The sequence below is a fragment of the Micrococcus sp. genome (assembly GCF_034179925.1).
Lineage (GTDB): Bacteria > Actinomycetota > Actinomycetes > Actinomycetales > Micrococcaceae > Micrococcus.
Genome location: NZ_JAXFPG010000045.1, coordinates 1 through 50,092 on the forward strand (window position 1 = coordinate 1; position 50,092 = coordinate 50,092).

At 72.1% G+C, this 50,092-nt stretch carries 41 protein-coding genes, 3 tRNA genes and 1 pseudogene; 23 read left to right on the plus strand and 22 right to left on the minus strand.

The features are described from left to right. Positions 1–155 precede the first annotated feature (155 nt). The 7 genes from SPI96_RS08715 to rpmH all read right to left on the minus strand — a co-directional run bounded on the left by SPI96_RS08715 (position 156) and on the right by rpmH (position 4,378). Positions 156–1,097 (minus strand): ParA family protein, encoded by a 942-nt coding sequence (locus SPI96_RS08715; protein ID WP_321081979.1) that lies wholly within the window; start codon positions 1,095–1,097, stop codon positions 156–158. Between the two features lie 78 nt (positions 1,098–1,175). Then, positions 1,176–1,841 (minus strand): 16S rRNA (guanine(527)-N(7))-methyltransferase RsmG, encoded by a 666-nt coding sequence (gene rsmG, locus SPI96_RS08720; protein WP_321081980.1) that lies wholly within the window; start codon positions 1,839–1,841, stop codon positions 1,176–1,178. Next, on the minus strand, positions 1,834–2,433 hold the full coding sequence (locus SPI96_RS08725) for a protein jag (RefSeq protein ID WP_321081981.1): 600 nt from the start codon (positions 2,431–2,433) through the stop codon (positions 1,834–1,836). Before SPI96_RS08725 ends, rsmG begins: the two co-directional genes overlap by 8 nt. Further along, positions 2,430–3,434: a membrane protein insertase YidC gene (gene yidC / locus SPI96_RS08730; protein ID WP_321081982.1), complete on the minus strand. Its 1,005-nt coding sequence runs from the start codon at positions 3,432–3,434 to the stop codon at positions 2,430–2,432. Before yidC ends, SPI96_RS08725 begins: the two co-directional genes overlap by 4 nt. A gap of 4 nt (positions 3,435–3,438) precedes the next feature. Then, positions 3,439–3,804 (minus strand): membrane protein insertion efficiency factor YidD, encoded by a 366-nt coding sequence (yidD, locus tag SPI96_RS08735; RefSeq protein ID WP_321081983.1) that lies wholly within the window; start codon positions 3,802–3,804, stop codon positions 3,439–3,441. Further along, the gene (locus tag SPI96_RS08740; protein WP_321081984.1) at positions 3,801–4,211 is read right to left on the minus strand and encodes a ribonuclease P protein component; all 411 of its coding nucleotides are present in this window, start codon (positions 4,209–4,211) and stop codon (positions 3,801–3,803) included. The genes yidD and SPI96_RS08740 overlap by 4 nt, the downstream gene beginning before the upstream one ends. A gap of 29 nt (positions 4,212–4,240) precedes the next feature. Next, on the minus strand, positions 4,241–4,378 hold the full coding sequence (gene rpmH, locus SPI96_RS08745; protein WP_017489453.1) for a 50S ribosomal protein L34: 138 nt from the start codon (positions 4,376–4,378) through the stop codon (positions 4,241–4,243). 344 nt (positions 4,379–4,722) lie between these two features. Between rpmH and dnaA the strand changes: the two genes are divergently transcribed. The 8 genes from dnaA (at position 4,723) to SPI96_RS08785 (ending at position 15,934) form a co-directional block, all read left to right on the plus strand. Further along, positions 4,723–6,285 carry a chromosomal replication initiator protein DnaA gene (dnaA, locus tag SPI96_RS08750; RefSeq protein ID WP_321081985.1) on the plus strand — a complete coding sequence of 521 codons (1,563 nt, stop codon included), beginning with the start codon at positions 4,723–4,725 and terminating at the stop codon, positions 6,283–6,285. Positions 6,286–7,057: 772 nt separating this feature from the next. Then, a complete protein-coding gene (gene dnaN / locus SPI96_RS08755) occupies positions 7,058–8,173 on the plus strand; it encodes a DNA polymerase III subunit beta (protein ID WP_321081986.1) in 1,116 nt (371 codons plus the stop codon). A gap of 22 nt (positions 8,174–8,195) precedes the next feature. Further along, a complete protein-coding gene (gene recF / locus SPI96_RS08760) occupies positions 8,196–9,413 on the plus strand; it encodes a DNA replication/repair protein RecF (protein WP_321081987.1) in 1,218 nt (405 codons plus the stop codon). Next, entirely contained in the window at positions 9,406–9,990 is a 585-nt protein-coding gene (locus SPI96_RS08765; RefSeq protein WP_321081988.1) for a DUF721 domain-containing protein, read from the plus strand. The genes recF and SPI96_RS08765 overlap by 8 nt, the downstream gene beginning before the upstream one ends. A 392-nt stretch (positions 9,991–10,382) precedes the next feature. After that, positions 10,383–12,419 carry a DNA topoisomerase (ATP-hydrolyzing) subunit B gene (gene gyrB, locus SPI96_RS08770; RefSeq protein ID WP_321082017.1) on the plus strand — a complete coding sequence of 679 codons (2,037 nt, stop codon included), beginning with the start codon at positions 10,383–10,385 and terminating at the stop codon, positions 12,417–12,419. Between the two features lie 73 nt (positions 12,420–12,492). Continuing rightward, positions 12,493–15,270: a DNA gyrase subunit A gene (gene gyrA / locus SPI96_RS08775; protein WP_414601934.1), complete on the plus strand. Its 2,778-nt coding sequence runs from the start codon at positions 12,493–12,495 to the stop codon at positions 15,268–15,270. After that, complete coding sequence (locus tag SPI96_RS08780; protein WP_321081989.1) at positions 15,267–15,761, plus strand: DUF3566 domain-containing protein; 495 nt, start codon at positions 15,267–15,269, stop codon at positions 15,759–15,761. Before gyrA ends, SPI96_RS08780 begins: the two co-directional genes overlap by 4 nt. Positions 15,762–15,860: 99 nt before the next feature. After that, a tRNA-Ile gene (locus SPI96_RS08785) sits at positions 15,861–15,934 on the plus strand. A gap of 167 nt (positions 15,935–16,101) precedes the next feature. Here SPI96_RS08785 and SPI96_RS08790 read toward each other — a convergent pair. Beyond that, a complete protein-coding gene (locus SPI96_RS08790) occupies positions 16,102–16,245 on the minus strand; it encodes a hypothetical protein (protein ID WP_321081990.1) in 144 nt (47 codons plus the stop codon). On the opposite strand from SPI96_RS08790, the gene SPI96_RS08795 reads away from it, so the two are divergent. Then, positions 16,238–16,313 (plus strand) — tRNA-Ala (locus SPI96_RS08795). The two genes, SPI96_RS08790 and SPI96_RS08795, sit on opposite strands and share 8 nt — an antisense overlap. Positions 16,314–16,492: 179 nt before the next feature. Beyond that, positions 16,493–16,834 carry a hypothetical protein gene (locus tag SPI96_RS08800; RefSeq protein WP_321081991.1) on the plus strand — a complete coding sequence of 114 codons (342 nt, stop codon included), beginning with the start codon at positions 16,493–16,495 and terminating at the stop codon, positions 16,832–16,834. Between the two features lie 48 nt (positions 16,835–16,882). On the opposite strand, the gene SPI96_RS08805 is transcribed toward SPI96_RS08800, so the two are convergent. After that, positions 16,883–17,926: a nucleotidyl transferase AbiEii/AbiGii toxin family protein gene (locus SPI96_RS08805; protein ID WP_321081992.1), complete on the minus strand. Its 1,044-nt coding sequence runs from the start codon at positions 17,924–17,926 to the stop codon at positions 16,883–16,885. After that, the gene (locus tag SPI96_RS08810) at positions 17,923–18,573 is read right to left on the minus strand and encodes a type IV toxin-antitoxin system AbiEi family antitoxin domain-containing protein (protein ID WP_321081993.1); all 651 of its coding nucleotides are present in this window, start codon (positions 18,571–18,573) and stop codon (positions 17,923–17,925) included. The genes SPI96_RS08805 and SPI96_RS08810 overlap by 4 nt, the downstream gene beginning before the upstream one ends. Before the next feature lie 158 nt (positions 18,574–18,731). Between SPI96_RS08810 and SPI96_RS08815 the strand changes: the two genes are divergently transcribed. Continuing rightward, the gene (locus SPI96_RS08815; RefSeq protein WP_321081994.1) at positions 18,732–19,625 is read left to right on the plus strand and encodes a 3-hydroxyacyl-CoA dehydrogenase family protein; all 894 of its coding nucleotides are present in this window, start codon (positions 18,732–18,734) and stop codon (positions 19,623–19,625) included. 246 nt (positions 19,626–19,871) lie between these two features. Here SPI96_RS08815 and SPI96_RS08820 read toward each other — a convergent pair whose 3' ends face one another. Then, positions 19,872–21,275 (minus strand): hypothetical protein, encoded by a 1,404-nt coding sequence (locus SPI96_RS08820; protein WP_321081995.1) that lies wholly within the window; start codon positions 21,273–21,275, stop codon positions 19,872–19,874. A gap of 209 nt (positions 21,276–21,484) precedes the next feature. On the opposite strand from SPI96_RS08820, the gene SPI96_RS08825 reads away from it, so the two are divergent. Further along, entirely contained in the window at positions 21,485–22,015 is a 531-nt protein-coding gene (locus SPI96_RS08825) for a peptidylprolyl isomerase (RefSeq protein ID WP_321081996.1), read from the plus strand. 13 nt (positions 22,016–22,028) lie between these two features. Next, positions 22,029–22,838: a rhomboid family intramembrane serine protease gene (locus tag SPI96_RS08830; protein WP_321081997.1), complete on the plus strand. Its 810-nt coding sequence runs from the start codon at positions 22,029–22,031 to the stop codon at positions 22,836–22,838. A gap of 152 nt (positions 22,839–22,990) precedes the next feature. Here the strand turns inward: SPI96_RS08830 and SPI96_RS08835 are convergent, their stop codons facing one another. Continuing rightward, positions 22,991–23,317: a cell division protein CrgA gene (locus SPI96_RS08835; RefSeq protein WP_321081998.1), complete on the minus strand. Its 327-nt coding sequence runs from the start codon at positions 23,315–23,317 to the stop codon at positions 22,991–22,993. Between the two features lie 172 nt (positions 23,318–23,489). Between SPI96_RS08835 and SPI96_RS08840 the strand changes: the two genes are divergently transcribed. After that, a complete protein-coding gene (locus tag SPI96_RS08840) occupies positions 23,490–24,167 on the plus strand; it encodes an aminodeoxychorismate/anthranilate synthase component II (RefSeq protein ID WP_321081999.1) in 678 nt (225 codons plus the stop codon). 74 nt (positions 24,168–24,241) lie between these two features. On the opposite strand, the gene SPI96_RS08845 is transcribed toward SPI96_RS08840, so the two are convergent. Genes SPI96_RS08845 through SPI96_RS08875 form a run of 7 tightly spaced genes read right to left on the minus strand, consistent with a single transcriptional unit; the run spans position 24,242 to position 34,734 of the window. Then, positions 24,242–26,503: a protein kinase domain-containing protein gene (locus SPI96_RS08845; protein WP_321082000.1), complete on the minus strand. Its 2,262-nt coding sequence runs from the start codon at positions 26,501–26,503 to the stop codon at positions 24,242–24,244. 45 nt (positions 26,504–26,548) lie between these two features. Further along, the gene (locus SPI96_RS08850) at positions 26,549–28,663 is read right to left on the minus strand and encodes a protein kinase domain-containing protein (RefSeq protein WP_321082001.1); all 2,115 of its coding nucleotides are present in this window, start codon (positions 28,661–28,663) and stop codon (positions 26,549–26,551) included. Next, the gene (locus SPI96_RS08855; protein ID WP_321082002.1) at positions 28,660–30,105 is read right to left on the minus strand and encodes a peptidoglycan D,D-transpeptidase FtsI family protein; all 1,446 of its coding nucleotides are present in this window, start codon (positions 30,103–30,105) and stop codon (positions 28,660–28,662) included. The genes SPI96_RS08850 and SPI96_RS08855 overlap by 4 nt, the downstream gene beginning before the upstream one ends. Continuing rightward, positions 30,102–31,568: an FtsW/RodA/SpoVE family cell cycle protein gene (locus SPI96_RS08860; RefSeq protein WP_321082003.1), complete on the minus strand. Its 1,467-nt coding sequence runs from the start codon at positions 31,566–31,568 to the stop codon at positions 30,102–30,104. The genes SPI96_RS08855 and SPI96_RS08860 overlap by 4 nt, the downstream gene beginning before the upstream one ends. Then, entirely contained in the window at positions 31,565–33,232 is a 1,668-nt protein-coding gene (locus SPI96_RS08865) for a PP2C family serine/threonine-protein phosphatase (protein WP_321082004.1), read from the minus strand. The genes SPI96_RS08860 and SPI96_RS08865 overlap by 4 nt, the downstream gene beginning before the upstream one ends. Before the next feature lie 3 nt (positions 33,233–33,235). Next, positions 33,236–33,799, minus strand: coding sequence for an FHA domain-containing protein (locus SPI96_RS08870; RefSeq protein WP_321082005.1), 564 nt, complete (start codon positions 33,797–33,799; stop codon positions 33,236–33,238). Beyond that, positions 33,796–34,734, minus strand: coding sequence for an FhaA domain-containing protein (locus SPI96_RS08875; RefSeq protein WP_321082006.1), 939 nt, complete (start codon positions 34,732–34,734; stop codon positions 33,796–33,798). Before SPI96_RS08875 ends, SPI96_RS08870 begins: the two co-directional genes overlap by 4 nt. 248 nt (positions 34,735–34,982) lie before the next feature. Between SPI96_RS08875 and SPI96_RS08880 the strand changes: the two genes are divergently transcribed. The 7 genes from SPI96_RS08880 to SPI96_RS08910 all read left to right on the plus strand — a co-directional run bounded on the left by SPI96_RS08880 (position 34,983) and on the right by SPI96_RS08910 (position 43,098). After that, a tRNA-Leu gene (locus tag SPI96_RS08880) sits at positions 34,983–35,066 on the plus strand. Positions 35,067–35,728: 662 nt separating this feature from the next. Further along, a complete protein-coding gene (locus SPI96_RS08885; protein WP_321082007.1) occupies positions 35,729–36,784 on the plus strand; it encodes a tripartite tricarboxylate transporter substrate binding protein in 1,056 nt (351 codons plus the stop codon). Next, entirely contained in the window at positions 36,781–37,389 is a 609-nt protein-coding gene (locus SPI96_RS08890) for a tripartite tricarboxylate transporter TctB family protein (protein ID WP_321082008.1), read from the plus strand. Before SPI96_RS08885 ends, SPI96_RS08890 begins: the two co-directional genes overlap by 4 nt. 1 nt (position 37,390) lies before the next feature. After that, entirely contained in the window at positions 37,391–38,908 is a 1,518-nt protein-coding gene (locus SPI96_RS08895) for a tripartite tricarboxylate transporter permease (protein WP_321082009.1), read from the plus strand. A 232-nt stretch (positions 38,909–39,140) separates the two neighbouring features. Beyond that, a complete protein-coding gene (locus tag SPI96_RS08900; RefSeq protein WP_321082010.1) occupies positions 39,141–41,048 on the plus strand; it encodes an AMP-dependent synthetase/ligase in 1,908 nt (635 codons plus the stop codon). 89 nt (positions 41,049–41,137) lie between these two features. Next, a complete protein-coding gene (locus tag SPI96_RS08905) occupies positions 41,138–41,863 on the plus strand; it encodes a dienelactone hydrolase family protein (protein WP_321082011.1) in 726 nt (241 codons plus the stop codon). Positions 41,864–42,033: 170 nt separating this feature from the next. Further along, complete coding sequence (locus tag SPI96_RS08910; protein WP_321082012.1) at positions 42,034–43,098, plus strand: hypothetical protein; 1,065 nt, start codon at positions 42,034–42,036, stop codon at positions 43,096–43,098. Between the two features lie 274 nt (positions 43,099–43,372). On the opposite strand, the gene SPI96_RS08915 is transcribed toward SPI96_RS08910, so the two are convergent. Continuing rightward, positions 43,373–44,707 carry a uracil-xanthine permease family protein gene (locus SPI96_RS08915; RefSeq protein WP_321082013.1) on the minus strand — a complete coding sequence of 445 codons (1,335 nt, stop codon included), beginning with the start codon at positions 44,705–44,707 and terminating at the stop codon, positions 43,373–43,375. A 224-nt stretch (positions 44,708–44,931) separates the two neighbouring features. Between SPI96_RS08915 and SPI96_RS08920 the strand changes: the two genes are divergently transcribed. Beyond that, the gene (locus SPI96_RS08920) at positions 44,932–45,873 is read left to right on the plus strand and encodes a carbohydrate kinase (RefSeq protein ID WP_321082014.1); all 942 of its coding nucleotides are present in this window, start codon (positions 44,932–44,934) and stop codon (positions 45,871–45,873) included. Between the two features lie 53 nt (positions 45,874–45,926). Then, the gene (locus SPI96_RS08925) at positions 45,927–46,766 is read left to right on the plus strand and encodes a Cof-type HAD-IIB family hydrolase (RefSeq protein ID WP_321082015.1); all 840 of its coding nucleotides are present in this window, start codon (positions 45,927–45,929) and stop codon (positions 46,764–46,766) included. Between the two features lie 20 nt (positions 46,767–46,786). Here SPI96_RS08925 and SPI96_RS08930 read toward each other — a convergent pair whose 3' ends face one another. Together SPI96_RS08930 and SPI96_RS08935 are read right to left on the minus strand one after the other, a co-directional pair. After that, entirely contained in the window at positions 46,787–48,502 is a 1,716-nt protein-coding gene (locus SPI96_RS08930; protein ID WP_321082016.1) for an RNA-binding domain-containing protein, read from the minus strand. Positions 48,503–48,641: 139 nt separating this feature from the next. Then, a pseudogene (locus SPI96_RS08935) lies at positions 48,642–50,073 on the minus strand (amino acid permease). Positions 50,074–50,092: the final 19 nt, after the last annotated feature.

A 50,092-nucleotide genomic window follows, 5' to 3' on the forward strand; every position in this document is an offset into this window, starting at 1 on the left:
CGGCCTCTCCCCAGCCCCCACCTCATCGGCGCCCCCCCCGCCCCGCGCCGGCGGGGCCGTTTCACGTGAACCGCCCCGGCCGGCGTCGTTGTTTTGGAGGTAATCAAGCGTGAAAGGGTGATGTTATCGTGTCACCCTCGCGGCCCCCTGCGACCTCACCCTTGGCGGGCAGGCGCGCCCTTGCGGGCGATCTCCGCGGCGGCCTCCCGGTAGGCCACAGCGCCGGCGGAGGCCGGGTCGTAGGTGAGCACGGTCTGCTGATAGCTCGGAGCCTCGGAGATCCGCACGTTGCGGGGGATCGCGGTGGAGAGCAGCTGATCGGGGAAGTGCGCCCGCACTTCCTCGGCCACCTGCACGGCCAGGTTGGTCCGCGCGTCGAACATCGTCAGCAGGATCGTGCTGACCTGCAGCTTCGGGTTCAGGTGCGTGCGGATCATCTCCACGTTCTTCAGCAGCTGCGAGAGGCCCTCCAGGGCGTAGTACTCGGCCTGGATGGGGATCAGCACCTCCTCGGCCGCCACGAACGCGTTCACGGTCAGCAGTCCCAGCGAGGGCGGGCAGTCGATGAACACGTAGTCCAGGGGCTCCTGGCCCTGCGCCTCACGCCAACTCATGTAGGCCTCGAGGGCCCGGGCTAGGCGCTGTTCCCGGGCCACCATGGACACCAGCTCGATCTCCGCGCCGGCCAGGTCGATCGTCGCCGGCACCACCTGCAGCCCGTCCACGTCCGGGGCGTCCTGCACGGCGTCCTGCAGGGGCATCTCGCCGAGCAGGACGTCGTACACGGAGGCCACCTCGCCCGTGTGCGGGATGTTCAGGGCGGTGGAGGCGTTGCCCTGCGGGTCGATGTCGATCACCAGCACCCGCATCCCCGCCCGCGCCATGGCGGCGGCAAGGTTCACGGTGGTGGTGGTCTTGCCCACCCCACCCTTCTGGTTCGAGGTGGTCAGCACGCGCGTTCGGTCCGGGCGGTTCAGGCGCCGCGAACGCAGCCGGGAGCCGTCCTCACCGGCCGCGCCCCTCTCAGCGGACCGGCCGGCCCACCTCTGGCGCAGGGCCCTCCAGGCCCCTCCGCGGCTCTCCTGCTCCTGGGCCATGGTGCTCCTCCTGTGCGTCGGTCGGCGTGCGCCAACGGGGTTCCGTGGGCACCGGAGCGCCGGCCCGGGGGAGGGGCCTCAGCGTGCGGGGCGCGCAGGCACGCGCACCACGGTGGTGGCCTCGGGCAGGAGGCCCTCACCCACCGTCAGGATCTCCGGTTCGCCACCACCATACTTGCGCAGCGCCTTGCCGGCGGCGGCGATCTCCTCGGCCGCCGAGCGCCCCTTGATGGCCAGCAGCTGGCCATCGCCACGGGCGAGCGGCATGGTGATCGGCAGGAGGGTGCGCAGCGCGGACACGGCCCGGGCCGTCACGACGTCGGCCTGCACCTCGTCCGCGACCTGCTCCGAGCGTCCGCGCAGCACGGTGACGTTCTTCAGGCCGAGGTCCGCGATCACCATCTCCAGCCAGGTGACCCGCCGCTCCAGCGGCTCGATGAGCACGAAGCGGCAGTCCGGGCGGGCCAGGGCCAGGCAGAGCCCGGGCAGGCCGGCGCCGGAGCCGACGTCGGCCACGATCGCGCCCTCGGGCAGCAGGCCGCCCACCACGGCGCAGTTGAGCACGTGGCGCTCCCAGAGGCGCGGCACCTCACGCGGGCCCAGCAGGCCCCACTCGATGCCGGTGGTGGCCAGGTGCTCCACATAGCGCTCGGCCAGGGGCAGGGTGGGTCCGAAGACCTCCTGCGCGGCGTGGCGCAGGGGCTCGGTGAGGGCGGGGGCGGGGGAATCGGCGCGCTCAGTCATGCGGACCGATGACCACGTGACGGCGCGGCCCCTCACCCTCGGACTCCGAGACCAGGCCTGCCTCGGCGACGACGTCGTGCACGATCTTGCGCTCGTAGGCCCCCATGGGGTCCAGGTGGACGGTCTCGCCCTCGGAGCGGGCCCGCTCGACCGCCTCACCGGCGATCCGCCGCAGCTCGGCGTCCCGGCGCCGGCGGTGGCCGGCGATGTCCAGGATCAGCCGGGAGCGGTGCCCGGTGGAGGTGAGCACGGCCAGCCGCACGAGCTCCTGCAGGGCTTCGAGGGTCTTGCCGTCGGGGCCCACGAGGTCCAGGAGGCGCTCGTCGTCGGCGTCCTCGGCCACCACGGACACGTGGGCGCGGCCCTCGCGGACCTCGATGTCGATGTCCCCGTCGAGGTCCGCGATGTCCAGCAGCTCCTCGACGTAGTCCGCGGCGACGTCGCCCTCCTCCTCGAGGCGGCGCAGGGCCTCGGCCTGGGCGTCCTCGGCGGGCCGCTCCGTGTCGGGGGCCTCCGCACCGGCGACGACGGCGGCCTCCTCAGGCCCGTCCGCGGTGCCCGGTCCGGAGTGGGGGTCGGCGGGGGTGGTCACTTCTTCCTCCGGTTCTTGCGCTGGGGCTGGGGGCGCTGGCCGCCGGCGGAGGGCTGGGCCTCGCCGTTGAGCACGGGGCCCGTGCTCTCACGGGAGGCGGCGTGGGCGGAGCCGGCGGTGGCGGCGGCCTCGGTGACCTTCGTGCCCACGGGGGGCAGGCCCTTGGCGGCGCGGCGCTCGTTGAGCTCCTGTTCGGCGAGGGAGCCGGGGGTGGGGTTGTTGCGGATGATCCACCACTGCTGGCCCACGGCCCAGAAGTTGGAGTACGTCCAGTACAGGAGCACACCGATGGGGAAGTTGATGCCGCCGATGCCGAAGATCAGGGGCATGGCGTAGAGCATGACCTGCTGCGTCTGCATCATCGGGCCCTCGAGGGCCGTCTGGTTCATGTTCTTCGTCATGAGCATCTTCTGCATGAAGAACATGGAGCCGGACATCAGCAGGATCAGCGCCAGCGCCACCACCACCACGGGCGTGCCGCCGGGCTGGCCGAGCGCACCCATGAAGGTGTCGGACATCTGCGCGCCGAACACCTGGGAGGACTCGAAGGAGCGGATCTGGTCCGCTGAGAGGGCGTCCATGCCCTCGCCACGCTCGGCGGCGCCGCGGGCCTGGACGAGCACCTGGTAGAGGGCGAAGAAGAACGGCATCTGCAGCAGCAGCGGCAGGCATGCGGCGAACGGGTTGGCCCCGTGCTCCTTCATGAGGGCCTGCTGCTCCAGCGCCATGGCCTGACGGGAGAGCTGGTCCTTCTTGCCCTTGTACTTGGCCTGGAGCTTCTTCAGTTCCGGCTGCAGGGTCTGCATGGCCCGCTGGGCGTTGATCTGCTTGACGAACAGCGGGATCAGCAGGGTGCGGATGAGCACCACCAGCAGGAGGATGGACAGCGCCCACGTCCATCCGGAGTCCGAGGGCAGGCCCACCGCCTCCAGGACGCTGTGGAACGCCCCGAGGATCCAGGACATGATCCATCGGAAGGGGGCGAGGATGGCTTCGAACATGGGTTCAGTCCTCCTGCGGGGGGTCAGGTGGGATGGGCGGGTGGTTGAGCTGGATGATGCGGGGGCTGCGCCCGGGAGGCCAGCGACGCCGGCCCGGGGGGACCGGGTCGACGCCACCATCGTTCCAGGGGTGGCAGCGGGCCAGGCGTCGGGCGCTGAGCCAGCAGCCTCGGACCGCGCCGTGCACCTGCACCGCCTCCAGGGCGTACGCCGAGCAGCTCGGGAAGAACCGGCAGACGGGCCCGTAGAGGGGGGAGACGACGGCGCGGTAGGCCATGAGCAGCCAGGCGAGCACGGTGGAGGGCAGGGCCCGGAGCGGGCCCCACTGGCGGGACGGTTCGAGGACCACGTAGGGGGAGGAGGCGGTCATCGTGGACCGGTCTTCCCTGCGGTGGTGCGCTCCCGCCGCTTGAGGGCGGAGGCGAGGGCCCCGGAGACCTCCCGGCGGAGGGTGGCGTGGTCCGCGGTGGCGGCCGGCGGCAGGGCGCGTACCTGCACGAGCAGGGGGCGTCCGCGCAGGGCGGGGCCGTCCAGCTCGTCCCGGAGGATGGCGCGCAGCCGGCGGACCACCCGGTGGCGGACCACCGAGTTGCCCACGGCCTTGGACACGACGAACCCGGCCCGCGGACCTCGAGGCTCGCTCGAGGCCGGGGGCCGGGTCTGTTCGGGCTCGGGCGCCACGGTCACCACCACGCAGGGCCTGCCGGCGCGGGTGCCGGTGCGGCGGATGTGCTGGAACTCCGCGGGGGTCCGGACGCGCCGGTCACGGGGCAGCACGGTGTTCCGTCAGCCCAGCGGGACGCGAATCAGGCGGAGAGCTCCGCGCGGCCCTTGCCACGGCGGGCGGCGAGGATGGCGCGGCCGGCACGGGTGCGCATGCGGGCGCGGAAGCCGTGCTTGCGGGCACGACGGCGGTTGTTGGGCTGGAACGTGCGCTTGGTCACTGTGATCACTCCACGACTGTTGTGTGCCTTGCGACCGTCGACCTGAGGAGGTGAACCAGGGGGAAGGGCCGGTGGGGCTCTGACATGAAATCCCCGGCGGGCACGGCATAGCACCGACCCGGGGGACCCGGCAACTCTAGTGGTCACCGGGGACGGGGGTCAAACGCGTGTGCGCAGGCGGCCCCTACGCCGTGCTCGGCGGGGGCTTCGTCCACAGGAGGATAGGCGTTGTCCACCGTCTGTGCACAACCCTGTGGACAACGATTAGACTCGTGCCACCGTTGTCCGTTGCACCGCAGTCGGCCGCCTTCCCCGGGCGGGCTGCCCAGGAAAGGAAGTCTCCTATGGCGGCAGACCAGGCCGTGCTGACTCAGTGGCGTCAGGTGGTGTCGGCTCTCCAGGACGACGCGCGGGTCACCTCCCGCCTGATGGGCTTCGTGTACCTCGCCCAGCCGCAGGGCCTGATCGGCAACACGCTGCTGCTGGCCGTGCCCAACGAGACCACCCGCGAGACCCTCCAGGGCGCCCAGGTGGCCGATGCCCTCACGGATGCGCTCACCGCGGTTTTCCGCGAGGAGACCCTGCTGGCGATCTCCATCGACGCGAACATGCAGCTGCCGCGCACCCCCTCCGCGGACGACCGCCGCGCGGAGCTTCCGGCGGGCCCGGCCGAGCCGGGCGAGCAGGAGTCCGCGGCCCCCGCCGCCCCGACGACGGCGCCGCCCGCCTCCGCCCCGCAGGCCCCGGCCCCGGGCGCGCACCGCGGTGTGGCCGAGGAGCTGCCCGGTCTCGCCGCCCCCCGCACCGAGCCGGCACCGGCCCGCAACGGCGGCGCGCCCACGCCCGCGCCGCCGTCGACGTCGTCGGAGACGAGCCGCTTGAACGAGCGCTACCACTTCGAGACGTTCGTGATCGGCTCGTCCAACCGGTTCGCGCATGCGGCCGCCAACGCTGTGGCCGAGGCCCCGGCCAAGGCGTACAACCCGCTGTTCATCTACGGCGAGTCGGGGCTGGGCAAGACCCACCTGCTGCACGCGATCGGCCACTACGCGAAGAGGCTCTACCCGGGGCTGCGGGTGCGCTACGTGAACTCGGAGGAGTTCACCAACGACTTCATCAACTCCATCCGCCACGACGAGGGCGCCTCGTTCAAGCAGGTCTACCGGAACGTGGACATCCTGCTGATCGACGACATCCAGTTCCTGGCGGACAAGGAGGCGACGGTCGAGGAGTTCTTCCACACCTTCAACACGCTCTACAACAACAACAAGCAGGTGGTCATCACCTCGGATCTGCCGCCCAAGCAGCTCTCCGGGTTCGAGGACCGTCTGCGCTCCCGCTTCGAGTGGGGACTGATCACGGACATCCAGCCGCCGGACCTCGAGACCCGCATCGCGATCCTCCGCAAGAAGGCGGAGGCGGAGGGCCTGGTCGCCCCGCCGGAGGCGCTCGAGTACATCGCCTCGCGCATCTCCACGAACATCCGTGAGCTCGAGGGCGCGCTGATCCGCGTGACGGCGTTCGCCTCCCTGAACCGGCAGCCGGTGGACATCGAGCTGGCCGAGCAGGTGCTCAAGGACCTGATCACGGACGAGGCGGCCCAGGAGATCACCCCGGAGCTGATCGTCCACACCACTGCGGACTACTTCAACCTCACGGTGGAGGAGCTGAACAGCAAGTCCCGCACGCGGACCCTGGTGACGGCCCGCCAGATCGCCATGTACCTGCTGCGCGAGCTCACGGAGATGTCGCTGCCGAAGATCGGCCAGACCCTCGGTGGCCGTGACCACACCACCGTGATCCATGCGGACCGCAAGATCCGCGAGCTGATGGCCGAGCGGCGGACCATCTTCAATCAGGTGACCGAGCTCACCAATGAGATCAAGCGCAAGCAGCGCGGGGCCTGAACAGCCCAGATCCTTCGACCTTGGCTCGAAGCCGGCTCCACATTGTCCACCGGTGTGGACAACTGTGTGGAGAACCCCGGGGACGACGTCGGCCTCCCCACCCCTGTGGACAACAGGGAACCGCAGGAACACGCCGTCCACGGTGCCCTCCACACCCCTGGGGACAGCCGGGGCCCACCCGTGGGGAATTCCATCGGTGTCATTCGGTTGTCCACCGATATCCCCAGCTTTCCACAGGCCAGAACCGCGGAAACACGCCGATTTCGAGCCCCTGGACGCCGGGCTGTGGACAGTCCTGTGGACAGGGCGGGGACGGGAGGGCTCGGCCGGGGGACGACCCCCGGAGGGGCTGTGGACAGGGGCGGAGACGGCTCGGAGCGTCATCCACCGGCCGCCCACACCCCGAACGGGCGAGGATCCCCAGGATCCCCACACCGGGATCGGCGGAATCCTGCGGCCAGGGGGCGATCTCCACAGGATCCACACCTGCTACCACCACTTCTGACCCTCCCGAAAACATCCCGTCAAGCAACACCGGCACCTCTGCCCCGGCCCGGCACGAATCACAAGAATCCGGACGGCCGGCGGCCGTCCCCATCGGACCTGACACCGCTGGCGGCGACGGCCTATGCTGATCCCCAGCGCACCCGCCGGACGTCTACGGATCCCTGTGATTCACCGTTCTGCCGGCCGCTCGGCTCCGCTCCGCGCCCCGTCCGCGGTTGCCGTGCCACCACCCGTGTGATCCCGCCAGAGAGGCAGTGCAGAGCTCGTGAAGTTCACCGTCGAACGCGACATCCTCAGCGACGCCGTCTCCTGGGCCGCCCGCTCCCTGTCCCCGCGCCCGCCCGTGCCGGTGCTCTCAGGGCTGCTGGTCACTGCCGAGGCCGGCGTCGTGTCCATCGCGAGCTTCGACTACGAGACCTCCGCGCGCCTTCAGATCGAGGCGGACGTGGAGTCCGAGGGCCAGGTGCTCGTCTCCGGCCGCCTGCTCAATGACATCGTCCGCTCGCTGCCCGCCGCGCCCGTGACCCTCGAGGTGGACGGCGGCAAGGCCGTGCTCACGTGCCGGTCCTCCCGCTTCGCCCTGGCCACCATGCCGGTGGCCGACTACCCGGCCCTGCCCGCGCTGCCGGAGGCCGCCGGCACCGTGGACGGCGCGGAGTTCGCCCACGCCGTGGCCCAGGTGACCGTGGCCGCCTCCAAGGACGACACCCTGCCGATCCTCACCGCCGTGAAGGTGGAGATCGAGGGCGACACCATGACCTTCCTCGCCACCGACCGCTACCGGCTGGCCATGAAGGAGATCCGCTGGCAGCCCTCGGACCCGTCCGTGTCCACCTCGCTGCTGGTCAAGGCCCGCACCCTCACCGAGGTCGCCAAGTCCCTCGGCGGCGGCGGGCGGCTGGAGATCATGTTCGGCGAGTCCGCGGACCTGGTGGGCTTCTCCTCAGGCGGGCGCCGCACCACCTCCGTGCTGGTGGACGGCGAGTACCCCAAGATCCGCTCGCTGTTCCCGGAGACCAGCCCCATCCAGGCGGTTGTGGACACCGCCGCACTCGTGGAGGCCTCCCGGCGTGTGGCCCTCGTGGCCGAGCGCAACACCGCGCTGCGCATGGTGTTCACCGACGGCCAGGTCAGCCTCGACGCCGGCACCGGGGACGACGCCTCCGCCACCGAGTCCGTGCCCTGCACCCTGGAGGGTGAGGACATCACCGTGGCCTTCAACCCCTCCTACCTCTCCGAGGGCCTGGCCGTGGTGGACCAGCCGCAGGTGCGGTTCTCCTTCACCTCCGCTCCCAAGCCGGCCCTGCTCACGGGCGTGTCCGAGGAGTCCGGGACCGTCTCGGACCACCGGTACCTCGTGATGCCCGTGCGCCTCACCTGAGCCCCGGGACCGGCCTGCTCCCGTGTACCTGTCCCGTCTCACCGTCGCGGACTTCCGGTCCTACCGGTGGGCCGACCTCGAGCTGACGCCCGGCTCCACGGTGCTGCTCGGCGCCAACGGGGTGGGCAAGACCAACCTCGTGGAGGCCATCGGGTACCTCGGCTCACACCAGTCGCACCGGGTCAGCCAGGACGCCCAGCTCGTCCGCTTCGGCCAGGACCGGGCACGGATCGCCGGGCGTGTGCACCGCGGCCCCCGCTCCGTGGCGCTCGAGCTGGAAATCCTGCCAGGCCGCTCCAACCGCGTGGCCATCAACCGGGGCGCCCCCGTGCGGGCCCGTGAAGGCCTGGGGATCCTGCGCACCGTGGTGTTCGCCCCCGAGGACCTCGGCCTGGTCACCCAGGACCCGGGCGGCCGGCGTCGTTTCCTGGACCAGCTCATGGTGCAGCTGCGTCCCGCCCTCGGCGAGGCCGCCGCGGACTACGAGCGGGTGCTGCGCCAGCGCAACGCCCTGCTGAAGTCCGCCCGCCGGGCCCACCGCTGGGGTGCGGAGGAGGAGACCACCCTCGAGGTGTGGGACGAGCACCTGTGCACGGCCGGGGCCCGGCTGCTGCACGGCCGCCTGCACGTGCTGCGCCTGCTGGCCCACCCGCTGCGTGAGGACTACGCCGCCCTCACCAACGGCTCCAAGACCGCCAGCTACGCCTACGACTCCACGGTCCCGCTGGCCCGGGGCACCCACACGGAGGCGCCACCGGTGGAGGAACTCGCCGCAGACATGCGCACCGCGCTGCGCGCCCAGCGAGAGGAGGAGCGGGCGCGCGCCCTCACCCTGGTGGGTCCGCACCGGGACGAGCTCACCCTGTTCCTGGGCCCCGCCCCCGCCCGCGGGTACGCCTCGCACGGGGAGACCTGGTCCCTCGCCCTGGCTCTGCGCCTGGCGGCCTACGACGTGCTCGCCGCGGACGACCCGGACCCCCACGGCCGCCCCGTGCTGATCCTCGACGACGTGTTCGCCGAGCTGGACTCCGCGCGTCGGGCCCGGCTGGCCGGCCTGGTGGGCCGAGCCGAGCAGGTGATCGTCACAGGGGCCGCGGTGGAGGACATCCCGGACGCCCTCACGGGCCACCGCGTGCTGATCCGGCAGGACGCCGAGGGCTCGGAGGCGGTGACGGCAGCCGCCGCTCCGGTGGAGGGAGACATCCGCGAGCCACGGCACGGGGGCGAAGCCGATGCGTGAGCTCGAGCCGGACTCCCTGGCCGAGCAACCCCCGGACCGGCCGGACCTGGCCCTCGTGCAGCTGCGGCGGGTGCGGGAGGCAGCCCGCCAGCGGGGGGACGCCCCCGTGCGGGGCCGCACCGGTGCCGGGGGCCTGGCCGCCACCATGGCCGGCACGGCCCCGAGCAGCGGGGGGACCGGCCGGGGAGCAGTGCGACGCCGGGCGCCCGGCGCGGACGACCGCGACCCGGCGACGGTCTCGAGCGTGTTCGGCCGGCTCATCCGGGACCGCGGCTGGTCCACCCCCGTGGCGGTGGGCTCCGTGCTCACCCGCTGGGCGGAGCTGGTGGGCCCGGAGATCGCACTGCACTGCCGGCCGGAGTCCTTCGAGAACTCCGTGGTGCATGTGCGCACGAGCTCCACGGCGTGGGCCACGCAGCTGCGCCTGATGAGCCCGGTGCTGATGCAGCGCTTCGACGACGCCCTCGGCCCCGGTGTGGTCACCCGGATCGACGTCTCGGGCCCGCAGGCGCCCAGCTGGCGCAAGGGACCGCGCAGCGTGCGCGGCGGCCGGGGCCCGCGGGACACCTACGGCTGAGTCCGCCCCGAGGCACACGGCGGCAGCCTGCCGCACCGTCGGCCTACCGTGGGCGCCCCTCTGCCGCGCTCAGCACCCCGGGGCCGTCCGGGGAGCCATCCGGGCTCTCCGGGGGCTCCCCAGTGGCCGCCTGAGGCCCGCCAGGGGCAGATCTGCGCCCCGGCACCGCCCGGGGCGAGCGCTCCGGGTGGGCCGGGGGATAGACTGACATGGAGAACGACGGCGGAGGCCGGCCCCGGGCCGGGCTCCGCTCCCGCGCGCGTGCGCGCGACCGTGCCGCCCAGCCTCCGAGGAAGTGACCGCCCGTGACCCACGACGCACCCGAGAACGACCCCCAGGGGACCGCGGAGCCGAGCGCGCCGGCGTCGTCCGCCCCGGCCTCCGAGCGCAAGGTGCCCGGCGACTACGGGGCCTCGGCGATCACCGTCCTCGAGGGCCTCGAAGCCGTCCGCAAGCGCCCCGGCATGTACATCGGCTCCACCGGCCCCCGCGGCCTGCACCACCTGGTGTACGAGGTGGTGGACAACTCCGTGGACGAGGCGCTCGCGGGCTACGCGGACGGCATCGACGTCACCCTGCAGGCCGACGGCGGTGTGCGGGTCTCGGACAACGGCCGCGGCATCCCCGTGGACATCCACCCCACCGAGGGCAAGCCCACCGTGGAGGTCGTCATGACCATCCTCCACGCCGGCGGCAAGTTCGGCGGCGGCGGATACGCGGTCTCCGGCGGCCTGCACGGCGTGGGCATCTCCGTGGTGAACGCGCTGTCCACGCGGGTGGACACCGAGGTCCGCCGTCAGGGGCACGCCTGGCGCATGTCCTTCGCCGACGGCGGCCACCCCCAGGGCGAGCTGGTCAAGGGCGAGGCCACCGAGGCCACGGGCACCACCCAGACGTTCTGGCCGGACCCGGAGATCTTCGAGAGCGTCGAGTTCGACTACGAGACCCTGCGCGCCCGCTTCCAGCAGATGGCGTTCCTCAACAAGGGCCTGCGCATCACGCTCACGGACGAGCGCGTGCAGGAGGACAACGAGGTGCACGACGACGAGATCGTCGGCGAGGGCACCGCGGGGGAGGAGGCCGCGGAGAACGGCCTCACCGAGGACGCCGAACCCGCCCCGCAGCGGCGCACGGTCACCTACCTGTACCAGGACGGCCTGCTGGACTACGTGAAGCACCTGAACTCCGCCAAGCGCGTGGAGATGGTGCACGACGACGTCATCGCCTTCGAGGCCGAGGACACCGAGCGCTCCATGGCGGTCGAGGTGGCCATGCAGTGGACCACCGCGTACTCCGAGTCCGTGCACACGTACGCGAACACGATCAACACCCATGAGGGCGGCACCCACGAGGAGGGCTTCCGCTCCGCGCTCACCGCTCTGGTGAACCGGTACGCCCGGGACAAGGAGATCCTCAAGGCCAAGGAGGAGAACCTCTCCGGCGAGGACATCCGAGAGGGCCTGACCGCCGTGATCTCCGTGAAGCTCTCGGAGCCGCAGTTCGAGGGCCAGACCAAGACGAAGCTGGGCAACTCGGAGGCGCGCGGGTTCGTGTCCAAGGTGGTCACGGACCACCTGGGCGACTGGCTGGAGCGCAACCCGGCCGCGGCCAAGGAGATCATCCGCAAGGCGATCATGGCCTCCCACGCCCGCCTGGCCGCCCGCAAGGCCCGGGACAACGCCCGCCGGAAGTCCCCGCTGGAGTCCTTCGGCATGCCCGGCAAGCTCGCGGACTGCTCCTCGAAGGACCCGGCCCGCTGCGAGGTGTACATCGTGGAGGGCGACTCCGCCGGTGGCTCGGCCAAGCAGGGCCGCAACCCGGAGACCCAGGCGATCCTGCCGCTGCGCGGCAAGATCCTGAACGTGGAGCGCGCCCGCCTGGACAAGGCGCTGGGCAACGCGGAGATCCAGTCGATGATCACGGCCTTCGGCACGAACATCGGCGAGGACTTCGACATCTCGAAGCTGCGGTACCACAAGATCGTGCTCATGGCGGATGCGGACGTGGACGGCCAGCACATCACCACGCTGCTGCTGACCGTGCTGTTCCGGTACATGCGCCCGCTGATCGAGGCCGGGCACGTGTTCCTGGCGCAGCCGCCGCTGTACCGCATCAAGTGGTCCAACGCCCCGCACGACTACGTGTTCTCCGACGAGGAGCGCGACGCCGCGATCCAGGCCGGCACGGCCAAGGGCTGGCGCTACCCGAAGGACAACGGCATCCAGCGGTACAAGGGCCTGGGCGAGATGGACTACCAGGAGCTGTGGGACACCACGATGGACCCGGAGCACCGCACCCTGCTGCAGGTGACCATGGCGGACGCCGCCGCCGCGGACGCCGTGTTCTCCATGCTCATGGGCGAGGATGTCGAGTCCCGCCGCAGCTTCATCCAGCAGAACGCCAAGGACGTTCGCTTCCTGGACATCTGAGCCCGTGCACGGGCCGACAGTGTCCGGCCCGCGCCTTCCCCGATCCTGACTTCGCACCGCCGAGAGGACCCGCGTGAGCGACGAGAACACCCCCGACCAGAGCCCGGACCAGGGCCACACCCCCGCGAGCTCGGAGGCGGCCCCCGACCAGGCCGTCACCCCGCAGGAGGCCACGGACGCGACCGGCCAGGGCGCCGCCGTCGAGCACTACGTGCTGCCCGAAGGCGCCGCGGACAAGGTGGAGCCCGTCGACCTCGAGTCGGAGATGAAGCGCTCGTACCTGGACTACGCGATGGCCGTGATCGTCGGCCGCGCCCTGCCGGACGTGCGCGACGGCCTGAAGCCGGTGCACCGGCGCGTGCTCTACGGCATGTTCGACGGCGGCTACCGCCCGGACCGGTCCTTCAACAAGTCGGCCCGCATCGTCGGCGAGGTGATGGGCAACTACCACCCGCACGGCGACTCCGCGATCTACGACGCCCTGGTGCGCCTGATCCAGGACTGGGTGATGCGCTACCCGCTGGCGCTGGGCCAGGGCAACTTCGGCTCCCCGGGCAACGACGGCGCCGCCGCCCAGCGCTACACCGAGACCAAGATGGCCCCGCTGGCCATGGAGATGGTCCGGGACATCGACGAGGACACGGTCGACTTCCAGGACAACTACGACGGCAAGCAGCAGGAGCCCACGGTGCTGCCGGCCCGGTTCCCGAACCTGCTGGTCAACGGCTCCTCGGGCATCGCCGTCGGCATGGCCACGAACATCCCGCCGCACAACCTGCGGGAGGTGGCTGCCGGCGTCCAGTGGTATCTGGAGAACCCGGAGGCCTCCCGTGAGGAGCTGCTGGCGGCGCTCATGCAGCGCATCAAGGGCCCGGACTTCCCGGGTGGGGCGCAGATCCTCGGCCGCAAGGGCATCGAGGAGGTGTACCGCACCGGGCGTGGTCCGATCACCATGCGCGCCGTGGTGGACGTGGAGGAGATCCAGGGCCGCACGTGCTTGGTGATCACCGAGCTGCCGTACATGGTGAACCCGGACAACCTGGCCGCGAAGGTCGCGGAGATGGTGCGGGACGGGAAGATCTCCGGCATCGCGGACATGCGGGACGAGACCTCCGGCCGCACCGGCCAGCGCCTGGTGATCGTGCTCAAGCGCGACGCCGTGCCGAAGGTGGTGCTGAACAACCTCTACAAGCACACCGACCTGCAGACCAACTTCTCGGCGAACATGCTGGCCCTCGTGGACGGGGTACCGCGGACCCTCTCCCTGGACGGGTTCGTGCACCACTGGGTGAAGCACCAGATCGACGTGATCGTGCGCCGCACCGCGTTCCGCAAGCGCAAGGCTGAGGCCCGCGCGCACATCCTGCTGGGCCTGCTCAAGGCCCTGGACATGCTGGACGAGGTCATCGCGACCATCCGCCGTTCGGCGTCCGCGGACGTGGCCAAGGAGGCCCTGAAGTCCCTGCTGGACATCGACGACGAGCAGGCCGGCGCGATCCTGCAGATGCAGCTGCGCCAGCTCGCGGCCCTGGAGTCCCAGAAGATCCAGGACGAGTACGACGAGCTGATGGCGCGGATCGCCGAGTACACGGAGATCCTGGGCTCCCCGCAGCGTCAGCGCGAGGTGGTCTCGGAGGAGCTGGCCGGGATCGTGGAGCGCCACGGGGACGAGCGCCGCGCCGAGATCGTGGCGGGCTTCGAAGGGGACATGTCCATCGAGGACCTCATCCCCGAGGAGGAGATGGTCGTGACCATCACCCGCGGCGGGTATGTCAAGCGCACGCGCATCGACAACTACCGCTCGCAGGCGCGCGGCGGCAAGGGGGTGCGCGGGGCGGCGCTGCGCGGCGACGACGTCGTGGAGCACTTCCTGACGGTCTCCACCCACCATTGGCTGCTGTTCTTCACGAACTTCGGCCGGGTGTACCGGATCAAGACCTACGAGCTGCTCGAGGCCGGGCGCGACGCGAAGGGCCAGCATGTGGCGAATCTGCTCGCGTTCCAGCCGGAGGAGCGGATCGCGCAGATCCAGCCCCTGGCCGGGTACGACGGCGACGCCGAGTACCTTGTGCTCGCCACCCGCAACGGCCTGGTGAAGAAGACCCCGCTGGCGGACTACGACACGAACCGCACGGCCGGCCTGATCGCTGTGAAGCTGCGCGAGGGCGACGAGCTGGTCTCCGCGCGGGTGGCCTCCAAGGACGACGACCTGCTGCTGATCTCCCGCCTGGGCCAGTCCCTGCGCTTCACCGCCACGGACGAGGCGCTGCGCCCCATGGGCCGTGCCACCTCCGGTGTGACCGGCATGAAGTTCCGGGACGGTGACTCCCTGCTCTCCATGGACGTGATCCGCCCCGGCGAGGAGCGGTTCGTGTTCACAGTGACGGATGGCGGCTTCGCCAAGCGGACCCCCGTGGAGGAGTACCGGGTGCAGGGCCGTGGCGGCCTGGGCATCAAGGTGGCCAAGCTCGTGGACGACCGCGGCGAGCTGGCCGGCGGGCTCGTGGTGGGCGAGGACCAGGAGGTGCTCGTGGTGATGGCCTCGGGCAAGGTGGTGCGCTCCGCCGTCGCGGGGGTGCCGGCCAAGGGCCGCGACACCATGGGTGTGATCTTCGCGAAGCCGGACCGGAAGGACCGGATCGTGGCCGTCACCGTGAACAACGAGGACGAGATCGAGGCCCATGCGGATGCCGGGGAGGGCGCTGCCGGGACGCCCTCAGGCGAGGCCGGGGCCGCCGCAGGGGCGAGGGTACCCTTGGACGCAGTCATCGATCAGACCGACCCCGTAGCCGCGCCGGAGGACGCCCCTGTGGGCGCCGCCGGTGAGGGTGCAGACGGAGGAGAGCAGTGAGCACCGCCGCATCGAAGCGCCCGGCAGGCAAGGGCGCGGGGACGTCCACCCCGGGGGGTGGCCGCCCGGTCCGCCGGACCAGCCGTGAGGGCCAGGAGGACCTGGTTCGCGCCGTCCCGAAGGCGAAGGTCCGCAAGGCCCGCCTGATGCTGACCCGCGTGGACCCGTGGTCCGTGCTGAAGCTGTCCTTCCTGCTCTCAGTGGCGCTGGGGATTCTCACCGTGGTGGCCACGATCGCCCTGTATTCGCTGGCGAACTCGTTCGGGGTGTTCGACCAGATCAACGGGGTGCTCGGCAGCGTGCTCGGCTCCACCTCGGGCCGGTTCACGGTGCAGTCCCTGGCCCCGTTCAGCCTGGTGATCTCCCTGGCCACCGTGCTGGCCGTGATCAACGTGATCCTGCTGACGGCGCTGTCCACTGTGGGGGCGCTGCTGTACAACGTGTGCGCGGCCCTTGTGGGCGGTGTGGGCGTGACCCTCGCGGACGACTGATCCGCCCGCTCCGCCGGTCCGGCGCCGACTTGCACCGGACCGGCGGAGGTGTGTACAGTGGTCTCCTGTTGTGAGCGGATTCCTCCGCCATGACGGTGAGGGCGTATAGCTCAGGCGGTTAGAGCGCTTCGCTGATAACGAAGAGGTCCCAAGTTCAAGTCTTGGTACGCCCACTCCACGCACAGAGCCCCGGTCCGCTGGGGCTCGCGTCGTCTTCGGATCCCATCCGAGAGGGAGGACCCATGCGGTTGGCCCGAATCGCCACGCTGGCGGCCGGTGCGGCCGCCGCGTACGGGGTCCGCGCCTGGCGGCGGAACCGCGCGAGCAGGGATGTCTGGGCTCAGGCCACGGACAGCCTGCCCGGGCGCTCCACCGGCACGACGACGTCGCCCCGGCCCACAGTGGCCGCGGCACCGGTGCGGGAGGCTCCGCTCACGCGGGGCACCGAGGAGGAGGGCCGCACGGCCTGATCCCACGGGGGCATGGCGCAATTGGTAGCGCACCTGCTTTGCAAGCAGGGGGTTAGGGGTTCGAGTCCCCTTGCCTCCACCACTGCTCCAGGGAATGGAGCACCGAGGGGCCTGAGCCGCTGACGACGCAGCTCGGGCCCCTCTGTCATGCCCGCCGGACCCGTGGGTCCGGGGGGCGACACCGCTGTAGGGTGATGTGGACCATGGTGGCACCGACCCGCGGGAGGGGACGGTCACGCCGTCGAGACAGGGGGGCATCTGATGACATCGACTCTGATCCGGGCCGCGCTCAGCGTCCCGCTGGCCTTCAGCATCCTCGTCGTCGTGCTGGGGCTCGGCTCCGTGGTGCTGCCCGGGCCTGTGATGACCGGGATGTATGCGCTCTCCCTCCTGTCGCCGATCGTGGCGGCCGCGGGGATGACATTCGCCGGCCAGGGGGCATGGAGCGGCAGGGCCCTGGCCGTCGTCCTGGTCTGCTCGGCGCTGCGCATCGTCCTGTTCGTCCTGAACTCCACCGACCCGGGCTCCTACTACGTGTGGCCCGTCGACGCCGTCCTGAGCGCGGTGCTGTTCTTCGTGGGCTGGATGACCAGGTCGAGATGAGGCCCTCTCTCCCGGTCCTTCCCGGGAGGACGGCCTCGAGGAACGCCCTCAGCTCGTCGTGGGAGGCGTGCTGACGCCGTTGGGCATTGCCGCCTCGATCAGGCCCATGACTCCCTGGAGCCACTGTCCGGCGAGCTCCACATCGGGAGCGATTCCCGGGGGTGCTTCATCCAGTCCTGCCTTCACCTCGTCCAGTGCGGATTCGTACTGGCTGGACAGGGTGAGGACATGCTCGATACCGGGCGGCCAGGTGTGTGGAGGCCGGCGGGCAAGCGTGCGGCTGGTGGATCGGTAGGCGAAGGTGCGCCGGCAGAGATCGGCCAGCAACGGCAGATCCACGCCTCCGGGCCTTTCTGCGGCCTCCTGCCACAACACCTGGATGTCAACCAGATCATGTCCCCGGTTCTCAGCAGGATCGGTCACGGCGTGGATCTTCTGCGCCACCTGCTGCTCGATCGAGATGATGGACACCGGCCCGGGTGCTCCACAACCCAGCGCGGCGACCGCGGCCGCGACCTGCTCGGAGAGCACCAGGTCGGGTGGGGAGATTGCGGCACCGTCGAACTCGTCGACCCCGATTTCCAGAAGCACCGATGTCATGGTGGTCTTCGGCGTCAGGAAACACAGTCTCACCGTGTACGGCTGGAGGACGTACTGGGGCGGAACACCAGCCGGTGAGGCCTGACGTTGAGCTGCCACGCTCCCGAAGAACGCCACCCGCGGGCCGGCATTCGGGTCCTTCTTCAGCGCGCTCTTCGATGCGGGAACCTCACCCCATCCCCGCTCAAGATGAGCGGTCAGCGCTTCTACCGCGCGCCTCCGATCATGCGCGGTCACGTCGAGATCGCGCGTCGCTCGAGTCCCTGTCTCCCCGACCCGGATCTTCACCCCGATTCCGCCCTTGACCGCAGTATCGGAGGGCAGCATCTGCGCCACAATCGCGGCCCCCAACAGACGGCGCGCCCGTCTCTCCGGGACGCCCAGTGCCTCGGCGATGGAGGCCAGCCGCCGGTTGAGCTCGGCTTCAGTCCTCGGCGCGGCCTGCTGGGCCAACTCCGCCAGGCGCTCCATACGCGGATCTGCTGACGTCACCCCTCTCCCTCCTTCGTCGTGGCCCGGCCCTGATGGGGAGCGTTCAGTGGGACTTCGGTCTGTGCTCGTCCAGTCGCCGGGGGCTTGTTCTGCTGTCTGCACTGGACGGAGCGTGCGGCCGAGCGGAATCTGGTGAGCTGGGACGGGCCTATCAGGCCACGGGCTTCCGCCTCGAGGGCGGCCTGGTGGACTCGATCAAGCGGAATGCGCTCCAGTGCGTCCAGCAGAGCGCGCTCGACCGTCACCCCAGGAACCCCCTCGTGATACGTGAGGTCCTCTGCCGCAGGCGGCTGTGGGCGCTTCCTCACGCGTATGTGCGAGCGAGGCTTTCCCCGGTAGCGGCGTCCCACCCCGACCTGTACGAACGGTGGGTCGACCAGCGCCAGGTCATAGAGGGACAACACCGTGTCCCACTCCAGATACCCGTCCCGGCCAACCGTGGCCACCGCCTCGGCCGCGTCCGTGAAGCGGTCGCGGGGCACCTGGGTGTGCAGGTAGACACCGTGGGCCAGCCGCCTCAGCACCCCCCGTTGCGCCAGCTTGCGCAGCTCGACGGCAGGGACGTCGACCTCTTCGGCATCCGCCGTCGTCACCACGCCATGATTCCCTGACGCTACGTCCCATAGATCCTGGCGGTACGTCACCACAACACCCCTTCCGGATGTCGCAACCGTACCGAAAACGGTACGGTTTCGACAGTCCCTCGCCGCGTGGCTCTCCTCCCGGTGGCGCTCGGGCCGTACGGTGGTGTGTGCGGCGTCACCCTCCGGCGTCGTCCTGTGCACCCCGACCCGAGAGGACCACGATGACCGAGACCCCTGCCGCCAGCTCCCTGGGACGCATTCAGCACGTGACCGTGCTCGGAGCGGGCACGATGGGCTCCCAGATCGCCATGGTCTCCGCCCTCGCCGGCTTCAGCACCACCTGCGTGGACATCGCCGCCGAGCCCCTCGAACGAGCCCGGCAGGAGCTGTGGCGCCGCGTGGACCGGGACGTCGAGAAGGGCCGCCGCACCGCCGAGGACGTCGCCGCCGCGAAGGAGCGCCTGAGCTTCTCCACGGACCGCGACGCCGTCGTCGCCCACACGGACCTGGTGATCGAGGCCGCCGTCGAGAACCTCGAGGTCAAGCGGGAGATCTTCGCGTCCATGGACCAGGTGGCCCCTGAGCACACGATCCTGACCACCAACTCCTCCAACATCGTCTCCTCGAAGGTCGCCGACGCGACCGGCCGGCCGGAGAAGGTCTGCAACATGCACTTCTTCAACCCCGCGCTCGTGATGCAGGCCGTGGAGGTGGTGCCGAACGGCCAGACCTCCGCGCAGACCGTCGCCACGGTCAAGGCCCTCGCCGAGGCATTCGGCAAGACCGTGGTGGAGCTGAAGAGGGAGATCCCCGGCTTCGTGGCGAACCGCATGGTCGCCGCCCTCCGCAAGGAGGCCCTGGACCTGCTCGACGCCGGCGTGGCCGACGTGGAGAGCATCGACGCCGCCGCCAAGGCCGCCCTCAACCACCCGATGGGCCCGTTCGAGCTCATGGACCTGGTGGGGATCGACGTCGCCTACCTGATCCGCCAGGCTGAGTACGAACAGACCGGGGACGAGGCCTCCCTCCCGCACCCCCTGCTCAAGGCCAAGTACGAGTCCGGCGACTACGGCCGCAAGACCGGCAAGGGCTGGTACACCTACAGCGAGGACTGACCCCCACCGGCTCCGCCCTCGCCCGGCGAGCGCCAGGTGGAGGCGCCGGCCCAGAGCCACACCGCCCCGGCCGCCGTGACGGCCTGCGTGGTGAAACCGGCCCGGGGGTCCGGCCCGATCAGCAGGAGTATCCAGTGAATCGTCACGGGCAACACCTCGGCTCCTTCCGCATCACCCTGGACACGCGACCACCCAGGGCGGCCCGGAGGCCGACACCTGGGTGGTCGTTGAGGGGAGCTGACGCGGTCAGCGGCGCGGAGCGGCGGCGTCCGGGCCCTCGCCGGGGCGGACGGCACCGAGCGGGCGGACTTCCACGACCGGCGCCGGGGCACCCATGGCGGGGGCGGCCGGGGCGGCGGCAGGGGTGCCGAGCACGCGGGCGTTGGCCTCGGCCACCGCCTGCTTCTGCTGCGCGTAGGGGTCCACCGGGGCCTCGGCGCGCACCACGGGGATGTTCGCGGTGATCGGGCCCGGCACCGGAGCAGCCCACGGATCCTGGGTGGGCTTGGTCAGGGTCCACACGGCGTAGCCTGCACCCGCCACGGCGGCGGCCATGCCGGCCAGGACCCAGCCGCGGCCGCTGCTGCGGCGTTCGACTCCGGCCCGGCGGGCAAGGTCCTTCTTGGCCTGGTGCGCGTAGCCCTCGGCATTCTTGCGCAGGCGCTTGAGGGCCTTCTTGTCCCCGGTGAGGGCCACGAGCAGCTGCTCCACCGACGGGGGCACGTCCAGGTCGTGGGCGGTGCGCTCGGCGCGGTCCGCGGCGTCGGCCAGGCGGGCGGCGGCCTTCGGCACGTACTCGTCCCGGCGGTCCTGGGCGAAGCGTGCGGCCTGCTCCAGGCGGTCCTGCACCTGTGGGGCCAGCTCCTGGGAGCGATCCTGCAGCGCGGCCAGTGCGGCCCCGAGCACCCCGGCGGCGGTGAGGGCGCCCTTGCCGGCGACGTCCTTGGCCTGGGAGGCCTGGGCGGCGAACAGGCCCTGCGCGCGGTCGGCCTTCTTGGCGACCAGACGGCCGGTGCGGTCGGCCTTCTTGGCGAGCACGCCCTGGGCATGGTCCGCCTTCTTCGCGACCAGGCGGCCGGTGCGGTCGGCCTTCTTGGCGAGCACGCCCTGCGCGCGGTCGGCCTTCTTGGCCACGCGGCGGCCGGTGCGGTCGGCCTTCTTGGCCATCCGGCGGGCGGTGCGGCGGGCCTTGCGGGATCCCTTGCGGGCACCCTTGCCAGCGGCCGCAGCCTGCTTCTCGAGGTCCTTGCGCGCGTCGGCGGCCTTCTCCTGCACCACCTGGCCGGCCTCCTGGGCGCGGGCCTGGGCGGCCTCCAGAGCCTCCTGCACCGCCTTGCCGGCGGCACCGAGCCCGGCCAGCACGGCCGGGGCCATCTGCTGGTAGCGCTCCGTGACAGCCTTCTGCGCGGTGTCGGCGGCGTCCTTCACCTTCGGGGCCACCTCGCGCTGGGCCTCCTCGGCCATGCGGCGGCCCTCCTGGGCGGCGACGACGCCTCCCACCCGACCGTAGGCGGCACCGACCTCACCCCAGGCGCGGGCGGCCTCCACCCGGGGGGCTGCCCAATTGCGCAGGGCCGCGGCCTGCCGCGCGAGGCAGGTCTCCACCGCGCCGTTGTGCTCGATCTCAGTGCTCAGGTTCTTGCGGGCCATGATGCCTCCCGGTCTGGTCCTCTGATTCAGATTCGTGCGCGGAACGCATGGGCGTCCGCTGTTCTGCCCCCCACCCTAGTGGTGCGGGCCCGCCCTGGCACGGTCCCATCGGACGCGGGCTGGGGCGGGATTCGGCCCGTCGCGAAGACCTCTCCTTCCGCACCCCTCGGCCCCGGACGCCGGAGGCGGGTGGATGGAACAATGGCGCCATGACCAACGCAACCCACATCGCGACCATCCACACGAACCAGGGCGACATCGTCGTCGAGCTGTTCGGCAACCATGCGCCCAAGACCGTCAAGAACTTCGTGGGCCTGGCCACCGGCGAGCAGGAGTGGACCCACCCCCAGACCGGCGAGAAGAACAACGGCGCCCCCCTGTACTCCGGCACCGTGTTCCACCGCATCATCAAGGACTTCATGATCCAGGGCGGCGACCCGCTGGGCATCGGCGTCGGCGGCCCCGGGTACCAGTTCGGTGACGAGATCCACCCCGAGCTGCAGTTCGACCGCCCGTACCTGCTGGCCATGGCGAACGCCGGCCCCGGCACCAACGGCTCCCAGTTCTTCATCACCTCGGTGCCCACCGGCTGGCTCAACGGCCGCCACACCATCTTCGGCGAGGTCAAGGACGCCGAGTCCCAGAAGGTCGTGGACCGTCTGAACTCCGTGGCCACCGACCCCCGCGACCGCCCGCTCGAGGACGTCGTCATCGAGTCCATCGAGATCGCTGAGGCCTGAGCAGCGCGCTCGCGTGAGCACTGATCCCTCCGCACCGCACGGCCCGGATCCCGCAGACGGCACACCCTCGGTGAGCCCGCGGCATCCGGGCCGTGCGGCGTCTGCGCGCCATGCCCCCCGCACCCCGGTGATGTGGACCCTCCTGGGCCTCACCGTGGCCGTGTTCGCCCTGCAGTGGCTCTCCCGCACCGATCCGCAGGGGATCACCGCGGACCTCTGGTACGCGGGCCTGTACTCCTCAGACCTGGCCCCGGAGCCGTGGCGGATGCTCACCTACGCGTTCGTCCACGACGACGCCGGCCCCACGCACCTGGCGTTGAACATGGTGGCGCTGTGGATGCTCGGCCGCGTCCTCGAACCACTGCTGGGCTGGTGGCGGTTCCTCAGCCTCTATCTGCTCTCCGCCGTGGGCGGGGCGGTGTTCGCCCTGTGGACCACGCACCCGCTCCAGCCCGTGGTGGGGGCCTCCGGAGCGATCTACGGGCTCTTCGCCGCCCTGTTCTTCCTGGCCCGGTCCGCGGGAGGGCAGGTGCGCTCCATCGTGGTGCTCATTGCCCTGAACCTGGTGTTCTCCCTGCTGATCCCCGGGATCTCCTGGCAGGTGCACGTGGGCGGGCTGCTCACCGGTGCCCTGGTGGGGGCGGTTCTCACGGCCGTGGGCGGCCGTACGCGGGGCAGGGCCGGCGTCGTCGGTGCGGGCTCCCGGGTACGGGCCGGTGCGGCGGCGATCCACGCCGTGTGCTTGGTGGCGGTGCTGGCGCTGCTGGTGGGGCTCACCGCGGCCGGGGCGGAACGGGTGGTGCCGGCCCTGATGGGAGGCTGACGCCGGAACGTTGTCCACAGCGGGGTGTGCAGAGTTGTCCCCGGCGCCGTCCACACCTGTGGACAACGCCGGGGACAACGCCGTTCGGCCCGGTGGAACGCGGAAGGAGTTCTCCACAGGGTTGTCCACCGCTGTGGAGAATCACACGGGTGTCATTCGCTCCAGCGGGTCATCATCATGAACCCGAGCATCGCGATGCCCAGGCCCACCGCGATGTTCCAACCGCCCCACTGCAGCACGGGGAACAGGCCCTGGGTGAGGTAGTACGTCACCACCCACAGCAGGCCGAGGATCAGCAGGCCGAACATCACGGCCTTGTACCAGCGAGGCAGTGGGGCCGGGCCGGAGGCGGCCTCACCGCCCACCTCCGTGGTCACCGAGGGGCGGCGGCGCCCCCGGCGGCCGCGCAGCTCCGACTCGAGCCGGGCCCGCTTGCGGCGGGCCGAGTCCTTGCGATGGTCGGAGGCGGAGGAAGCCACGGATGTTCTCCTTCGAGCGGCCCGGCGGACGGGCGGAACGGGGTCGGGGGAGGGCGGGCGCCGCGGGGTATCCTGCAGGACCAGGGCGGATGGTCCAGGTGCACCGCGCCGAGGGTCGCCGCCCGGGCCAGTGTAAGCATCCGGCCGCCGCTCGGCGGGAGGGGAGACCGCCATGGAGACCAGCCGCCCGGAGGGCACCGCCCGGCCCGTGTCCGTGCTCGTCGTGGACAACTACGACAGCTTCGTCTACACCATCGTGGGCTACCTCGAGCAGCTCGGCGCCCGCACCACGGTGATCCGCAACGACGACGTCACCGCCGAACGCGCCCTGGAGCTCGCCGCCGAGCACACCGGCGTGCTCGTCTCCCCGGGCCCGGGGGCCCCCGCAGAGGCCGGGGTGTCCCTGGACCTCATCCGTTCCGCCGCCGACGGCGGCCGCCCCGTGTTCGGGGTGTGCCTGGGCCACCAGGCGATCGCCGAGACCTTCGGCGCCACCGTGACCCACGCCGAGTCCCTCATGCACGGCAAGACCTCCACCGTGCGGCACGGCGATCACCCCATGTTCGCGGGTGTGCCCACCCGATTCACCGCCACCCGGTACCACTCCCTCGCGGCTGTGCGGGACACCGTGGACGAGTCCGTCCTGGAGATCACCGCGGAGACCGACGACGGCGTGGTGATGGGCTTGGCGCACCGCACCGCGCCGCTGTGGGGCGTGCAGTTCCACCCCGAGTCCGTGCTCACCGAGGGCGGCCACCGCATGCTCGGCAACTGGTTGGAGTCCCTCGGGCTCACCGGGGCCGCGGCCCACGGGGCCACACTCAGTCCCCTCGTGCGTCAGCGCGGCTGAGAACCCGGTGCGTCAGCGCGGCTGAGAACCCCGTGCGGCAGCACGGCTGACCCTCGAGGGGCCGCCGGCCCCGCTCAGATGGTGGGCACCGGCTCGATCGAGGGTTCGGGCCAGGACGGGGCGATCCGCTGCCCCGGGGCCGTGGGCGTCACCACCGGCACGGGGGCGGGGGTCATCGAGGGGGCCGGCTCCGCCGTCGGGACCGGGTCGACCGGCAGGGCCGAGGGCTCCGCGGGGGCCGGTGAGGGCGTGGGCGCCTCCGGTGCCGGGGCGGGGTCCTCCACCACCGGACCGACGGTCGGCACGGACGAGGCGGTCGCCGCCGCCGTCGGCACCGCCTCCGGGGAGGTGATCAGGGTGAGCGTGGAGCGGTTGTCCACCCGCACGCCCGGCCGCGGATCCTGCAGGGCCACCACACCGGTCTCCGGGTCCGAGCCGGCCGGCCCCTGGAACCGCACCGTGAGGTCCGGGGCCTGATCGCGCAGGGTCCGGCGGGCGTCCGCGCCGGTCATGCCGGTGACGTCCGGGACGTCCACGGTGCCGTCGGAGAGGTGCAGCACCACCCCGGACCCGGCGGGCACCGTGGTGCCCAGCGCGGGCTCCGTGCCCACGAGGTCCCCGCGGGCCAGATCCCCGGAGGGCCGGTAGTCCACGGAGGCCACCCGCAGGCCCAGGCGCGCCAGCTCCTGACGCGCCGTCGCCTCCGGGGTGCCCCGCAGAGTGCCCGGCAGCACCACGTCTGCACCGGACTGCGCCACCGTCAGCTCGACGTCCGTGCCCGGGTGCACCGGGGTGCCCTCGCCCGGGTCCGCCCCCACCACGGTGCCCGGGGCGGCGCCGGGGCGCACGGTCTCCACGGTGTGGGAGTCCAGCCCCGCCGACTGCAGAGCCTCCTCGGCGGCGTCCACACTGAGGCCCACCACCTGGGGCACCTCGACCTCCTCCTGGCCCGGGTCCCACAGGCGGGGCAGGAACAGGCCGGCGGTCAGGGCCAGCAGTGCCAGCAGCACCACCAGGGCCAGCAGCCCCCGACGCGCGGGGCGCGGCCCGGAGGACGGCGGTGCCACCACCGGCTGCGCCCCGGTCACCACGGCGGTGCTCCCCGTGGGCGCGGCCTCCACGGAGGCGGCGGCGGCCAGCTGCGCCGCGGACGGCGAGCCCGGCACGGCGGCCCCGGCCACCGCGTGGCTGGGCGAGACCGGCGGCTCCGGCACGGCCGGCAGGGCCGCGGTCTCCCCCCGGGCCGCGGAGGCCGCCAACGCCCCGGCGGAGGGGCCGGCGTCGACCATGGGTAGCACGGAGGTGGGGGTGTCCGCCTCCGGTGCGGGGCGACGGTCCGCGGACTGCTCCGCGGCGGCCCTGTCAGCACCGTCAGCACTGTCGGCCCTGTCGGTACCTCTCACGACGCCGGCACCCCCCACAATGCCGGCACCGCCCATGACTCCGCCCCCCGCCCCGGAGGACGCGCCCGTCTCCCCGGCCTCGGCCCGGGCGGCGGCGTCGTCGAGGGCCTCCCGGAACTGCGCGGCGCTCTGGAAGCGCTCGGCCGGGTCCTTGCGCAGGGCGCGGTCGAGCAGGGCGTCGAAGACCGGCGGGAGCGTGGGGTCTACCGCCGAAACCGCCGGGGGCTCCTCGCGCACATGCTGGTAGGCCACCGCCAGGGGGCTGTCCCCCGTGAACGGGGGCCGGCCGGTGAGCAGTTCGAACAGCAGGCACCCGGCCGCGTAGAGGTCCGACCGGGCGTCCACCCGCTGGCCCTGCGCCTGCTCCGGGGCGATGTACAGGGCCGTGCCCACCACGGCCTGGGTGTGCTCGGTGTGGGCTGAGGTGTCCGAGAGCGCCCGGGCGATCCCGAAGTCCATCACCTTCACCGCACCCGAGCGAGTGACCATCACGTTCGCCGGCTTCACGTCCCGGTGGATGATCCGCTGCTCATGGGAGTGCTCGAGCGCCGAGAGCAGCCCACGCGTCCAGTCCACCGCCTGCCGCCAGGTCACCTCGCCCTCGTGGATGAGCTCGCGCAGGGTGCGGCCGTCCACATGCTCCATCACCAGGTAGGGGCAGTCCACGCGGTGGTGGTGGCCGTCCTCCAAGGTGGCGGTGCCGGTGTCGTACACCGCCACGATCGCCGGATGGTTCAGGGCGGCGGCACTACGGGCCTCCTGGCGGAATCGGGCCTGGAACTGCGGGTCCCGGGCCAGGTCCGGGCGCATCATCTTGATGGCCACGGTGCGGTCCAGGAGCAGATCCGTGCCCTGCAGGACGTCCGCCATCCCGCCGCGTCCGATCATGTCGTCCACGCGGTAGCGGTCGTGGAGGATGCGCTGCTGGGGCATGCGTCCGCTCCTGGGTCCTGGGTGCCTGTGCTCGGTTCGGGAGACTCAGCCGGCGGGAGTCGGCTCGGTGTCGCCCGCCGTGGGGGAGGCGGGGTCGGCGGGGGTCGGGTCTGCGGCCGAGGCGTCCGCGCCGCCGGGGGAGGGCGCGCCGGGGGACTCCGTGGCACCCGGGTCCGTGGTGGACGCCGGGCCGGTCGGGTCTGCAGCGCCCGGGTCCGTTCCCGGGCCCGGGTCAGTGGTGCCCGGCTCCGCGCCCTGGCCGGGGGTCGGGTCGGCCGGGGCCGACGTCGGCTCCTCCGGGGCCGGGGAGGTGGCCTCGGAGGTCGGTGCGGTCGGCTCCGTGGGGGCCGCCGAGGGCTCAGCGGACGGGGCCTGCGTGGGAGCCAGGGTGGCCGGCTGGGTGGCCGACCCGGCCCCACCGGAAGTCGCGACGATCACCTGCACGGGGGTGTCATACCGGTGGCGTTCACCTTCACCGGGCACCACCCGCACGACCTCGCCCTCAGCCCCGGAGGCCTGCGGGTCGTCCACACGGTCCACGGAGAAGCCGCGCTCGCGCAGCAGGGTGGTCACGGTGTCCACCGGGTGGCCGACCAGGTCCGCCGGCACGGTGCCCATGCCCGTGGACACGGCCAGGGTGACGGTGTCCCCGCGCTGCAGGCTTCCGGTGGGGTTGACCTCTACCACGGTGCCCTCCGGGTGGGAGTCGTCCCGACGCTCCTCCTGGACCGTCAGGCCCAGGCGCTCGAGCTCGGCACGCACCTCGGAGGCCGGGCACCCGGTGTAGGCGGCCGCATCCACGGTGATCGCCGAACCCGTGGACTCCGTGGGCGACGGCGCCGGCTCGCCCGGCCCCGCCCCGTCCCGGGTGAGCCACGGCAGCAGGAATGCGCCCACCAGTGCGAACACGACCAGCGCCAGCAGTGCGAACAGCGGCCACCGGTTCCGCGGCCGCCGGCCCGTGCCGTCCGGGGAAGAAGGCACAGGGGTGGGACGGGTGATGGGCCGGACCTCACGACGCGCGGCCACGCCCTCCGGCTCGGACGCACCGGCACCCGGGTCGGTCGCCCCCGCAGCGCCGGCCGCAGCCGCGGCACCGGCGGCGCCAACACCGGCCAGACCGGCCAGGCTGCCCGAGGAACCCGGATCTGCGGCCTCGGGAGTCACCGGCATCGCCGCCGTGGCTGGCGCGGCCTCCCCCGGCGCGGGCCGGGAGCCGGCCCCCAGCTGAGGTGCGGTGCCGAGCACGGTGGTGGCGGCGTCGTCGTCCCCGGAAGAGGACAGGCCCTCATCCTCGAGGAACACGCCGAGGGCGGGCACCGCCGTCACCGCACCCGGGACATCCTTGAGGCGCAGCGCCTCAGCGGCCTCCGAGAGCGCAGTGGCATCCGACGGCCGCTCCTTCGGATCCTTGGAGAGCATGCACATGATCAGCGCCCGCACCGGCGCCGGGACGGACTCCGGCAGCGGCGGCGGGGCATCGTTGACCTGCGCCAGGGCGATCGCGATCTGCGACTCCCCCGTGAACGGACGGTGCCCCACGAGGGCCTCGTAGCCGATGATGCCCAGCGAGTAGATGTCCGAGGACCCGGTGGCCTGCTGGCCCGTGGCCTGCTCAGGCGCCAAGTACTGGGCGGTGCCCATCACCTGGCCGGTGGCGGTCAGGGGCACCTGGTCGGCGAGACGGGCGATGCCGAAGTCCGTGACCTTCACCCGGCCGGAGGGCGTGATCATCAGGTTGCCCGGCTTCACGTCGCGGTGCACCAGGCCCTGGGCGTGCGCGGCGGAGAGCGCGGCCGCGGTCTGCCGGATGATGCTGAGCGTGCGGTCCGGGGAGAGCGTGGAGTCCTTCTCGAGGATGGCCGAGAGCGGCTGGCCGGGCACCAGCTCCATCACCAGGTAGGCCGAGCCCTTCTCCTCCCCGTAGTCGTACACGTTCGCGACCCCGGGATGGTTGAGTAGCGCGGTGTGCTGGGCCTCCGCGCGGAAGCGGCGCAGGAAGTTCGGGTCGCCCGTGTACTCCTCCTTGAGGATCTTCACGGCCGTGAGGCGGCCCAGCACCTTGTCGCGGGCCTTCCAGACCTCACCCATGCCGCCGATCGCGATGCGATCGGTCAGCTGGTACCGGCCTCCCAGGGTGATGCCCGATGTCGGCCTCATTCTGCGACCACCGCCTCCATGATGCTCTGCATGCTCTCCACCGCTGTCGTGTGTCCGTCGTTCATGTCGTGGTCCTCGATGACCATGGTCACCGCGGCCACCGGGTTCTCCGCGGGCGCGAAGCCCGTGATCCAGGTGTGCACCCGGTCCGTGCCGTCGATCTGCGCCGTGCCGGTCTTGGCGGCGATCCGCACCCGGTCGGACCGGGCGCCGGCGGCACTGCCGCTCTCCACGGTCTCCACCATCATCGCCGTGATCTGCTCGGCCACGCGCGCCTCCATCGCCCGCCCCCGCTCGTGCGGGGTGAACTGCTGGGCGATCGTCAGATCCGGGCGGCGCACGGCCTCCACCAGCTCCGGCCGCATCACCACCCCGCCGTTCGCGATGGCTGCCGCCACCGTGTTCATCTGCAGCGCCGTGGCCTGCACGTCCCGCTGGCCGATCGCCGACTGGGCCAGCGCCGCGTCGTCGAGATCCTCCGGGAAGCGTGAGGCCGCCACCGGCAGCGGCATGGCGGACTCCTCGTTGAACCCGAACCGCTCCGCGGTCTGGCGGATGCGGTCCTGCCCGAGCTCCACGGCCGCCTGCGCGAATGGGGTGTTGCACGAGTTCGCCAGGATCCATGTGAGGCTGGCCCGCCCGACGGCGTCGCATCGGCCGCCTGCGAAGTTGCCCATCTGGGTGGTGGTACCCGGCAGAGTCCACCGTGTGGGCACGTCCAGCTGGTCGTCCGGGCTGTACCTGCCGGACTCGAGCATCGCCACGAGGTCGATCAGCTTGAACGTGGAACCGGGGGAGACCGTCTGCTCGGTCGGGCGGTTCAGGTAGGCGCTCGCCCCGGGGACGGCGTCGATCTCCGCCATGGCCGCCTGGGCCTGGGAGGAGCGGTGCGAGGAGACCCCGTTCGCGTCGAAGCTCGGCTTCGAGGCCATCGCCAGGATGCGCCCCGTGGAGGGCTCGGTCACCACGATCGACCCGCGGACGCCGTCCGGGATGAGGCTGTAGGCCAGGCGCTGCAGCTGCGGGTCCAGGGTGAGCTCCACCTGGTCGCCCTCCGGGGTGGAGCCCGTGATGATCTCCATGGCCCGATCCACGAACTGGGAGGTCGGGGTGCCGGCGAGGGCGTCGTTCATCTCCCGCTCAAGGCCCTCGGTGCCGTAGGTGAGCGAGTAGAACCCGGTCAGCGGGGCGTACAGCTCCGAGTCCCTGTACACCCGCTGGTAGGTGTAGGCGTCGTCCGAGGGCACCGACTCGGCGATCGGCGCGCCGTCCACGAGGATCGGCCCGCGCGGGGCGCCGAACTCCAGGTAGATCTGCCGCGAGTTCAGTGCGTTGGCCTTCAACGCGTCCGAGGCCACCACCTGGATCACCGAGGCCGCCGTGGCCAGCACCAGGAACATCGCGGCCATCACCAGCCAGGTGCGTCGGATCGCCTCGTTCACCGCGTCTCACCTCCTCGGGGCGCCTCGGCGTGGGCCGGGGCGGTGGCCTGCGTGGGGCCCGTGGTGTGCGCCGGAGCGGGCAGCTCGGCGCCCGGGTCCAGGTGTCCCGCCCCCGGGCCGGAGGCGTTCACCATGCCCTCCACCACGGCGGGACGACGCGCGGCGTGCGAGATCCGCAGCAGCAGCCCCACGATGATCCAGTTGGCCAGCAGCGAGGAGCCACCGGCTGCGAGGAACGGGGTGGTCAGGCCGGTCAGCGGGAGCACCAGGGTGACTCCGCCCATCACCACGAAGATCTGCCAGGCCATGGTGAACGCCAACCCTGCGGCGAGCACCTTGCCGAACGCGTCCCGCACGCCCAGAGCCGCACGCACCATGCGGGTCACCAGCAGCAGGTACAGCACCAGGACGGCGGCCAGGCCCACGAACCCGAGTTCCTCACCGATGGCCGCGAGGATCATGTCCGAGAAGGACAACGGCACCTGGGTGGGGTTCCCGGCACCCAAGCCGGTGCCCATCAGGCCGCCCGAGGCCATCGCGAACAGGCCTTGCACCACCTGGTAGGAGCCGCCGAAGTCCCGGCGGTAGATCTCCGGGTCGAAGGCGTTGAGCCAGATCTCGAACCGGGCCGTCACATGCGGCATGAACAGGAACGCGAGCACGGCACCGGCCCCCACCAGGGCCAGGCCCAGCAGGATCCACGAGGCCCGGGACGTGGCCACGTAGAGCATCGCCATGAACATGCCGAAGAACAGCAGGGCGGAGCCGAGATCCCGCTGGAACACCAACACCCCCAGGGCCACCAGCCAGGCCGCCAGCAGCGGGCCGAGGTCCCGGGCGCGAGGGAACGTCATCGGGCCCACCTTCCGGCCCGCGAGGAGGATGAGGTCCCGGTTGGCCGAGAGGTACCCGGCGAAGAAGATCGCCAGCGTGATCTTGGCGATCTCGCCGGGCTGGAAGGTGCCCACGCCCAGGTTGATCCAGATGCGGGCACCGTTGGCCACCAGGCCGAGCCCGGGGATCAGCGGCAGCAGCAGGAGCAGGCCGGAGAGCCCGAGGAACACGTAGGGCCAGCGGCGCAGCAGGCGGTGGTCCCGCACGAGGGTCACCAGCGCCGCCGCCACCAGCACCGCCAGTACCGACCACACCAGCTGGGTGCGTGGGGTGGCTGCGGCGGTGTCCGCGCTGAGCCGGTGGATCACGGCGATCCCGAGCCCGTTGAGCAGCACGGTGATCGGCAGGATGAACGGGTCTGCGTACCGGGCGCGCACCCGCAGCACCACGTGCAGCAGCAGGGCCGCGCCGCCGAGCACGCACAGGGGCACCACTGCGGAGGCCTCCACCGATCCGGTGGTGCTGAGCACCCCGAGCAGGTCTGCGCCCAGCCCGAGCCCGATGGCCGCCAGCAGCAGCATCAATTCCGTGGTGCGGCGCGGGCGGGAGGGGGAGATCACGTCGGTCATGGGCGCGCGCTCCCTTCAGTGGGTGCGGGGCTTCCCGAGGGCGCAGGGGCCCTGGTGGGTGTGGGTGTGCTCGATGGTGTGGGGGCCTCGGGGGAGGCAGGGGAGTGGTCGGGGGCCAGGGACCCCTCCAGCTCGGCGACGATCTGCTCGGCATGGTCCAGGTCCCGGGCGGCCATGCCGTCCCGCACCCGTTCCTGCGCATAGGGCGGCAACGCGTCCACGGACACGTCCGTGCGGCGGTCCACATGGGAGAGCTCGAGCGGGCCCAGCCGCTGCGGCACCCCCTTGTACACGGCCACGGTGCCGGCGTCCTCGCCCACGTAGTACTGGGTCTGGGTCCACAGGTAGCCCCACAGCACCACCGCACCCAGCAACAGTGCCAGCAGGGCGGTGAACACGGGGAAGAACCAGCCGCGGCGGTACTCCACCGGCCGCACGGGGAGGACCTCAGGGCGGGGGCTGCCGGCGGTGTCCGCCTCCGCGCCCGGGCCGCCGGCGCTCGAGGCCGTGTCGGCGGCTGCCGGTGTGCCCTGCCCCTCAGCCCCGGCCCGCTCTTGGGAGACGACGACGTCGGCCTGCCCACCGTCGGCGCCCGCCGCGCCCTCCCCCTCGGCCGGGGAGCCTGCGGCAGAGGACGGCTGCACGGCCTCATCGGCGAGGGCCGCGGCGACAGGGGCCCCGGCGGTCCGGCGCGGGCGGTTCTCCGGCACCGGGCTCTCCCCGAGCAGCACGGCGGCCCGACGCCGCGTGGAGCTGCGCGTGACCACCGGGATCCGGTCCGTGCGGACTGCCGAGTCCGCCGCACCCACCAGCACATGGGGGCGGGCGTCGAGGTCCTCACGGAGCAGGCGCCCGGAGACCGGCCCCCTTTCCGCCGGATGTGCCGCCGCGAGGGCCTCCTCGCTCAGGTGCACGTGCTGGGCCGGGGTCAGCTCCTCCGCGGTGGCCTCGGCGATCTCGAACACCACCACGGTCACGTTGTCCGGTGCCCCGCCGGCCAGAGTGCGCTCCACCAGGGCCTCCGCCGCCGCATCCAGGCTCTCCGCGCCGGTGAGGATCTCCTCGATCCGTGCCGTGGACAGCACATCCGTGAGCCCGTCCGAGCACAGCAGCCACCGCTCCCCGGGCTCCACCGCCACCGCGAACACGTCCAGTTCCGGAGAGGCGTCCACATCCCCGAGCACCCGCATCAGCACGTTCTTGTTCGGGTGGTGTTGGGCCTCGGCGGGGTCCAGCCGGCCCTCGTCCACGAGCCGCTGCACGAACGTGTGGTCCCGGGTCACCTGGGACATCTGGCCCCCGCGGACGCGGTACGCCCGGGAGTCCCCGATGTGCGCCATGTGCAGGGTGGTGCCCGCCAGCAGGGCCGCCGTGCAGGTGGTGCCCATGCCGGCCAGCTTCGGGTTCGCGTGCACGAGCTCGTTCAGCACGAGGTTCGCGTTCTGGATCTCGTCCGGCAGCACCGTGGCCGGGTCCTCGTAGCCGACGTCGTCCAGGTGGGCGAGGTCCAGCACCGCCGAGGCGCTGGCCACGTCACCGCCCACATGCCCGCCCATGCCGTCCGCGAGGACGGCCAGGTGACGGCCCACGTAGGCGGAGTCGTCGTTCTTGGCGCGGACACGGCCGACGTCGGAACGGGCGGCGTAGTGGAGGACGTAGGGCATGGATCAGGCCTCGAGCCCCATCACGGTCTTGCCGATCCGGATGGTCGAGTCCGGGCCCACCGGCAGGGCACGGGAGACGGGCGAACCGTCCACATAGGTGCCGTTCGTGGAGCCGAGATCCTCCAGGAACCAGCGGGTGCCCTGCGGGAACAGGCGCGCATGCCGGCCGGAGGCGTAGTCGTCCACGAGCACGAGGTCCGCGTCCTGGGCGCGGCCCAGCAGCAGCGGGGAGGCGTTCAGGTCCACCCGATGCCCGGCCAATGGGCCCTCCAGCACCACGAGGGTGCGCGCCAGGCGCGGGGCCGGCACCGTGGGTGTCGCTGCGGTGGCCGTCCGGGGCGGGGCTGCAGCGGACGACGCCGGCACCGGCCGGGAGGCAGCCAGCGCAGAGCCGGCCGCAGGCACCGCGGTGACCAGGGCGGCGTCGCGCTGGGCCTGTTCGAGGCGCGTCTTGTTGCGGCGTCCGACCACGAGGTCGCGCCCCTGCGCCATGACGATCGAGACGATGAGGATCCACAGCGCCAGGAGGAGCCCGAGGCGCAGCGCGGCGACGGCCAGCTCGTTCATGCCCTTCTCCTCCCGGTCCCGGTGGCATGGAAGACCAGGTCGGTCTGGCCCACGGTGATGCGATCACCCTCCCGCAGTGTGACGGAGCCGTCAACGCGGCGTCCGTTCACGACGACGCCGTTGCGGCTGCCCAGATCCACGAGCGTCACCGTGGAGCCCACCCGGATCAGGCGCAGGTGCTCGCGGGAGACCGAGGAGTCCGGCACCACGATGTCCGCGCGCTCGGCCGAGCGGCCCAGCACCGAGTCCCCCACCGCCAGCGGGTGCAGCGCCCCGTGGAACTCCAGGGCCGGGGCCGGGTCCGCACCGCCGCGGGGCAGCACCACGGTGGCCTGGTCCGACGACGCCGGGCGCGGGACCTCCGGATGCGCCGGCCGCGCAGGCGCCTGCTGCGGAGGGCTCTGATGCGAAGGGGCCTGGTGCCGCGGGGGCCGCGAGTGCGCCGGTGCCGGCGTGGGGGTCGGGGCGGCGGCCTGCGGGGCTGTCTGGCGCGGGGCGGCGGGGCGGGGCCCCCCCTGGGAGGTGGGGACCGGCGTCGGCGCGGAATCCGCGGTGGGCGAGGCGCCGTCGTCGAGCCTGGCCTGGACCTCGATGCGCCCAGGGCGCAGGGACCCGTCAGCGTGGAAGGCGACCCGCACCGAGCCCGGCAGGGCGTACCCCTGGCTCTGGGCATGGCGGATGACCTCGTCGCACAGCTCGGTGGCCAGCGCCGCACCCCACAGGCGGGCGCGCTCGAAGTCCGGGCCGGAGAAGAGGACGGTGAAGTCGTTGGGCGCAACCGTGTGGCCCTCGGACAGGGTGAAGGACTCGGTGTCCATCGCCTGCCGGAGGGCATGAGCGATCTCCACCGGCTTCACGGCACGCGCGCCACCGGCGGAGAAAGCGGAGCGCACGGCCTTCTCGATGCCGCGCTCCAGGGTGTCCAGAAGTCCCACGCCGGGGCTCCTCTCCGAGGGATCGTCGCCCCCGATACTACGGTCCGGCGGCCCCGCCGAGGGTGGGAGGCGGCTGGGAGCGGGCCGGGTGGGGACGACGCGCGGGCCGGACGAGGGCGGCTGCGGGCGGGTGAGAGCGCCGAGTCGGGGCTCGGATTTGCGGCTGGCGCGGGCGCGGGTGTAGGCTGTTCCTCGCTGCCTGCGGCAATGCTCCGGTTCCACCGGACCGCGCTGGAGGCGAGCCGCTCGCGCGAGTGGCGGAATAGGTAGACGCGCTGGCTTCAGGTGCCAGTGTTCGAAAGGACGTGGGGGTTCAAGTCCCCCCTCGCGCACCGCGGGCCGTTTGTAAGACGGCCAAGGAACGGTTTGTACGTTCCAACCTGGAAGCCCCCGGGAGCCTCGGAAGAGACTCCCGGGGGCTTCTTCGTGCCCCGACGGCGGGGCCGGCGGCACCTTCGACGCTCCGGTATGCAAGCGCTCCGCGGCGGCCTCGGCCACGAGGCGTCGATCCAGCGGGAGTCGACCCGTGGACTTCGGAGCCGGGAACATCGGGCCGATCATGGCCCAGAGCGTCCTACAAACGGCCCACCGCACAGGAGGCCCCGGCCGACTCGGAAGAGTCGACCGGGGCCTTCGTGCTTCCCGGGCTGGCCATGGTGCTCGGGCTCTCGGGCTCCCCGGTTCTCAGGCTTGCCGCCGACTACCCCCACTCTCTTTGCTCCGGGGGCGAATGTGGCCGTTATTCCACCCGAATTCCGGCCACTTGCGCCCCCGGAGCGTATGGGGGGAGCGCTGGGGGAGGGACTCGGAGCGTATGGAAGGGGAGTGCTCGGGGACGTCTCGAACCGCGGGACGGGTCGGATCTCTGAGAGACTGGAACTCTCGCATCACATTCACAGAATGAGGTCCGTGCATGGCACATCCCACCGGCTCCCGGCCGTCCTCCGCGCCCCCACCGGGCGGGCTCCCACCCGAGACAGCCCCTCACCTCCTCGTGCCCGAGACCTCCCGCGACGGCCACTCCGTGGGCACCGAGACCCAGACCCTGGACCTGCACGGGCTGCACACCCGGTCCGGCCGCTTCGGCGTCGGCTCCGCCGTGTTCTCCGCGCTCGCAGCCGTCGTCGTGGCCATCGCCGTGTTCTTCTCCGTGCAGTCCGCCACCTCCGGCACGGACGTGCGCTCCCACATGACCCTGATCGCCCCCGCCGCAGCCGGCGGCGGCTGGGACACCTTCCAGCGGGAGATGCAGCAGACCCTGCGCGCCAACCAGATCGTGAACAACGTGCAGGTGGTGAACATCCCCGGCGCCGGCGGCACCATCGGCCTGGGCCAGCTCTCCCAGATGAGCGAGCCCAACGTGCTCATGGTCGGCGGCACCGGGCAGATCGCCGCGCAGATCGACAAGAACACCCCCGCCAAGATCCAGGACGTGCAACCCGTGGCGCGCGTCGTGGAGGAGTACGACCTCGTCGTCGTCCCCGCCGACTCGCCCTACCAGGACATGGCCGAACTCGTGCAGGCCTGGAAGCGCAACCCCCAGGCCCTCGCCTGGTCCGGCGGCGGCTCCTTCGACCAGCTCGTGGTCACCGAGATCGCCGTCCAGTCCGACGTTCCCCCCTCGGCCATCACCTTCATCCCCGCCGACGGCGGCGGCGAGGTGGTGCAGGCCATGCTCAACGGCACCGTCCAGGCCGCCACCGGAGGCGTCGCGGACATGTACCCCCACGTGGAGTCCGGGCGGCTGCGCGTGCTCGGGGTGGCCTCCGAAGAGCGCCTCGAGGGTCTCGACGTCCCCACCCTGCGGGAGCAGGGCCTGGACGTGACCCTCACGAACTGGCGTGCCCTCTTCGCCCCGCCCGGGCTGAGCGCCGAGCAGATCGACCAGCTCCAGGAGGTGGTGGCCGAGGCCGTCCAGACCCCCGAATGGCAGGCCACCGTGGAGCGCAACTACTGGCGCGCCGTCCCCCTGCAGGACGAGGAGATGGACACGTTCGTCCAGGACGAGATCGACCGCATCCGCGGCCTGTACGAGGAGATCGGATCATGAGCACCACCTCGGCCACCGGCCCCGCCCCCGGCGGGATCGGGCCCCACCCCACCGGAAGGCGCCCCGCCACGCACGACGCGCGGGCCGACGTCGGGCGCCCCGGCCCCCGTCCGATCGGCGCGGGCACCTGGTTCGCCGGCCGGGCCGGCCTGATCATGCCGCTGCTGGTGGCCGCCTGGAGCATCTTCCTGCTCGTCGGCTCCGCCACCATGGACGACCGCGGCGCAGCCTTCCCCGGCCCGCAGTTCTTCCCCACCCTGCTCGGCTGGGCCGGCCTGGCCCTCGCCCTGGCCCAGACGGTGGCGTTGGTGCGGACCCCCGAGCACCCCGAGGACTCCTCGGGCCGCACCTGGCGCACCCACTCGGACCCGGCCGCCCTGGCCTGGACGGGTGGAGGCTTCCTGGCCTTCACACTCCTGCTGCCCTGGCTCGGCTGGATCCTCGCCGGGGCCCTGCTGTTCTGGTGTGTGGCACACGGCTTCGGCTCGCGCCGGCCCGGCTTCGACGTCGTCGTCGCCCTGTTCATGTCCTCGGCCACCTACCTGGCGTTCGACGTGGGACTGGGCCTGACCCTGCCTTCGGGCATCCTGGGAGGCGGATTCTGACATGGACGCACTCGGACTCCTGATGGAGGGCTTCGCCGGAGCCCTCACCCCCATGAACCTGCTGTGGGTGCTCGTGGGCTGTCTGCTGGGCACCGCCGTCGGCGTGCTGCCCGGGCTCGGCTCCTCCATGGCGGTGGCGCTGCTGCTGCCGCTGACCTTCGCCCTGGACCCCACCGCGGCGTTCATCATGTTCTCCGGCGTGTACTTCGGCGGCATGTTCGGTGACTCGACCATGGCCATCCTGATGAACACCCCCGGCCAGGCCTCCGCGATCGCCTCGACCTTCGAGGGCCATGCGATGGCCCGGGCCGGACGGGCACCGCAGGCGCTGGCCACCGCGGCCATCGGCGCCTTCACCGGCGGCATGATCGCCGCGACCCTCGTGGTGTTCGTGGCCCCGGTGATGGCGGACTTCGCCAACAACTTCGGCCCCGCCGAGTACTTCGCGCTCGCCCTGTTCGCCTTCATCGCCACCTCCTCGGTGGTCTCCGACTCGGCGGTCAAGGGGCTGACGTCCCTAGTGCTGGGACTGGGGATCGCCGTCGTGGGCGTGGACTCGGTGACCGGCACCGAACGCTTCACCCTCGGTGCGCCCCAGCTGTTCGACGGGATCTCCCTGGTGACCGTGACGGTGGCGGTCCTCGCCCTCGGCGAGGTGCTCCACATGGCCTCGCGCATCCGGCGCGACCGCGACGTCCACCGCATCCGCTCGGCCGGCCGCCCCTGGCTCACGAGGGCGGAGTTCCGTGAGGCGCTGCCGGCCTGGCTGCGCGGCACCGCGATCGGGGTGCCCTTCGGCGTCATCCCGGCTGGCGGCTCCGAGGTGCCCACCTTCCTGGCCTATGACGTCGAGCGTCGCCTCGACGCGCGCAGCGCCCACCCGAAGTTCGGCACCGGAGCCATCCGCGGACTGGCCGCGCCCGAGGCCGCGGGCAACTCGACCACGGGCATGGCGATGGGAGCGCTGCTGACCCTCGGCCTGCCGATCTCCGCGACGGCGGCGATCATGCTGGCCGCCTTCCAGCAGTACGGCCTGCAGCCGGGCCCGCTCCTGTTCGAGCGCAACGCGGAGATGGTCTGGGCGCTGCTGGCAAGCTTCTTCCTGGCGATGATCGTGCTGCTGATCATCAACCTGCCGTTCGCGCAGCTCTGGGCGAAGCTGCTGCTGATCCCGGCACCGTACCTGTACGCGGGGATCACCCTGTTCTGCGGGCTCGGGATCTACGCGACCTCCGGGCGGGTGTTCGACCTGCTGCTCCTGCTGGGCCTGGGCGTGCTCGGGTTCCTGCTGCGGCGGTTCGGGTACCCGGTGGCGCCGCTGATGATCGGCATGGTGCTCGGACCGCTGGCGGAGACCAGCGTGCGCAACGCGCTGCTGAGCTCTGTGGGGGACCCGCGCGTGCTCGTGGAGGGGCCGATCACGTGGGTGATCTACGGCCTGCTGGCGCTGGTGCTGGTGGTGTCCGCGGTGGCTGCGGTGCGCCGTCGCCGTGGGGTGGGGGAGGGTGCCGCCTCCTGAGGCCGCGTGCGGCGGCTGGCCCTGCCCCTGCTTGCCCCACCCCTCGCTCGTTCCCTCGCCCCTCGGTCCCTCGCTCCGGGGGCGAAAGTGTCCGTTATTCCGCGTGAATTCCGGACACTTTCGCCCCCGGAGCGTTGGGGAGAAGAAGCTCGAAGTGTTGGGAGGGACGAATCCGTCCCCACCCGTCCATGACCTGGGGCGGAACTCCCCCGTGAGGTGGGAGACTCGGGGCATGCCCTCCGCCACCTCACGCCGGCGCGTCGACATGCCCACCCTCGTCGACGCCGTCGCCCTGCACACCGTCACCGACATCCTCGAGCAGCGAGCCGCGGACACCCCGGACGCGGTCGTCTTCCAGGTCCGCCATCCCGCCGCGCCCCTGGACTCCCCGTGGCGGCCGGTCACCGCCGCCTTCCGGGAACAGGTGCGCGCCCTCGCCAAGGGCCTGATCGCCCTCGGCATCCAGCCCGGCGACCACGTGGCCATCGCCGCCCCCACCCGCTACGAGTGGACCCTCATGGACCTGGCCGTCCTCTACGCCGGCGGCGTGGTGGTGCCCCTGTTCGACACCGCCCCACCCACCCAGATGGCCGCGGTGGCCGACGTCGTCGGGATCCGCGCCGCCTTCGCCGGCGACCCGGCCCTCGCCGCCACCCTGCGCGACGTCGTCGACGCCCGCCCCGAAGCCCTCCACGGGCCCCACGGCTCCGCCGTCTACACCCTCGACGACGCCCCCTCCGGGGACCTGCGCGCCCTCGCCCGCCTCGGCGAGGGGATCTCCGAGGACCGCCTGGAGCAGGCCCGGCGCGCCCGCGGCCTGGACGACGTCGCCACCGTGGTCTTCACCTCCGGCACCACCGGCGCCCCCAAGGGCAGGCGCATCCTGCACCGCTCGTTCGTGCACCAGGTGCTCAACGTGGCCGCCGCCTACCGCGGCTTCGTGCACCCCGGCGGCTCCACCGTGCTCTTCCTGCCCCTGGCCCACATGCTCTCCCGGGCCGTGCAGATGATCTGCCTGCACGGGGGCATGACCGTGGCCCACGTCGCCGACCCCAAGGCCGCCGTGCCCGCGATGGGGCAGATCCGCCCCACCTTCGTGATGGTGGTGCCCCGCGTGCTGGAGCGGATCGACACCGCCGCCGCGGACAAGGCCGAACAGGCCCGCCTGGGCGGGCTCTGGCGCCGCGCCCGGGCCGCCGCCGTGCGCCGTGGCCGGGCGATCCTCGGCGAGGACGGCCCCGTGGACCTGCGTACCCGGGCCGCCCTCGTGCTGTACGAGGCCGTGTTCTACCGGCGGATCCGCGCCCAGCTCGGCGGCCAGGTGAGCCACCTGCTCTGCGGGGCCGCGAAGCTGGACCCGGACCTGCTGCGTCTGTTCACCGGCATGGGCCTGACCGTGTTCGAGGGCTACGGGCTCACCGAGACCACCGCCCCCGCGGTCGGCCACCGGGAGGGGGACGTGGTGCCCGGCACCGTCGGCCTGCCCCTGCCGGGCATGTCCGTGCGGATCGCCGACGACGGCGAGGTCCAGATGCGCGGGCCCGGCGTGTTCGCCGGCTACACGGACGAGGCGGAGACTGCCGCCGCCTTCGACGGCGAGTGGTTCCGCACCGGCGACCTCGGACGCCTCGACGACGCCGGCCGGCTCACCGTGACCGGCCGCATCAAGGACGTCGTGGTCACCTCGAACGGCAAGACCATCAACCCCGCCGCCTGGGAGTGGGAGGTGGAGCTGCACCCGGCGGTGGGGCACGCCGTGGTGATCGGGGACGGGCTCGCCCACCCCACCGCGATGATCCTCCTGGACCGGGAAGCCCTGGCCAGCTGGCTGCAGCGCGCCCTGCCAGACTGGCATGTGCCGGAGGCGGTGTCCTCCCGGCTGCGCGGCGGCGCCGAGACCGCCGGGCGGCTCAAGGAGGGGGCCGAGCGGATGCTCGAGGTCACCGAGCAGCGCATCCGCGAGTCGGTGGGCGCGGCGGTGGAGGCCGCCAACGCCAAGGTCCCCGCCCCGGAACGGCTGCGCTCATTCTCCGTGCTCCTGCCCGACGCCGCGGAGCTCGCCTCCCTGCTGACCCCCACCCAGAAGCTGCGCCGGCCCGTTCTGGCCGAACGGATCGCGCACCTGCTGCCCAAGCGCTGAGGGGCCGGGGCCGCGGCGGGGTGCCGCGTGGCGGCGTGGCTGCCCACGAGCCCTCGTACCGTGTCCGGGGGAGCCCTAGGGTGGGGGACATGATGGCGTCCAAGACCCCGTACCAGAACATCACCTTCCCCCTGCCGGACAAGGACCCCTCCCGGGACGGCACCACGGAGGGCCACGGGTACCTGGCCGTGCCCGCCTCCGGTGAGGGGCCCGGCGTCGTGGTGGTCCAGGAGTGGTGGGGCCTCACCGAGCACATCCGGGACGTGTGCGACCGCCTGGCCGCCGAGGGCTTCGTGGCGCTCGCCCCAGACCTCTACGGCGGGTGGATCGCGCACGACGGCGACGAGGCCGGCGAGATGATGGAGAACCTCCCCGCTGAGGAGGGGGCACGTCAGCTCGGCGGTGCCGTGGACTTCCTCCTGAGCCGTGAGGAGGTCACCTCGGAGACGGTCGGGGCGATCGGCTTCTGCATGGGCGGCGGGTTCGTGCTGGCGCTCGCGGCCCAGCAGGGCGAGCGGGTCAGCGCAGCGGTGCCGTTCTACGGCGTGGGCCAGGGGGTGCCCGGGGACTTCGCCGGGGTGCGGGCGGCCGTGCAGGGCCACTACGCCGAGCAGGACGAGATGTTCCCGCCGGAGCAGGCCCGTGCGCAGGAGCAGCAGATCCGCGAGGAGTCCGGCGCGGAGGTGGAGTACTTCTTCTACGACGCCCCGCACGCCTTCCACAACGACGAGAACCCCCAGGGCAACCACCGCCCCGAGGAGGCGGCCCTCGCCTGGGGCCGTGCCGTGCGATTCCTGAAGGAGAAGGTCCGCTGAGCGCGGCACGAGGCGGTCGAGGCGGCTCCGGCGGGCGGGGCAGGTCCTCCGGCAAGGCATCCCGCGGGGGGCCCGCGCGCTCCACCCGCGCCCGCTCCGGTGGTGCCGGCCGGTCCGGGGGTGTGGCGGGCCGGTCCGGTGGTGTGGCGGGCGCCCGGCGGTCCGCGGCGGTGCGTCCTGACGCTGCCCCGGAGACTCCGCCGGAGACCCTGTTCCTGGCCACGATCCCCGGGGCCACCCCCTCCACATGGGTGCAGCGGTTCACCTCGCGGGAGCGCACCGTTCAGCTGGTGAACCACGACGAGTCAGCCCAGGCCCTGCACCTGCGGCACGACGCGGCGGGGGCTCCCCTGCACCCGCTGCCCCAGCTGGGGTACCTGCGGTGGCTGAGGGAGGGTGCCGGTGCCGTGCCGGGGGATGAGGTTGGTGTTGGCGCTGGTGGCGAGGCCGGAGCCGGCGTGCGGGCTGTGGGTGCGGCCCTGCGCGGGTTCGAGGCGACGCTGCGGGCGGCGGGCGTGGACCCGCGGTTCGTGCACGCTGTGACGGTCTACACGGAGCTGCCCGTGGTGTGCGTGGGCCGGGACCATCTGCTGGCCGCGTGGGATGCGGAGGCCGACGGGCCAGTGCCGCTGAGCGAGCTCGACCCCGACGAGGAACTGGACCCGGCCCGCTTCGCCCCCGCCCCGAGCGCTCCCGTTGATGAAACGGGAGGTGTTCCGGGCACTTTCGTTGATGAAACGGGAGATGCTCCGGGCGCTCCCGTTGACGAAACGGGAGGTTCGGTGACCACTCCGGTGCGAGAAACGGGAGGGACAGGCCCCCACACCGAGGCTGCTGCCCCCAACCCGATGGACACACCCGAGGTGCCTGGCGCCGGAGAGCGCATGGCCCTGGAGATCGCCGCGACCGGCGTGGGCCACGTGGTGCTGCCCATGTCCGTGGCGCGCATGTTCGGCCGCAAGGACGTCGTGGTCCTCCCGCTCGCCTGCGAGCTGGACGAGACCGTCGGCATGTCCCGCGCGGACCGCGAGGCCGCCGCAACCCGCGCCGAGATCGAGGCGGGCAGAGCGGCCGAGCCGGGGGCCGACGTCGTCGGTCAGGGAGCCGCGCACGACGACGGCGCCCGCCACCCCGGCTGGGACGTCGCCCTGGCGTGGCTGAAGGAGGCCGACTCGCCGCTCGTGCAGGCGTTCGTAGGGGTGGCCCGGGGGCGGCGGGGCGGCAGTTCGCGCTGAGTCCCGGATGCCGGTGGCTGCGGGGTGGCCTGCCGTTCACGCGGCTGAGACACGAGTGGGGGCCGCTGTCCATCTCGGGCAGCGGCCCCCACTGTCGTCTCGGCGGGGCGGATCCGCCGGGGGTTCCCGTTTCTCACACGGGAGTGCTCACCGGACCTCCCGTTTCGTCAACGGGAGCGCTCGAAGCACCTCCCGTTTCCCGAACGAAAGCGCCTGGGACACCTCCCGTTTCGTCAACGGGAGCGCCCGGGAACGCCCGGGGCACCCCGCCGGGTCAGCCGAGCTTGCCGGCCTCGGGAGCGCGGAAGCGGGCGGCGTCGTCGGTGTCCTCATCCACCGGCTCGGTCTCGCGGGCCCGGGCCACGAACGTCATCAGGTGGTACACCACCAGGGCCGTCACGGTGCCCAGCGTGATCCCGCCGAACACCAGGCCGCCCACCACGATCTCCGGGTTCGCGATCGCCACGATCAGCCCCGCCCCGGCGGTCATCAGGTTGATGGTGTTGGAGAAGTCCACCCGGTTCTGCACCCAGATGCGCACACCCATCACGCCGATCATCCCGTACAGGATGATGCCCGCACCGCCGGCCACCCCCGCCGGGATCGTCGCCACAGCGGCCCCGAACTTCGGCAGGAACGCCAGAGCGATCGCGGTCAGGCCCGCCACCCAGTAGGCGGCCGTCGAGTACACCTTCGAGGAGGCCATCACACCGATGTTCTCCGCGTACGTGGTGGTGCCCACGCCGCCGCCCAGCCCGGACAGCGTGGTGGAGAGCCCGTCCGCCAGCAGGGCGCGGCCGGTCAGCGGGTCGAGGTCGCGCCGGGTCATCAGCCCCACGGTGCGCACATGCCCGATGTTCTCCGCGATCAACACCAGCACCACCGGCAGGAACAGCGGCAGCACGCTCACCTCCAGCACAGGGGCGTGGAACGGGGGCAGCCCCACCCAGGCGGCCTCACGCACGGCCTGGAACTCCACCTGGCCCTGCAGCAGCGCCAGCAGGTACCCGACCACGATACCCACCAGGATGGACAGGCGCCCCAACAGCCCCCGGAACAGGACGGCGGTGAGCACCACCGCCAGCGCCGTGCCGAAGGTGGTCACGGGCACCTCCTGCATGGCCGCCGTCGTCGCCCCGGCGAGGTTCAGCCCGATCAGGGCGACGATCGTGCCCATCACCGCCGGCGGCATCAGCGCGTGGATCCAGCCGGTGCCGGCCGCATGCACCACGGCGCCCACCAGCATGAGCATCACGCCCGTCGCCGCGATGCCGCCCAGTGCCGCGCCCACGCCGGCGCTCGCGCTCGCGGCCGTCAGCGGGGCGATGAACGCGAAGGAGCTGCCCAGGTAGGAGGGCAGCCGGTTGCCGGTGATCACCAGGAACAGCAGGGTGCCGAGGCCGGAGAACAGCAGGGCGGTGGTGGCGGGCATCCCGGTGATGGCGGGCACCAGCACGGTGGCGCCGAACATCGCCATGACGTGCTGGATGCCGATGCCGAGGGTGCGCGGCCAGCTGAGCCGTTCGTCCGGGGCGACGACGGCGCCCGGGGCGATGGTGCGTCCGTCGCCGTGCAGGCGCCATCCGGCACTGGTCTGATGGGTGGTCATAGGGGCCTCGTTCCTGGGTGATGCGGGAGCCGGGACCTCCCGTTTCCCGAACGGGAGCGGCTCTGGGCTCTCCCGTTTCTCGAACGGGAGTGGCCCTGGGAGTTCCCGTCTCTCGAACGGGAGCGGTCCGGGGGAGGGGTCCGTCTCCGTTGCGGGAGGGAGGGGAATCGGAACAGGGGCGTACGCCCGCGGCCCGGACTGCCTCGTAGGGTACCGTTGACGCCGTGGTGGAATATTTCGGAGTGATCGGTGAAGCACTGGTGGACGTGGTGCTCTCGGACACCGCCACACCCCGCGCACACGTCGGCGGGAGCCCGCTGAACGTGGCCGTCGGGCTCAGCCGGCTCGAACGTCCCGTGCGCTTCGCCGGCCGTTACGGCCAGGACGACTACGGCCGCATGATCGACGCCCACCTCCACGACAACGGCGTGCGCAGCGTCCTCGAGCCGGACACCACCGCCACCTCCGTGGCCACCGCCCGCCTGGACCCCACCGGCGCCGCGAGCTACGAGTTCGAGCTGGACTGGACCCTCCCGCGCGTCGCGGACCTGCAGGACCGCCTGAGCCCCGACGCCGGAGGCGGCCGCCTGCTCCACGTGCACGCCGGCTCCATCGCCACCATGCTCGCCCCCGGGGACGCCGCCGTCATGGGCCTGCTCGAAGCCCTGCAGCCGTCCACCACCATCAGCTACGACCCCAACGTGCGCCCCAGCATCGTCCCGGACCGCGCGTTCGCCCGCGCCCGAGCGGAGGAGTCGGTGCGCCTGTCCGACGTCGTCCACGCCTCAGACGAGGACGTCGCCTGGCTCTACCCGGACCGCCCCCTGCTGGAGAGCCTGCGCGCCTGGCAGCAGGCCGGGCCGGCGCTCGTGGTGATGACGCGCGGGGCCGAGGACATCGTGGCCGTCACCGCCGAGCACGAGGTGCAGCGGCCGATCGTCCCCGTGGACGTCGCGGACACCGTGGGTGCCGGGGACTCGTTCACCGCGGCCCTGCTCGCCGCCCTGGACGACCGCCGCCTGCTCGGCGCGGAGAACCGCAGCCGCCTGCACACCATGGACCTGCAGGACATCCAGTCCGTGCTGATCTACTCCTCGCGCGCCTCCGCGATCACCTCCTCCCGCCAGGGCGCGAACCCGCCCACCCGGGCCGAGCTCGCGGACTGACGCCCCGGCCGACACCTCGGCCCCGCCCCGGGCCCCGCGCCTACACTGGCGGCATGCCCGCCCTGCCTGAGTCCGCGCGTCGCCCCCGGCTGATCGCCACGGACCTGGACGGCACCATCGTCGGGTACGCGCACACCCGCACTGGCCGGGTCTCCCCCCGCACCCTCGCGGCACTGCGCACAGCCCACCGGGCAGGCGTGCACGTTGTGGTGGTCACCGGCCGGCCGTTGCGCTGGCTCGCCCCGCTGCGCGCCCAGCTCGGGGATGTGGGCCCGATGATCTGCTCCAACGGCGCCGTGGTGGTGGACCCGGCCTCCGGGGACGTGCTGGCCTCCCGCCCCGTGCCTCGGCCGGTGGTGCACGACGTCGCCGCCCGGGTCCGTGCCCTCGACCCCACCGCGACCTTCGGTGCCGAGGCCCTCGAGGGCTTCTTCTGGGAGGAGGGATTCTCCCAGGAGGACCTCGGCCAGGGCACCCCCGGCAGCCTGGAACAAGCACTGCCCTCGGGCGCGCGCGTGGTCAAGCTCATGGCGCGCTCGCAGGCGCTCTGCCCGGACGAGTTCCTCGCGGCCGTGCGCGCCGAGGTCGGGGACGCCGTCACCACCACCCACTCCGCCCCCGGGATGTCCCTGGTGGAGATCTCCGCGCCCGGTGTGCACAAGGCCGCCACCCTCGCCGAGCTCGCGGCGAGCCGAGGTGTGGGGCCGGCGGACGTCGTCGCCTTCGGCGACATGCCCAACGACGCCGAGATGCTCACCTGGGCCGGGCTCGGCCTGGCCGTCGCGGACGCGCACCCCTCGCTGCGCGAGGTGGCGGACGCCGTCGTCGGGGCCTGCGACGACGACGGCGTGGCCGCCGCCGTCGAGACCCTGCTGCAGCTGCCGGTCCGCTGAGCGGAGGAGCCCGCCCCGGTTCAGGAACGGTGGTTCGACTTCTTGGCCGCCAGCCAACGCACTGTCGGACCGCGTTCCGGCCCCGCCGGGTCCTTGACCAGCACCCCGGCGTCCCGCAGATCGGCGAGGATCTGGCGGGCCTGCTGGACATCGAGGTCGAACATGTTGCGGACGGTCTTGTTGGTGATCCAGCCGTACTCGCCGAGGTGGGCCTCGACCCGGCGCCGCGCCTGGTCGGTCTTCGTGCGGTGGACCACTGCCGTGCCCAGGCCCGCCGCCGTGCTCGGCGACAGCCGCCACGAGGGTCCTCTCCTCGTCGACGAGGACCGCTCCACGAGCGGGTGGGGCCCTGAGACCAGGGCATCGGCTCGATGACCGGCTTCCTGTGGGGTGACCTGCAGGATGCGGGCGGCGTCGTCCACGGTGAGGAGGGGCTTGCGGCAGAGGTGGTCGAGCAGGAGGACGGCGTCCACGTTCTCCCGGAGCTCGGTCGGCAGTGAGGCGAGGAAGCGGGCGAACGCCCGGTTCGGTGCGCCGGTGGTGAAGCGCACGGTCACCGAGTAGTCGTCGGCCTCGATGACGGGCTGGGCCTGGCCGACACGGACCTGCTCGCGGAACATGCGGTCGATTCCCCGTGAGGTCCGCTCGGCCAGACCCAGGTGCTGCAGGACGGACATGAGCTGGGGGTTCCTGGGCGTCGAGACAGTGCTGAGGAGGCGGTCCGGCTCCACCCCGAACGGCAACGGTCCCGGTGAGTGCACCGTGAGCGTGGTGGCGCTGTGGTCCACGACCACCCGCTCGCGCAGTCCGTGGTCACGGTGGACAAGGGCGTTGGTCACCGCCTCCTCGACGGCGAGGGGAGAGAAGTCCGGCAGAGTGAGCTCCTGGCCGCTGGGGAGCGGAATCGAGGTCACCTCCGGGTTGATCGTGGACGTCACATGGGTCATCACGGATGTGAACGCCTGGACCAGGGGCAGGCGCAGTCGCCGCGTCGACGGCTCCGATCCAGGGGAGGGGCGGGTCAGCAGATCCACGGTGTCATGGTCGGGCTGACAGAGGAGCAGCTCACCGGCGACGAGCAGATCCCCCTGCCGGTCCACGGCGCCGAGGCTGCGGAGCAGTTCGTCGTCATGGAGATCAGCCATCTGCCGACGCAGATCGGGCAGGGCTCGCAGGAGCTCCCGCACCTCTGCCAACGCCGACCGGTCGATGTCGCTCACGCTGCGTTCGGACCTGCGGGCCGTGTAGTCCGGGTTCCTCCTGGTGTGTGAGAGGTGGCGCCGTGCCTCTTCCTTCATCGGCCGGCAGTCGGTGCCCTGCCGCTGGTGCGCCACGCCCTTGCTGTTGGTGACGAGGTCGAGGCCTTCGATGACGCGGATCGCGAGCAGTCGTGTCTGCCCGTGCATGATCTCGCTGATGTCCACGGTGACCGGCGGCGTCGTGTTCGCATGGATGCGGCTACGCAGATCGGCCGGGTCTGCGGAGGTGCCGATGAAGGCATCGCGGCCTGTCGCCTTGTCGTCCACCCCCAGCAGGATCAGTCCCCCCTGCGCATTGGAGAAGCAGATGACGGCCGTGGTGAGCTCCTCGATGAGCCGTGCGCGGGCGTTGCCGTGGAACTCCGGAACGGTGGAGGGGTCACGCTTGAAGTCGAGGGTCTCGGACTCGAGCGAGTCCGCCGTGGCCCCGTGGTCCAGGGCGTCGAGCGCCGCGGTCAGCTCGTCCGGGTTGATCATGAGTTTATTGTACGGAGTCGATGGGCTCCGGTTCTATAAACTCGTCCAAACTCTCGTCTCCCCGCCCCGACCGCCGTCGTGGGCGCCTGCGACGACGACGGCGTGGCCGCCGCCGTCGAAGCGCTGCTGCGGTTGCCGGTCAGACCTCCACGCGGGTGAGGTCGGCCTCCTCGTAGCGCACGCCCTTCGCGCCGGTCACCAGCTTGTGCCCGGCCCACAGTGCCAGGAACAGCGGCAGCCCGATGTACGCGGAGGCCGCGGCCACCAGGTCCACCTGACCGCCGAGGAAGGCCTCGTAGTTCTGCCCGAGGATCACCACGGTGCACAGCACGAGCGCGACGACCGGCCCCAGCGGGAACAGGGCCGCCCGGTACGGCAGGTCTCGCACGTCCCCGCCCTGGGCTACATAGGCGCGCCGGAACCGGTAGTGGCTCCACGCGATGCCCATCCACACGATGAACCCGGCCAGGCCCGACGCGGACACCAGCCACACGTAGGCGGCGCCGTCACCGATCAGGGTGGTGAGGAAGCAGGCCGCGCCTACCGCGGTGGTCACCAGCAGGGCGTTCATGGGCACCCCGCGCCGGTTCACCCGGGCGAGGAACCGGGGCGCCTTGCCGGACTGCGCCAACGCCCAGAGCATGCGGGTGGAGGCGTACAGGCCGGAATTGCCGGCCGAGAGGATGGCGGTGAGGATCACCGCGTTCATCACCGACGCCGCCGCCAGCACGCCCGCGTTCTCGAACACCAGGGTGAACGGGGAGATGGAGATGTCCTCGACCTCACTGCCCAGCAGGTTCGGGCTGGTGTAGGGGATGAGGAAGCCGATCACGGTGATCGCGCCCACGTAGAACAGCAGGATGCGGAAGAACACGGTGCGCAGCGCCTTGGGCACAGTCCGCTCCGGGTTCTCGGCCTCGCCCGCGGCCACCCCCACCAGCTCGGTGCCCTGGAAGGAGAAGCCCGCCACCAGGAAGATCGCCAGGATCCCGGCGCCGCCGCCCACGAACGGGGCCTCCCCGGTGGTCCAGTTCTCGAAGCCGGGGGAGGCGGCATCCCCGAGGATCCCGAGGATCATCAGCACGCCCAGCACCAGGAACACGACGACGGTGAGCACCTTGATCATCGAGAACCAGAACTCGCTCTCGCCGTACGTGCGCGTGGACAGCGCGTTGAGGCCGAAGAGCACCGCCAGGAACAGGGCGGACCACACCCAGGAGGGGCACGTCCGGCAGCCAGTACCGCATGATCAGGGCCGCCGCGACGAGCTCGGCCGCCACGGTGATCGCCCAGTTGTACCAGTAGTTCCAGCCGATGGCGAAGCCGAACGAGGGGCTCACGAACCGGGTGGCGTACTCCCCGAACGCACCGGAGACCGGCAGGTAGGTGGCCATCTCGCCCAGGGACTGCATCAGCAGGAACACCATGAAGCCGATCACCACGTATGCCAGCAGGGCGCCTCCGGGGCCGGCGGTGGCGATCGTGTTGCCGGAGGCCACGAACAGGCCGGTGCCGATGGCCCCGCCCATGGCGATCATCGTCAGGTGCCGCGGGGCGAGGGTGCGGCGCAGGCCGGAGTGCGTGGAGCCG

What these genes read in the sequence shown, in the direction of transcription:
- SPI96_RS08715 (WP_321081979.1), bottom strand. Translation starts at nt 1,097, where the DNA reads ATGGCCCAGGAGCAGGAGAGCCGCGGAGGGGCCTGGAGGGCCCTGCGC.
- rsmG (WP_321081980.1), bottom strand. Translation starts at nt 1,841, where the DNA reads ATGACTGAGCGCGCCGATTCCCCCGCCCCCGCCCTCACCGAGCCCCTG.
- yidC (WP_321081982.1), bottom strand. Translation starts at nt 3,434, where the DNA reads ATGTTCGAAGCCATCCTCGCCCCCTTCCGATGGATCATGTCCTGGATC.
- yidD (WP_321081983.1), bottom strand. Translation starts at nt 3,804, where the DNA reads ATGACCGCCTCCTCCCCCTACGTGGTCCTCGAACCGTCCCGCCAGTGG.
- dnaA (WP_321081985.1), top strand. Translation starts at nt 4,723, where the DNA reads ATGGCGGCAGACCAGGCCGTGCTGACTCAGTGGCGTCAGGTGGTGTCG.
- SPI96_RS08765 (WP_321081988.1), top strand. Translation starts at nt 9,406, where the DNA reads ATGCGTGAGCTCGAGCCGGACTCCCTGGCCGAGCAACCCCCGGACCGG.
- SPI96_RS08790 (WP_321081990.1), bottom strand. Translation starts at nt 16,245, where the DNA reads ATGCCCCCGTGGGATCAGGCCGTGCGGCCCTCCTCCTCGGTGCCCCGC.
- SPI96_RS08800 (WP_321081991.1), top strand. Translation starts at nt 16,493, where the DNA reads ATGACATCGACTCTGATCCGGGCCGCGCTCAGCGTCCCGCTGGCCTTC.
- SPI96_RS08815 (WP_321081994.1), top strand. Translation starts at nt 18,732, where the DNA reads ATGACCGAGACCCCTGCCGCCAGCTCCCTGGGACGCATTCAGCACGTG.
- SPI96_RS08820 (WP_321081995.1), bottom strand. Translation starts at nt 21,275, where the DNA reads ATGGCCCGCAAGAACCTGAGCACTGAGATCGAGCACAACGGCGCGGTG.
- SPI96_RS08825 (WP_321081996.1), top strand. Translation starts at nt 21,485, where the DNA reads ATGACCAACGCAACCCACATCGCGACCATCCACACGAACCAGGGCGAC.
- SPI96_RS08840 (WP_321081999.1), top strand. Translation starts at nt 23,490, where the DNA reads ATGGAGACCAGCCGCCCGGAGGGCACCGCCCGGCCCGTGTCCGTGCTC.
- SPI96_RS08845 (WP_321082000.1), bottom strand. Translation starts at nt 26,503, where the DNA reads ATGCCCCAGCAGCGCATCCTCCACGACCGCTACCGCGTGGACGACATG.
- SPI96_RS08850 (WP_321082001.1), bottom strand. Translation starts at nt 28,663, where the DNA reads ATGAGGCCGACATCGGGCATCACCCTGGGAGGCCGGTACCAGCTGACC.
- SPI96_RS08860 (WP_321082003.1), bottom strand. Translation starts at nt 31,568, where the DNA reads ATGACCGACGTGATCTCCCCCTCCCGCCCGCGCCGCACCACGGAATTG.
- SPI96_RS08865 (WP_321082004.1), bottom strand. Translation starts at nt 33,232, where the DNA reads ATGCCCTACGTCCTCCACTACGCCGCCCGTTCCGACGTCGGCCGTGTC.
- SPI96_RS08870 (WP_321082005.1), bottom strand. Translation starts at nt 33,799, where the DNA reads ATGAACGAGCTGGCCGTCGCCGCGCTGCGCCTCGGGCTCCTCCTGGCG.
- SPI96_RS08890 (WP_321082008.1), top strand. Translation starts at nt 36,781, where the DNA reads ATGAGCACCACCTCGGCCACCGGCCCCGCCCCCGGCGGGATCGGGCCC.
- SPI96_RS08895 (WP_321082009.1), top strand. Translation starts at nt 37,391, where the DNA reads ATGGACGCACTCGGACTCCTGATGGAGGGCTTCGCCGGAGCCCTCACC.
- SPI96_RS08900 (WP_321082010.1), top strand. Translation starts at nt 39,141, where the DNA reads ATGCCCTCCGCCACCTCACGCCGGCGCGTCGACATGCCCACCCTCGTC.
- SPI96_RS08905 (WP_321082011.1), top strand. Translation starts at nt 41,138, where the DNA reads ATGATGGCGTCCAAGACCCCGTACCAGAACATCACCTTCCCCCTGCCG.
- SPI96_RS08915 (WP_321082013.1), bottom strand. Translation starts at nt 44,707, where the DNA reads ATGACCACCCATCAGACCAGTGCCGGATGGCGCCTGCACGGCGACGGA.
- SPI96_RS08925 (WP_321082015.1), top strand. Translation starts at nt 45,927, where the DNA reads ATGCCCGCCCTGCCTGAGTCCGCGCGTCGCCCCCGGCTGATCGCCACG.
- SPI96_RS08930 (WP_321082016.1), bottom strand. Translation starts at nt 48,502, where the DNA reads ATGATCAACCCGGACGAGCTGACCGCGGCGCTCGACGCCCTGGACCAC.